Source organism: Actinoplanes sp. TFC3 (assembly GCF_001553785.1).
Taxonomy (GTDB): domain Bacteria; phylum Actinomycetota; class Actinomycetes; order Mycobacteriales; family Micromonosporaceae; genus Actinoplanes.
In genome coordinates this window covers 939019-994134 of the sequence record NZ_LOJP01000001.1, presented here as the reverse complement: position 1 = coordinate 994134, position 55116 = coordinate 939019, and the positions used below count along the sequence as shown (strand labels likewise).

The 55116-nt window shown below is 68.0% G+C and carries 64 protein-coding genes and 1 riboswitch (1 of these 65 only partly in view); of the genes, 6 read left to right on the top strand and 58 right to left on the bottom strand.

What is annotated here, in order from left to right; all coding sequences use genetic code 11:
• Nucleotides 1–339, bottom strand: partial view of a 30S ribosomal protein S9 gene (gene rpsI, locus TFC3_RS04465; protein ID WP_067495960.1) — the 5' portion only. 159 nt of this gene lie to the left of the window's left edge; 339 of the gene's 498 nt are visible here — the first part of the coding sequence; it begins with the start codon at nucleotides 337–339; its stop codon lies off the left edge, out of view.
• A gap of 20 nt (nucleotides 340–359) precedes the next feature.
• On the bottom strand, nucleotides 360–803 hold the full coding sequence (gene rplM / locus TFC3_RS04460) for a 50S ribosomal protein L13 (RefSeq protein WP_015619048.1): 444 nt from the start codon (nucleotides 801–803) through the stop codon (nucleotides 360–362).
• Between the two features lie 635 nt (nucleotides 804–1438).
• Between rplM and TFC3_RS04455 the strand changes: the two genes are divergently transcribed.
• Nucleotides 1439–2536, top strand: coding sequence for a uroporphyrinogen-III synthase (locus TFC3_RS04455; protein WP_067505958.1), 1098 nt, complete (start codon nucleotides 1439–1441; stop codon nucleotides 2534–2536).
• Nucleotides 2537–2556: 20 nt separating this feature from the next.
• Here TFC3_RS04455 and TFC3_RS04450 read toward each other — a convergent pair whose 3' ends face one another.
• From TFC3_RS04450 to TFC3_RS04435, 4 genes are read right to left on the bottom strand one after another with little or no spacing between them, the layout of a single operon-like run.
• On the bottom strand, nucleotides 2557–3177 hold the full coding sequence (locus tag TFC3_RS04450) for an ATP/GTP-binding protein (protein WP_067495957.1): 621 nt from the start codon (nucleotides 3175–3177) through the stop codon (nucleotides 2557–2559).
• Nucleotides 3158–3520 (bottom strand): DUF742 domain-containing protein, encoded by a 363-nt coding sequence (locus tag TFC3_RS04445; RefSeq protein WP_067495954.1) that lies wholly within the window; start codon nucleotides 3518–3520, stop codon nucleotides 3158–3160. Before TFC3_RS04445 ends, TFC3_RS04450 begins: the two co-directional genes overlap by 20 nt.
• A 48-nt stretch (nucleotides 3521–3568) precedes the next feature.
• Nucleotides 3569–3979, bottom strand: coding sequence for a roadblock/LC7 domain-containing protein (locus tag TFC3_RS04440; RefSeq protein ID WP_015619044.1), 411 nt, complete (start codon nucleotides 3977–3979; stop codon nucleotides 3569–3571).
• The gene (locus TFC3_RS04435) at nucleotides 3976–7173 is read right to left on the bottom strand and encodes a sensor histidine kinase (RefSeq protein WP_082771852.1); all 3198 of its coding nucleotides are present in this window, start codon (nucleotides 7171–7173) and stop codon (nucleotides 3976–3978) included. The genes TFC3_RS04440 and TFC3_RS04435 overlap by 4 nt, the downstream gene beginning before the upstream one ends.
• Nucleotides 7174–7646: 473 nt before the next feature.
• On the opposite strand from TFC3_RS04435, the gene TFC3_RS04430 reads away from it, so the two are divergent.
• Nucleotides 7647–8825: an ABC transporter substrate-binding protein gene (locus tag TFC3_RS04430; protein ID WP_067495951.1), complete on the top strand. Its 1179-nt coding sequence runs from the start codon at nucleotides 7647–7649 to the stop codon at nucleotides 8823–8825.
• A 53-nt stretch (nucleotides 8826–8878) separates the two neighbouring features.
• On the opposite strand, the gene TFC3_RS04425 is transcribed toward TFC3_RS04430, so the two are convergent.
• Nucleotides 8879–9670: an ABC transporter permease gene (locus tag TFC3_RS04425; RefSeq protein ID WP_067495949.1), complete on the bottom strand. Its 792-nt coding sequence runs from the start codon at nucleotides 9668–9670 to the stop codon at nucleotides 8879–8881.
• Nucleotides 9663–10706: an ABC transporter substrate-binding protein gene (locus TFC3_RS04420; RefSeq protein WP_236717980.1), complete on the bottom strand. Its 1044-nt coding sequence runs from the start codon at nucleotides 10704–10706 to the stop codon at nucleotides 9663–9665. Before TFC3_RS04420 ends, TFC3_RS04425 begins: the two co-directional genes overlap by 8 nt.
• Nucleotides 10707–10872: 166 nt before the next feature.
• Here TFC3_RS04420 and TFC3_RS04415 point away from each other — a divergent pair, with 166 nt between their 5' ends.
• From TFC3_RS04415 to TFC3_RS04405, 3 genes are all read left to right on the top strand, one after another.
• The gene (locus TFC3_RS04415; RefSeq protein WP_067495945.1) at nucleotides 10873–11814 is read left to right on the top strand and encodes an LLM class F420-dependent oxidoreductase; all 942 of its coding nucleotides are present in this window, start codon (nucleotides 10873–10875) and stop codon (nucleotides 11812–11814) included.
• A 118-nt stretch (nucleotides 11815–11932) separates the two neighbouring features.
• Complete coding sequence (locus TFC3_RS04410; protein WP_067495943.1) at nucleotides 11933–13513, top strand: hypothetical protein; 1581 nt, start codon at nucleotides 11933–11935, stop codon at nucleotides 13511–13513.
• Nucleotides 13514–13516: 3 nt separating this feature from the next.
• Nucleotides 13517–13795 carry a ribonuclease domain-containing protein gene (locus tag TFC3_RS04405; protein WP_082771851.1) on the top strand — a complete coding sequence of 93 codons (279 nt, stop codon included), beginning with the start codon at nucleotides 13517–13519 and terminating at the stop codon, nucleotides 13793–13795.
• Here the strand turns inward: TFC3_RS04405 and thiC are convergent.
• The 9 genes from thiC to TFC3_RS04360 all read right to left on the bottom strand — a co-directional run bounded on the left by thiC (nucleotide 13783) and on the right by TFC3_RS04360 (nucleotide 21720).
• Nucleotides 13783–15390, bottom strand: a complete 1608-nt coding sequence (gene thiC, locus TFC3_RS04400; protein WP_067495940.1) for a phosphomethylpyrimidine synthase ThiC — start codon at nucleotides 15388–15390, stop codon at nucleotides 13783–13785. The two genes, TFC3_RS04405 and thiC, sit on opposite strands and share 13 nt — an antisense overlap.
• 48 nt (nucleotides 15391–15438) lie before the next feature.
• Nucleotides 15439–16200, bottom strand: a complete 762-nt coding sequence (gene thiD, locus TFC3_RS04395; protein WP_067495937.1) for a bifunctional hydroxymethylpyrimidine kinase/phosphomethylpyrimidine kinase — start codon at nucleotides 16198–16200, stop codon at nucleotides 15439–15441.
• Nucleotides 16197–16754: a thiamine phosphate synthase gene (locus TFC3_RS04390; protein WP_067495934.1), complete on the bottom strand. Its 558-nt coding sequence runs from the start codon at nucleotides 16752–16754 to the stop codon at nucleotides 16197–16199. The genes thiD and TFC3_RS04390 overlap by 4 nt, the downstream gene beginning before the upstream one ends.
• The gene (locus TFC3_RS04385) at nucleotides 16748–17497 is read right to left on the bottom strand and encodes a thiazole synthase (protein WP_067495931.1); all 750 of its coding nucleotides are present in this window, start codon (nucleotides 17495–17497) and stop codon (nucleotides 16748–16750) included. The genes TFC3_RS04390 and TFC3_RS04385 overlap by 7 nt, the downstream gene beginning before the upstream one ends.
• A 2-nt stretch (nucleotides 17498–17499) precedes the next feature.
• Nucleotides 17500–17700, bottom strand: coding sequence for a sulfur carrier protein ThiS (gene thiS, locus TFC3_RS04380; protein WP_067495928.1), 201 nt, complete (start codon nucleotides 17698–17700; stop codon nucleotides 17500–17502).
• On the bottom strand, nucleotides 17697–18701 hold the full coding sequence (thiO, locus tag TFC3_RS04375) for a glycine oxidase ThiO (protein WP_067495926.1): 1005 nt from the start codon (nucleotides 18699–18701) through the stop codon (nucleotides 17697–17699). Before thiO ends, thiS begins: the two co-directional genes overlap by 4 nt.
• Nucleotides 18698–19303: a thiamine phosphate synthase gene (thiE, locus tag TFC3_RS04370; RefSeq protein ID WP_067495923.1), complete on the bottom strand. Its 606-nt coding sequence runs from the start codon at nucleotides 19301–19303 to the stop codon at nucleotides 18698–18700. The genes thiO and thiE overlap by 4 nt, the downstream gene beginning before the upstream one ends.
• Nucleotides 19297–19408, bottom strand: a riboswitch (TPP riboswitch). Its footprint overlaps the gene before it by 7 nt.
• Nucleotides 19409–19416: 8 nt before the next feature.
• Complete coding sequence (locus tag TFC3_RS04365; RefSeq protein ID WP_067495921.1) at nucleotides 19417–21090, bottom strand: ABC-F family ATP-binding cassette domain-containing protein; 1674 nt, start codon at nucleotides 21088–21090, stop codon at nucleotides 19417–19419.
• 21 nt (nucleotides 21091–21111) lie between these two features.
• Complete coding sequence (locus TFC3_RS04360; protein ID WP_067495918.1) at nucleotides 21112–21720, bottom strand: class I SAM-dependent methyltransferase; 609 nt, start codon at nucleotides 21718–21720, stop codon at nucleotides 21112–21114.
• Between the two features lie 81 nt (nucleotides 21721–21801).
• Between TFC3_RS04360 and TFC3_RS04355 the strand changes: the two genes are divergently transcribed.
• A complete protein-coding gene (locus tag TFC3_RS04355) occupies nucleotides 21802–22527 on the top strand; it encodes a hypothetical protein (RefSeq protein WP_067495915.1) in 726 nt (241 codons plus the stop codon).
• On the opposite strand, the gene truA is transcribed toward TFC3_RS04355, so the two are convergent.
• The 41 genes from truA to TFC3_RS04150 form a co-directional block, all read right to left on the bottom strand.
• Nucleotides 22513–23319 (bottom strand): tRNA pseudouridine(38-40) synthase TruA, encoded by an 807-nt coding sequence (gene truA, locus TFC3_RS04350; protein WP_173745296.1) that lies wholly within the window; start codon nucleotides 23317–23319, stop codon nucleotides 22513–22515. The genes TFC3_RS04355 and truA overlap by 15 nt on opposite strands.
• Nucleotides 23320–23388: 69 nt before the next feature.
• Nucleotides 23389–23979, bottom strand: coding sequence for a 50S ribosomal protein L17 (rplQ, locus tag TFC3_RS04345; RefSeq protein WP_067495909.1), 591 nt, complete (start codon nucleotides 23977–23979; stop codon nucleotides 23389–23391).
• Nucleotides 23980–24015: 36 nt separating this feature from the next.
• Nucleotides 24016–25038 (bottom strand): DNA-directed RNA polymerase subunit alpha, encoded by a 1023-nt coding sequence (locus TFC3_RS04340; RefSeq protein WP_015619022.1) that lies wholly within the window; start codon nucleotides 25036–25038, stop codon nucleotides 24016–24018.
• 82 nt (nucleotides 25039–25120) lie between these two features.
• The gene (gene rpsD / locus TFC3_RS04335; protein WP_067495907.1) at nucleotides 25121–25747 is read right to left on the bottom strand and encodes a 30S ribosomal protein S4; all 627 of its coding nucleotides are present in this window, start codon (nucleotides 25745–25747) and stop codon (nucleotides 25121–25123) included.
• A 16-nt stretch (nucleotides 25748–25763) separates the two neighbouring features.
• A complete protein-coding gene (gene rpsK, locus TFC3_RS04330) occupies nucleotides 25764–26171 on the bottom strand; it encodes a 30S ribosomal protein S11 (protein ID WP_014440747.1) in 408 nt (135 codons plus the stop codon).
• A gap of 17 nt (nucleotides 26172–26188) precedes the next feature.
• Nucleotides 26189–26569, bottom strand: a complete 381-nt coding sequence (gene rpsM / locus TFC3_RS04325) for a 30S ribosomal protein S13 (RefSeq protein ID WP_015619019.1) — start codon at nucleotides 26567–26569, stop codon at nucleotides 26189–26191.
• A 154-nt stretch (nucleotides 26570–26723) separates the two neighbouring features.
• Nucleotides 26724–26840, bottom strand: coding sequence for a 50S ribosomal protein L36 (gene rpmJ / locus TFC3_RS04320; RefSeq protein ID WP_015619018.1), 117 nt, complete (start codon nucleotides 26838–26840; stop codon nucleotides 26724–26726).
• A gap of 48 nt (nucleotides 26841–26888) precedes the next feature.
• On the bottom strand, nucleotides 26889–27110 hold the full coding sequence (gene infA / locus TFC3_RS04315) for a translation initiation factor IF-1 (RefSeq protein ID WP_007073013.1): 222 nt from the start codon (nucleotides 27108–27110) through the stop codon (nucleotides 26889–26891).
• A gap of 237 nt (nucleotides 27111–27347) precedes the next feature.
• A complete protein-coding gene (locus TFC3_RS04310) occupies nucleotides 27348–27815 on the bottom strand; it encodes a DUF1707 domain-containing protein (RefSeq protein WP_067505950.1) in 468 nt (155 codons plus the stop codon).
• Nucleotides 27816–28094: 279 nt separating this feature from the next.
• The gene (gene map / locus TFC3_RS04305) at nucleotides 28095–28949 is read right to left on the bottom strand and encodes a type I methionyl aminopeptidase (RefSeq protein ID WP_067495905.1); all 855 of its coding nucleotides are present in this window, start codon (nucleotides 28947–28949) and stop codon (nucleotides 28095–28097) included.
• Between the two features lies 1 nt (nucleotide 28950).
• Nucleotides 28951–29604, bottom strand: a complete 654-nt coding sequence (locus TFC3_RS04300) for an adenylate kinase (RefSeq protein WP_015619013.1) — start codon at nucleotides 29602–29604, stop codon at nucleotides 28951–28953.
• A gap of 74 nt (nucleotides 29605–29678) precedes the next feature.
• Nucleotides 29679–31025, bottom strand: a complete 1347-nt coding sequence (gene secY, locus TFC3_RS04295) for a preprotein translocase subunit SecY (RefSeq protein WP_067495902.1) — start codon at nucleotides 31023–31025, stop codon at nucleotides 29679–29681.
• A 276-nt stretch (nucleotides 31026–31301) separates the two neighbouring features.
• Nucleotides 31302–31745, bottom strand: coding sequence for a 50S ribosomal protein L15 (rplO, locus tag TFC3_RS04290; RefSeq protein WP_067495900.1), 444 nt, complete (start codon nucleotides 31743–31745; stop codon nucleotides 31302–31304).
• Nucleotides 31745–31927 (bottom strand): 50S ribosomal protein L30, encoded by a 183-nt coding sequence (rpmD, locus tag TFC3_RS04285; RefSeq protein ID WP_067495897.1) that lies wholly within the window; start codon nucleotides 31925–31927, stop codon nucleotides 31745–31747. The genes rplO and rpmD overlap by 1 nt, the downstream gene beginning before the upstream one ends.
• A complete protein-coding gene (gene rpsE / locus TFC3_RS04280) occupies nucleotides 31927–32547 on the bottom strand; it encodes a 30S ribosomal protein S5 (protein ID WP_067495896.1) in 621 nt (206 codons plus the stop codon). Before rpsE ends, rpmD begins: the two co-directional genes overlap by 1 nt.
• A 13-nt stretch (nucleotides 32548–32560) precedes the next feature.
• Nucleotides 32561–32944, bottom strand: a complete 384-nt coding sequence (rplR, locus tag TFC3_RS04275) for a 50S ribosomal protein L18 (RefSeq protein ID WP_173745360.1) — start codon at nucleotides 32942–32944, stop codon at nucleotides 32561–32563.
• An 8-nt stretch (nucleotides 32945–32952) separates the two neighbouring features.
• Nucleotides 32953–33495 carry a 50S ribosomal protein L6 gene (rplF, locus tag TFC3_RS04270; protein ID WP_067495890.1) on the bottom strand — a complete coding sequence of 181 codons (543 nt, stop codon included), beginning with the start codon at nucleotides 33493–33495 and terminating at the stop codon, nucleotides 32953–32955.
• 13 nt (nucleotides 33496–33508) lie between these two features.
• The gene (gene rpsH / locus TFC3_RS04265; RefSeq protein WP_067495887.1) at nucleotides 33509–33916 is read right to left on the bottom strand and encodes a 30S ribosomal protein S8; all 408 of its coding nucleotides are present in this window, start codon (nucleotides 33914–33916) and stop codon (nucleotides 33509–33511) included.
• 75 nt (nucleotides 33917–33991) lie between these two features.
• Entirely contained in the window at nucleotides 33992–34177 is a 186-nt protein-coding gene (locus TFC3_RS04260) for a type Z 30S ribosomal protein S14 (RefSeq protein ID WP_015619005.1), read from the bottom strand.
• Nucleotides 34178–34179: 2 nt separating this feature from the next.
• Nucleotides 34180–34749 carry a 50S ribosomal protein L5 gene (gene rplE, locus TFC3_RS04255; protein WP_067495884.1) on the bottom strand — a complete coding sequence of 190 codons (570 nt, stop codon included), beginning with the start codon at nucleotides 34747–34749 and terminating at the stop codon, nucleotides 34180–34182.
• Entirely contained in the window at nucleotides 34749–35069 is a 321-nt protein-coding gene (rplX, locus tag TFC3_RS04250) for a 50S ribosomal protein L24 (RefSeq protein WP_067495881.1), read from the bottom strand. The genes rplE and rplX overlap by 1 nt, the downstream gene beginning before the upstream one ends.
• The gene (rplN, locus tag TFC3_RS04245) at nucleotides 35066–35434 is read right to left on the bottom strand and encodes a 50S ribosomal protein L14 (RefSeq protein ID WP_015619002.1); all 369 of its coding nucleotides are present in this window, start codon (nucleotides 35432–35434) and stop codon (nucleotides 35066–35068) included. Before rplN ends, rplX begins: the two co-directional genes overlap by 4 nt.
• A gap of 94 nt (nucleotides 35435–35528) precedes the next feature.
• Nucleotides 35529–35819 carry a 30S ribosomal protein S17 gene (rpsQ, locus tag TFC3_RS04240; RefSeq protein WP_067495878.1) on the bottom strand — a complete coding sequence of 97 codons (291 nt, stop codon included), beginning with the start codon at nucleotides 35817–35819 and terminating at the stop codon, nucleotides 35529–35531.
• On the bottom strand, nucleotides 35816–36049 hold the full coding sequence (gene rpmC / locus TFC3_RS04235; protein ID WP_015619000.1) for a 50S ribosomal protein L29: 234 nt from the start codon (nucleotides 36047–36049) through the stop codon (nucleotides 35816–35818). The genes rpsQ and rpmC overlap by 4 nt, the downstream gene beginning before the upstream one ends.
• Nucleotides 36049–36474 (bottom strand): 50S ribosomal protein L16, encoded by a 426-nt coding sequence (gene rplP / locus TFC3_RS04230; protein ID WP_023358180.1) that lies wholly within the window; start codon nucleotides 36472–36474, stop codon nucleotides 36049–36051. The genes rpmC and rplP overlap by 1 nt, the downstream gene beginning before the upstream one ends.
• A 3-nt stretch (nucleotides 36475–36477) precedes the next feature.
• On the bottom strand, nucleotides 36478–37335 hold the full coding sequence (gene rpsC, locus TFC3_RS04225) for a 30S ribosomal protein S3 (protein WP_067495876.1): 858 nt from the start codon (nucleotides 37333–37335) through the stop codon (nucleotides 36478–36480).
• Nucleotides 37335–37808 (bottom strand): 50S ribosomal protein L22, encoded by a 474-nt coding sequence (rplV, locus tag TFC3_RS04220; protein WP_067495873.1) that lies wholly within the window; start codon nucleotides 37806–37808, stop codon nucleotides 37335–37337. The genes rpsC and rplV overlap by 1 nt, the downstream gene beginning before the upstream one ends.
• 31 nt (nucleotides 37809–37839) lie before the next feature.
• Nucleotides 37840–38121: a 30S ribosomal protein S19 gene (gene rpsS, locus TFC3_RS04215; protein WP_014440726.1), complete on the bottom strand. Its 282-nt coding sequence runs from the start codon at nucleotides 38119–38121 to the stop codon at nucleotides 37840–37842.
• A 13-nt stretch (nucleotides 38122–38134) separates the two neighbouring features.
• Nucleotides 38135–38974, bottom strand: coding sequence for a 50S ribosomal protein L2 (gene rplB, locus TFC3_RS04210; RefSeq protein WP_067495870.1), 840 nt, complete (start codon nucleotides 38972–38974; stop codon nucleotides 38135–38137).
• A 14-nt stretch (nucleotides 38975–38988) separates the two neighbouring features.
• On the bottom strand, nucleotides 38989–39291 hold the full coding sequence (rplW, locus tag TFC3_RS04205) for a 50S ribosomal protein L23 (protein ID WP_067495867.1): 303 nt from the start codon (nucleotides 39289–39291) through the stop codon (nucleotides 38989–38991).
• Nucleotides 39288–39938, bottom strand: coding sequence for a 50S ribosomal protein L4 (gene rplD / locus TFC3_RS04200; RefSeq protein ID WP_067495864.1), 651 nt, complete (start codon nucleotides 39936–39938; stop codon nucleotides 39288–39290). Before rplD ends, rplW begins: the two co-directional genes overlap by 4 nt.
• Nucleotides 39935–40585 (bottom strand): 50S ribosomal protein L3, encoded by a 651-nt coding sequence (rplC, locus tag TFC3_RS04195; RefSeq protein ID WP_067495861.1) that lies wholly within the window; start codon nucleotides 40583–40585, stop codon nucleotides 39935–39937. Before rplC ends, rplD begins: the two co-directional genes overlap by 4 nt.
• An 11-nt stretch (nucleotides 40586–40596) precedes the next feature.
• On the bottom strand, nucleotides 40597–40905 hold the full coding sequence (gene rpsJ, locus TFC3_RS04190; RefSeq protein ID WP_007073037.1) for a 30S ribosomal protein S10: 309 nt from the start codon (nucleotides 40903–40905) through the stop codon (nucleotides 40597–40599).
• A gap of 409 nt (nucleotides 40906–41314) precedes the next feature.
• Nucleotides 41315–42508, bottom strand: a complete 1194-nt coding sequence (tuf, locus tag TFC3_RS04185) for an elongation factor Tu (RefSeq protein WP_067495858.1) — start codon at nucleotides 42506–42508, stop codon at nucleotides 41315–41317.
• Nucleotides 42509–42627: 119 nt separating this feature from the next.
• Nucleotides 42628–44724, bottom strand: a complete 2097-nt coding sequence (fusA, locus tag TFC3_RS04180) for an elongation factor G (RefSeq protein ID WP_067495855.1) — start codon at nucleotides 44722–44724, stop codon at nucleotides 42628–42630.
• A gap of 109 nt (nucleotides 44725–44833) precedes the next feature.
• Complete coding sequence (rpsG, locus tag TFC3_RS04175) at nucleotides 44834–45304, bottom strand: 30S ribosomal protein S7 (protein ID WP_041831882.1); 471 nt, start codon at nucleotides 45302–45304, stop codon at nucleotides 44834–44836.
• A 1-nt stretch (nucleotide 45305) separates the two neighbouring features.
• Nucleotides 45306–45680, bottom strand: a complete 375-nt coding sequence (rpsL, locus tag TFC3_RS04170) for a 30S ribosomal protein S12 (protein WP_014440718.1) — start codon at nucleotides 45678–45680, stop codon at nucleotides 45306–45308.
• Nucleotides 45681–46076: 396 nt separating this feature from the next.
• Nucleotides 46077–46547, bottom strand: a complete 471-nt coding sequence (locus tag TFC3_RS04165; protein WP_369819568.1) for a hypothetical protein — start codon at nucleotides 46545–46547, stop codon at nucleotides 46077–46079.
• Between the two features lie 89 nt (nucleotides 46548–46636).
• Nucleotides 46637–46951: a hypothetical protein gene (locus tag TFC3_RS04160; RefSeq protein ID WP_067505944.1), complete on the bottom strand. Its 315-nt coding sequence runs from the start codon at nucleotides 46949–46951 to the stop codon at nucleotides 46637–46639.
• A 108-nt stretch (nucleotides 46952–47059) separates the two neighbouring features.
• On the bottom strand, nucleotides 47060–50950 hold the full coding sequence (locus TFC3_RS04155; protein WP_067495853.1) for a DNA-directed RNA polymerase subunit beta': 3891 nt from the start codon (nucleotides 50948–50950) through the stop codon (nucleotides 47060–47062).
• 95 nt (nucleotides 50951–51045) lie between these two features.
• On the bottom strand, nucleotides 51046–54486 hold the full coding sequence (locus TFC3_RS04150) for a DNA-directed RNA polymerase subunit beta (protein WP_067495849.1): 3441 nt from the start codon (nucleotides 54484–54486) through the stop codon (nucleotides 51046–51048).
• Nucleotides 54487–55116: the final 630 nt, after the last annotated feature.

Genomic DNA, 55116 nt, shown 5'->3' with positions numbered 1-55116 from the left:
CGCGCCGGCCTGCCCGGTGATGCCGCCGCCACGCAGGTTGGCCACGACGTCGAACTGCTCGGCCTTCTCGGTGGTCACGAGCGGCTCGCGGATGAGCTGCTGGTGCACCTTGCTCGGGAAGTACTCCTCGAGCTCGCGGCCGTTGCAGGTGATCTTGCCGCTGCCGGGCACGAGACGCACCCGGACGATGGCCTCCTTGCGGCGGCCGACGGTCTGGATCGGGCGGTCACCCGGGCGCGTGGCACGAACGGCCGGCGCCGGCGCCTCGACCACAACGACGGTCTCAGCGGGCTCCTCGACGACGGTCTCGACGACCTCGGGCTCGACGATGTCGGACATGCTGTTTCCTTCGCCCGCGCTCACTGCGCGATCTGCTTGATTTCGAACGGCACCGGCTGCTGCGCGGCGTGCGGGTGCTCGGCGCCGGGGTAAACCTTCAGCTTCTTGATGATCTGGCGGGCGAGCTTGTTGTGCGGGAGCATGCCCTTGACGGCCAGCTCCACCGCGTGCTCGGGCCGCTTGGTCAGCAGCTCTTCGTAGCCGACCTGCTTGAGGCCACCCGGGTAACCGGAGTGCCGGTAGGCGACCTTGGTCTGCCGCTTGTTGCCGGTCAGGGCGACCTTGCCGGCGTTGATGATCACAACGAAGTCGCCGGTGTCGACGTGCGGGGCGAACGTCGGCTTGTGCTTGCCGCGCAGGAGAGTGGCGGCGTGGGTGGCCAGGCGGCCCAGAACGACGTCAGAAGCGTCGATAATGTGCCACTGACGCTCGATCTCACCCGGCTTCGGGCTGTACGTACGCACAGAATTACCTTGTCTCGTCGTCGGTCTGGGGGCGCGCGCTGGGTCCGTAGCGAGCACGAACGTCAAGCGTACCCGAAGGGCACGCTCGCAGCTGTCGCACAACAGCAGGCAACAATACCCGCAGGGGCGGCGCAGGGTCAAAACGGCCCGGAGTTTAAAGGGTCACCAGACTGAACGACCAGTTGACCGAAGAACCAAAAACCCGAAGGACCTCACAACTTAGCGACCCAAGAATAGTTTGTACCGCCCGGCACGCCGACAGCGGGGCACGTGATTGCTCCCACCTCGGGCTTAGCAGGCTCGAAACAAGTGGGACGCGCCACTGAAATTACCCACCGGCACGCTTCGTTCATGGCGAGTGGCGCTCCAACCCCGAGGATGCGGGCCGGGCTTCAATCCGGCGGCGCACCGGGGTGCACGCTCGCCGCTGGACCACCACCAGGGTTGAGGACGGACCTGGTGGTGACAGCCGCAGCGGGCAACCGTGGCGGCAGCGGGAAGCCGCGGCGCGGGCCGGCCGGAGGTACGGCGGAGCGCGTAAGCGTGACGTGGGAGCGGGTCAACGCTGAGGACGGCGGGCTCCGGGCGTGCCCTTCGGTGGACCGGCCGGCCCCGCCGCGGCTTTCCAGCACCACATGATCGCGGCGTCGGGTGCCTCGCTGACCGGCTACACGATCGGGGTCACCGCCGACCGCCGCCGCGACGAGTTGGCCGGGCTGCTGGAGAGCAACGGCGCCCGGGTCGTGCTGGCGCCGGCATTGCGGATCGTGCCGAATGCCGATGACGGCGAGCTGCGCGCCGCGACCCGGGACTGTCTTACCACTGTCCCGGACATTGTGCTGGTCACCACCGGTATCGGGCTGCGAGGCTGGCTGGAGGCGGCGGACGGCTGGGGGCTGGGTGAGCCGTTGCGGGTCGCGCTTGCACGGTCGTACCTGGTGGCCAAGGGTTCGAAGGCCCGCGTGGCCCTCCGGGCGGCCGGCTTGCGGGAGCAGTGGTCACCCGAAGGCGAGAGCTACGAGGAAGTAATCGCTCACCTGAGCGCGCGGCGCCTCGCCGGAATGACCGTGGCGATGCAACTGCACGGGGAGAGCCAGCCGGAATACACCGAGGCGTTACGGTCCGCGGGCGCCCGGGTGATCGAGGTTCCGGTGTACCGCTGGGCCCCGCCGATCGACCCGGCCCCGCTGTACCGGCTGGTGGACCTGATCGCGGGCCGGCTCGTGGACGCGGTGACGTTCACCTCGGCGCCGGCCGTGCAAGCGCTGCTGCGAGCCGCCGGGGACACTCTGGACCCCGTGCTGGCGGCGCTGCGGACCGACGTGCTGGCCGCTTGCACGGGCCCGGTAACGGCCGCGCCGCTGCGAAGCCATCAGGTGCCGGTGGTCACGCCCGCCAAACCCCGACTGACTTATCTGGTACGAACACTGCTCGACGAACTCCCCCAGCGCGCCCTCAGCCTGCAGGTAGCCGGTCACTCGCTGACCCTGCGCGGGCATGCGGCGGTGGTCGACGGCGAACTCAAGCCCCTCGCCCCGGGACCCATGGCTGTGCTCCGGGCGCTGGCCACCACACCCGGACGGGTCCTGTCCCGCGCGGCTCTGCTGCGCGCCCTGCCCCGCGGCGCCGACGAGCACGCCGTCGAGATGGCCGTGGCCCGGCTCCGTGCCGGCCTCGGCACCACCGGCGTCGTGCAGACCGTCGTCAAACGCGGCTACCGGCTGCCCGCATAAGCAACCGGCGCCGCGTTTCATCAGCCGACCGGCGCCGGGAACCCGCGTCCCTGCTCGGCCACCAACGTGCGCATGGCATGCTCGACGACCCCCACCAGCACCTGCTTGACCGACTCGCGGTTGCGCGCGTCGCACAGCATCAGCGGCACGTTCGGGGCGATGGCCAGCGCCTCGCGGATCTCTTCCGGCTCGTAGCGCGGAGCGCCGTCGAAGCAGTTGAGCGCCACCATGTACGGCAGGTGCCGGTTCTCGAAGTAGTCGAGCGGGGCGAACGCGTCGGAGATGCGCCGGGTGTCGACCAGCACGGCCGCTCCCACCGCACCGCGGATCAGCTCGTCCCACATGAACCAGAAGCGCGTCTGGCCCGGCGTGCCGAACAGGTAGAGGATCAGGTCGTCGGCCATCGTGATGCGGCCGAAGTCCATCGCCACCGTCGTCGTTTCCTTGCCCGGCACCTTTGACGCATCGTCGATGCCCTGCCCGGCCGAGGTCATCTGCGCCTCGGTGGTCAGGGGTTCGATCTCGGAGACCGCACCGACGAGCGTCGTCTTGCCGACGCCGAAGCCACCAGCGACAACGATCTTCGCGGAGGTGATCTCCTTGGGATGCGCCCCCGCCCGCTCAGAGCTTGCGAAGTCCACTCAACACCCTTTCCAGCAGATCCATCCGCTCCGTGAACCCTTCCTTGGGAGCGGCGCTGTGCAGCGACAACATCCCGTCGGCGACCATGTCGGCGACGATGACCCGGGCGACCCCCAGCGGGAGCCGGCTGTAGGCCGCGATTTCGGCGAGCGATTGCGCCCGTGGTTCGCACAGCACGGCGATGCGGTACTTGTCATGCCCGGCGAACCGGGCCTCTTGGACGGCGGCCTGGCTGGCAACCATGACCGCCTCGATGGGAATGTCCCGGCGCGGTTCCGTCCGGCCCCGGGTGACCGCATACGGACGGACTAGATTGCCGCGGGGGTCGATGGGCTGGCCCATCCTGCGGTCACCTCCTTCCGGCTCGGGTCACACGCGATGGGACGCATGTCAGTGGTGGGCAACGGCCTCGCGCGGGGCCGGTACGAGCGCCGCGCCGACGCGTTCGACCAGCAGCGCCATCTCGTAGCCGACCTGGCCGACGTCGCAGCTGCGCGCGGCCAGCACCGCCATCGACGAACCGTCGCTGATGGACATCAGGAACAGGTAGCCGCTGTCCATCTCGATGATCGTCTGCTGCACGGCACCGGCGTTGAACATCCGTGAGGCGCCGTCGGTGAGGCTGACGACGCCGGAGGTGATCGCGGCTAGCTGGTCGGCCCGGTCCGCCGGAAGGTCTCGCGAGGAGGCCAGCAACAGGCCGTCCGCGGAGACCGCGACCACGTGGGCGATACCGGCCACGCTGTCGGCGAAGTTGCTGAGCAGCCAGCCCATGTCCTGCATGGTGGGGGGCCTGGTCACTGTCCGTTCTCCTTCGGAGCTGGGGCGAGCGCGGCAGCTTCCTCACTGCCGGCTGTACGCCCTCGTTGCACGCCTCGGTGATACGCGGACAGGAGCCCGCGTACTTCGTCCGGGCTGCGCCGCTGCTGGTTGAGCGGTGTGCTCTGCACCCCACCCGGCACGAGCTGGGCCTGGGGGGTTCGCTTGGGCAGCCCGGAGCGGGTGGTGTCGGTGACGGTGGGTTCCGCCGCCGCCATCGCACGCTGCCATCCTTCATCGGCGGCGGTACGCCAGGCTTCCTCGGCAGATCGGCGCTGCCGGGGAACGTTCTGCGTGCCGCTGTCCGGACCGGCTTGCGCCGATCGCGATCCATTCTGCCCCGCGTTTGCGGCGCGGGCCGCGGCCGGCGCTGGGGACGCCGGGGCCGCGGGGGTGACGGGCGCCGGGGCCGCGACAGCGGCCGCGGGAGCCGGTGCGGGCGGAGCCGACACGGACTGGGCAGCGCCGCCCATGCCGTTCGACTGATTCGGTGGTGGGGCGTAGCCCGCTGTCGGCATGCTCCACTCCTCGTTGGCCGAGTCCTCGGACTGGCCCTTGAACCAGCTCTGCTGCATCTGCAGGAAGATCGGCGCGGCTTCGGCCCGGTCATCGCTGCGCGGCACGGCGGGCGGCGGTGCCGGGGGCATCGCCGCGAGCGCGGATCCCCAGCCGTCCGCGGCCGGGGGTGCGGCCTGCAGGTCGGCGGCGGGCCGCTGCTGCATCGTCGGGTACGCCATCGTGGGCGAACTCGTTGCTGCCTCGTAGGCCGGCAGGGCCGCGGCCGGCTCGGGCTGCGCCGGCGGGGTGACCCGGGTGGGCAGCGCGGGCCGCTCTTCCATTCCCCGCTTCGGCAGAGCCGGGCGGTTCGGGGTCGGGAACACCTCGCTGAGCCGCGGCGGTGCGGCCGGCGACATCGGCCGGGCGGGCTGCTGCGACGGAGCCGCGGGCAGCAGCGGGTGCGGCGGAAGGTCCGGCTGCGGCGCCGAGATGCCAGCGGAACCGGCTCGGGCGAAGTCGTCCGAGCGCTGCTGCCACGGCTCGGGTGAGATGGCCGGCAGCGTCGCGGTGGCCGTGCCGGTGCGCCCGAGCGGCGTCGCATCGTTCCAGCCGACCGGCACCGGGTCGAACTGACGGCCCCCGCGCGGCGGCGGGTCCAGCGGCCGGTTGCCCGGCAGCTCCACGATGCTGTTGGGCAAGATCACCTGGGCGACCGTGCCGCCCTCCATGTTCGCCCGCAGCTCCACGCGGATGCCGTAGCGCCCGGCCAGCCGGCTGACCACGGCCAGGCCCATCAACCGGAAGGCCGCGACGTCCACGTCCGGCGGCTCGGCGAGCCGGCGGTTGAGGCTGTCCATCTGTTCCTCGGACATGCCCAGCCCGCGGTCCTCGACCTGGATCACCACGTAGTCGCGGATGCGGCGCCCGTCGGCGACCACCACCGTGTTCGGCGGGGAGAAGCGGGTGGCGTTGTCGAGCAGCTCGGCGACCAGCCGCACGACGTCGTTGACGGCGTTGGCGGTGATCGAGATGTCGGTGTCGACGGTGCCGAACTCGATGCGGTTGTAGAGCTCGACCTCGGACTGCGCGGCCCGCAGGGCGTCCACCACGAGGGCGTCCTCGCGGCGCGGGGCGCTGGAGTCGGCGCCCGCGAGCACGAGCAGGTTTTCGTCGTTGCGGCGCATCCGGGTGGCCAGGTGGTCGAGTTCGAACAGCTGGGCCAGGCGCTTGGGGTCTTCCTCGCCGCGCTCGATCTGGTCGAGCTCGCCGATCATCCGGTCGACCAGGCTCTGCGAGCGGCGGGCCAGGTTGAGGAACATCGCCGAGACGCTGGTGCGCAGCGCGGCCTGCTCGGCCGCGATCCGGACCGCCTCGCGGTGCACCACGTTGAACGCCTGCGCCACCTGGCCGATCTCGTCGCGGTTGCCGAGCCGGATCGGGTCGTTCACCTGGCGCAGGATGTCGTCGGCTCCGCCGTCGCCGATGTTGCGCACGTCGCGCAGCCGGGCGACTGCGTCGGGAAGGTCGCGGTTGGCCACCGCGAGCGCACCCTCACGCAGCCGGCGCAGCGACTGGTTGAGCGAGCGGGCCAGCATGATCGCCAGGGCGATCGCCAGCACCAGCACCAGCAGCACCAGACCGGCCTCGACGGCGGCTTGCCGGCTCACCGAGGCGCTCTCGTCGGTGGCCTCCTGCAGTGCCTCGGACTCGAGCCGCTGCTCGGCCCAGCGCATCAGGTCGACGACCGCGCCCATGGACTTGATGACGTCCTCGGGCGCGACCGGGTCACCGCGGTTGAGCTGAACGGCGGTCTGGTCGGACAGGTTCACCGCGTCACCGGTGACCGTGCGGTCGACCAGCGAGCGCTGCGAGGGCGAGGCCACCAGGGAAAAGCTTTCCAGCGCTTCCTGCTGGCTGGTCTGGGTGGCGGTGAAGACGGAGAGCTGTTCGGCGCTGGCTGAGCCGGATACGCGGGCGGCGTACGCGACGGCCTCCTGTTCGGCGGTGCCGGCCTTGGCCCGGGCGAAGGCGGACACCGCGCGCAGGCTGTCGGCAACCTTGCCCTCACCGGCGTACTGGCTGAGCACCTCGCCGTAGCCGACGAGGTCGGTGATCACGACGCCGTAGCGCAGGACCGCCTCGGACACCGCGATCTGGTCGCGGTCGGTGATCTTCTTGCGGGTGGCGTCCATCGTGCGCAGGTGATCGTCGATGCGGGCCAGCCGGTCCTCGACCGCGGCCGGCGGGTTGTCCAGGTCGCGGCGGTCGGTGGTGTACTTGACGATCCGCTCGTCGCTCTGGGCGATCAGCGCGGTGTAGGCCTCGGGCTTGGTGCCCGGGGTAGCCAGGTATTGCGCCGCAGACATCCGCTCGTTGTGCAACGCCTGGGTCAGCTCTGAGATGTCGGTGGACAACCGGGTGAGGTCCTCGACGCGGCTGGCGTCCACGGCCCGGCTGCCGACGTCGACGAGTCGCACGGTGGCCAGCGCGAGCACCGCGACCAGCGGCACGAAGAGAATGAGGGCGAGCTTGGAGCGGATGCGGGCGTCCTGCAGCCGCGGCAGCCGGCTGCGACGACCCTGACCCGCGGCGTTCTCGCCGACCGGCTCGCTGTCGCTGCCCGGAGCCGGACCGATGGCGGGACGGGTCGAAGCCTGGGTCGAAGATCCGGTGCTCACGACATCTCCTCGTTGATCATCCCCGCATCTCGTCGCCCGCCCGGACGCCGGTGCCGGGCCCAGCCGATCTCCCGCGGCAAGGCAGGTGCCCCACTCGGCACGGCCGCGATTTCATCAGAGTCCACATCTGTTTGGGAAGCCCGCCATCGTCCCGAAACAGGCTGCATCACGCGGAAGCAATCAGCCGTTTGGGTCGACAATCGACACTCCGTACGCTTTGACGTGCACAAATGTTTACTCAACTACTCTTCGTACTTACGTAATTACAGCTATCCATCAAGATTCCAACCACTATATGAGATGATCATCCCGCGTCGTACGCTCATCGCAGCTTGACCAGGCACCCTCACGTTGGCAAGGTTTGGCGCGATTGGACGGACGTACTGTCCGTGTTGAGTGGGTCTACAGCGGACAACGTTGCGATCCCCGGGACTTTCAGGTCCCTTTCTGGCGCGCCATAGGAGGCACCCCCCGTGAGGCTCCCCCGTCGTCTGACGGCGTCCGCCGCCGCGTCGGCGCTCGTTCTGACCGCGCTGGCCGGCTGCGAATCGGGCAGCGAGACCACCGCGAAGACCGACATCGTGATCGGCGCCGACCTGGCCTCGGGCTCGGCGGTGGACGCGGCCTACGCCCGCGCCCTGCAGCTGCGCGTCGAGCAGATCAACGCGTCCGGCGAGCTTGGCAGCAACAACCTCGTGCTGCGCATCCAGGACAACCGCTCGGACCCGCAGACCTCGCTGCGCAACATCAGCACCTTCGCCGATGACTCGCAGGTCGCCGCCTTGATCACCGGTGACTGCGACGAGTGCGTGGTGAGCGCGGCCAAGACCGTCAACGACAAGAAGATCCCGACCATCGCGCTCGCGGCCTCCGATCAGGTGGCCACGCCGGTGGAGAGCCGGCGGTACGTCTTCAAAATCGGCCCCAACAGCGCCGACAGTGCCGCGGCGCTGACCTCGGAACTGGTGCGGCTCAAGAAGAAGAAGATCGCCATCCTCTCCTCGCAGAACCTGTACGGCCAGGACGCGCTCGGCCACATGACCTCCGAGATCTCCGGCGCAGCCGCGCTCGGCAAGGCCGACATCTCGGTCGTCAACCAGCTGACGGTCAAGCCGACGGCCACGGACGTGACCCAGAGCGTGGGCACGCTGACCGACGCCGAGCCCGACGCGCTGGTCGTGCTGACCGGCTCGGACCAGGCCACGCTCGCGGTCACCGCGGCCAAGGCGGCGAACTTCAAGGGCAGCGTCTACTTCGACGCCGCCGCGGCCGGCGACCTGTTCGTGCCGCAGCAGGCTGCCAAGGCGACCGAGAGCACCACGATGGTGTTCACCCAGGTGCTCGCGATCGACGACGTGATCGCCACGACCCCGGCCAAGGCGGCGCGCAAGCAGTGGTTCCGGGATTACACCTCCCGGTACGGCAGCTACTCCGGCGTTGCCTCCTTCGGTGCCGACGCGGTTGGCCTGATCGCCGACGCGGTGGTGCGGGCCGGCTCGGATCGCCAGCGCATCCGCGACGTGTTGGAGACCTCGCAGACCGACGGCTTCTCCGGCCCGATCCGGATCACTCCGGACAACCATTCCGGGCTCATGCCGCAGGCGCTCACCCTGCTGGTCGCGCGCAGCGGTCGCTGGCGGCTGCTGAGCTGACCCGCCTGTCCCATCAGGGCGCCGGATCCGCTGGGTCCGGCGCCCTTGCTGTCTCACCGCACCGAGGTCGTCGCCCGCACCCACGGCAAGGTCAGCCGCTCGATCAACGACAGCAGGTAATACAACACGATGCTGAGCACGGCCAGCAGCACGATGGCAGCGAACGAGGTAGGGGTGTCACCCTGACCACTGGTCTGCACAATGATCATGCCGAGGCCGCTTTCGCCGTACTGCATCTCGCCGACGACGACGCCGATCACCGCGAGCGGCAGGCCCACCTTGAGCCCCACGAAGATCTGCGGGAGAGCGGACGGCAGGCGCACCCGCCAGAACGTCTGCGACCAGGTCGCGCTCATTGCTCTGACCATTTCCGCCAGTTCCGCGGGCGTGCTGGTCAGGCCGGTCGCTGTGGACAACACGATGGGAAAGAAACAGACCATGAACGCCATGGCGAGCACAGGGATACGTCCATAGCCGAACCAGATCAGCATCAGCGGAGCCAGTGCCACCTTGGGCACCGCGTTGAACGCCACCAGCAGCGGCGCGAACATCCGCTCGAACGGGCGCCAGGCGGCGATCGCGATACCGAGCAGCACCCCGGCCGCCACCGAGAGCACGAAGCCGAGCAGCGTCGCCATGGCGGTGTGCCAGGTCTCGGTGGCCAGGGTGCCGGCGAAGCGCCCGAAGCCGTCGGCCACGTCCGAGGGCGCCGGGAGCACCACCGGGTTGACCGCGAACACCTTGGTGGCGGCCCACCACACCCCGATGGCGAACACCAGCCCGAGCAGCGGCCACGCGACCAGCGGCAGCAGGCGGCTCCGGGTGCTTACCGGCGCATCATGCATTCGGCACCAGGTCGAAGGAGATGACCTCCTCGGGCGTGAGACCGGTCGGGATCTGACCGGAGCCCTGCAGGATCGCGATGCAGCGGGCCACCCGCTTGTTGTCCAGCGCGCCGACCGACACGCCGGCCGCCTCCGAGCGCACGAACGGGCCCATCAGCGTGAGTTCCGCGGCCGCCGACTTGGGGTTGGCGGTGGCGACGTACTTCTTCAGGATCGTGCCGGCCTCGTCGGGCTTGGTGATCGCGTCGTCCAGCCCCTTGAGCAGGGCCGCGCTGAACTTCTTGACCTTGTCCGGGTTGTCCTGGGCGTACTTGCTGCTGGTGATCAGCACGTTGCCGTACAGATCCTGCAGGACATCGCTGTACGGCAGCAGCACCGCGGGTTTCTTGGCGATGCTTTCGATGGTGGGCTTGCCGACCACGAACTGACCGATGCCGTCGACCTTGTGCTGGGCCAGCGTGCCGAACAGCGTCTGGGCGTTGCCGTTGACGAAGCTGACCCTGCTGGAGTCCACATCGGCCAGCTTGGCGTAGGTGGGGAACAGGTTGCGGACCACCGAACCCGGGGTGTCGGCGATGGTCTTGCCCTCAAGATCCTTGGGCGAGGAGATCCCGTACCCGTCCAGCGACATGATCGCCGCCATGGTGCGCTGCTGGATCGCCGCGACCGAGGTGAAGCCGGCGACCTTGGCCTGGCCGTTGGCACCGCCCGCGGCCAGCAGGCCACCGGTCAGGTCGATCGGGGTGAACTGGGCCTGACCGCCCACCACGGCCTTGACGTTCTCGAGGCTGCCGTTGCCGGGCTTGATCTCCACGTCGAAGCCGGCGTCGCGGAAGTAGCCCTTCTCCTTTGCCACGTAGGCGTAGGAGTCGCGGCCGAAGGTGCCGAACGAGGTCAGGTACGTGATCCGCTCCAGCCCCTGCGACCCGCCGGAGTCACTGCCCGGCTCGTCGGAGTCGTCGCTGCAACCGGCTGCGGCCAGCGTGGTAGCCAGCGCGGCACCCGTGAGCGTACGAAGGAATTGTCTTCTTTGCACTGTGGTCCTTCCCAACCGAGGGGGGTGTGGAGGTGGAGGACTGAATCGCAGCGTAATCGTACGGCGACGCTAGGCGATCATCGATATCACCGCGAAGCACGCTAGCCTGTGCGGACAGTTACCACCGTCGTTGTCACCCGATCGATTGACGAGTTCCAGGACGTTTATGCGAGTCACTTTGTTCATCGAGCCTCATCGCGGCGCCACCTACGACGATCAGCTCCGGCTGGCCCGGCACGCCGAGGACGCGGGCTTCGACGGGTTCTTCCGCGCCGACCACTACCAGGCGATGGGCGCCGATTCCGGGCTGCCCGGGCCCACCGACGCCTGGCTCACGCTGGCCGGGCTGGCCCGTGAGACGACCCGGCTGCGACTGGGCACGCTGGTCAACTCGGTGACCTTCCGGCTGCCCGGCCCACTGGCGATCATGGTGGCCCAGGTGGACGCTATGAGCGGCGGGCGGATCGAGCTCGGCATGGGGGCGGGCTGGTTCGAGCGCGAGCACACCTCGTACGGCATCCCGTTTCCTGCAGTCGGGGAGCGATTCGACCGGATGGCCGAACAACTAGCGATCATCACCGGGCTGTGGGCCACGCCGGACGGAGAGCGGTTCTCCCACGACGGCCAGTTCTATCGCCTGCTGGACGCCCCCGCGCTACCCAAGCCGGTGCAGCGGCCCGGCCCGCCGGTGCTGGTAGGCGGCAAGGGACCCAGGCGCACGCCCGAACTGGCCGCCCGCTTCGCCGACGAGTACAACGTCCCGTTCAAGGCGGTAGCGGAAACGGCGGTGGCCTTCGACCGGGTACGCCGGGCCTGCGCCGAGCACGGGCGCCCCGCCGATCGACCGATGACCTTCTCGGCCGGCGTGGTCGCGGCGATCGGACGCACCGACGCGGAGGCCGCCCATCGCGCGGCACCGCTGCACGCACCGAGCGCGCTGCCGCCGGAGGACCCGGTGATCGGCTCACCCGCGGCGCTCGTCCAGCGGTTGGGGGAGCTCGCTGCCATCGGGGCGACCCGGGCCCACGTCCGCGTGATCGACGTGTCCGACCTGGATCTGGTCGACTTGATCGCCGCCGAGGTGCTGCCCTACGCCGGTCAGCTGTAACGCTGCGTATACAGTTGACATCGATCAACTTAAGGTTGGCCAACTGCGATTTTGGCCAGCCTTAAGAACCACCGTCCGGACTGGCGGTCACCGGGGCGCATTCCGTAACCTGCCCACCATGGCATTTCGGACCTGGGCCAAGGTGTTCTTCGCCACCCTCGGTATCGGCGCTCTGACCGGCGCCGGCGAACTCGGGCTGGCGTACGGGCTGGGCATTGTCCGGCTCACCCGGGTCGTCGACATCACCGCGCGTGACCAGTGGACCGCGCAGCTAGCCTGGGTTGCCTGGTTCCCCATGGTCGCCGCGGTGGTCGGTGCCGTCTTCGGCGCGCGGCTGCTGCGCCGCTGGGCTCCCACCGCTCGCGGCGGAGTTGGCACCGAGCTGATGCTGTCGTTCGCCGCAGCCATCGGAGCCGCCGTCGTGGTCCCGCTCACCATGCAACCGGCCCGCACCGCCCAGATCGCCGGCGTCGACGCGGTCGTGGTGATCGCCATCTGTTCCGGGCTGGGCGCGTTCATCGGCGTATTCGCGGCGTGGGGTGCGCTGACGCAGGCGGTAGCCCGGTGGAGCCTGACGGCGGTGAGCATCGCGGCCGGGGTGCTCGCGGTGGTCTCGGTGGCGCCATCACTTGCGCCGAGCGATCCCCTTCCGGCCGTGCGACTGGGGGTGCTCGACACGACCCTGCTGTCAACGTCGGTGACCCAGCGAACCGCGCTGGCCACGATGCCTGCGCTGGCCCTGCTGGCCGGTGCACTGGTCGGCTGGGTGGCCCGCCGCCGCGACCTGCCGATGCTGACCATCGCCCTGGCCGGCCTGCCCGGACCGGCTCTGCTGACGATCTCGTACCTGATCGCCGGCCCGGGAGCGGGCGCCGACCGTTACCAGATGACGCCGTACTGGGCCGCGATGACGGCTACCGGGGCCGGGGTGCTCGGCTCGGTGCTGGCTGCGGTGCTGCGCAGGCCTCCGGTGGGCGAGGAGGCGGCCGCGACGCCCGAGCCGGCCGTCGCGGCTGAGCGGCCGGCGGAGAACAGCGTCGCGCTGGGCGAATACACCAAGGACGAGCCCAAGCCGTACGACGGGTTCTCGCGCGGCAACGAACCCAAGCGCGGCTACGAGCCGCAGCCGGGCGTGAACGCACCGAAGCGGGAGAGCACGCCGCCCTACGTGCCCGAGCCTGCCGTACGGCCACTGCCCCCGGAAGTCGTGCAGCACGCCGCCGCCCACGCGCCTGTCGAGTCCGCGCCCCCAGCCCGCCCGCCGGCGGGTCGGCCGGCCGCGAATCAGGCGCCTGCGGTGACCCGGGCTCCCGCCTCGGACCGGACACCCACTCCAGCGCCATTTACTCCGGGGCCGCTGGTTCCGGAGCCCACGCCGATCAGCGCGCCCCTGCCGCAACCGCAGCCCTCGACGCCGCTACCGCAGACCACTTCCGCCTCTTCCCCACGAGCAGCAACCGCCCCGCCGCGGGTGTCGCCGCCGATCGATCCTGGCGGCACCGCTTCCTGGTCTTCGCCGCCGGTTGATCCCGCCGGCACCACTCCTCGGCTTTCCCGGCCCATCGCGCCGCCGGTCACCGATCCGGCCACGATCCTGCCCGAGCAGGGCGGCAGCAAGAGCCGGTTCGGGCTGCGCAAGCGCAAGGACGAGGACTACGTGGACTGGGTCAGCGGGCTGGGTAACCAGCAGACGAAGTAACCAATGGCCGGACATCAATGTGATGATCCGGTCGGGTGGAGCTCGCTGAGCTGGCCGACCAGCTCGGGGTGGTACGCCTGGCCGTACGGGCAGTACAACTACACCGGCGGCACCTTCCGTAACGATGAGGGTCAGCTACCCACCGGCGCGACCTACAGCGAGTACGACGTGTACTCGCGGGCCCGGGGTGCCTCGCGGGATGCGTACCGGATCGTGGTGAACCGGTCGACCCGGGAGACCTGGTTCGCCCCGGACCACTACGCGAATTTCTACAAGCTCTGAGGGGTGGTGACCGGGAGGTACACGCGACCTCCCGCGTTCACGAACTCCGAGCTCTTGTCCTTCATCCCCTGCGCGGCGTAGTCCTTGAGCTCCTGGGTGATCTTCATCGAGCAGAACTTCGGCCCGCACATCGAGCAGAAGTGCGCGGTCTTGGCGGGCGCGGCGGGCAGGGTCGCGTCGTGGTAGGCGCGGGCGGTGTCCGGGTCGAGCGCCAGGTTGAACTGGTCCTCCCAGCGGAACTCGAAGCGGGCCTTGGACAGCGCGTCGTCCCAGGCCTGCGCGCCCGGGTGGCCCTTGGCAAGGTCGGCGGCGTGGGCGGCGATCTTGTACGCGATCACGCCGGCCTTGACGTCGTCGCGGTCGGGCAGCCCGAGGTGTTCCTTGGGTGTGACGTAGCAGAGCATCGCGGTGCCGAACATGCCGATCATGGCCGCGCCGATGGCCGAGGTGATGTGGTCGTACGCTGGGGCGATGTCGGTGGTCAGCGGGCCGAGCGTGTAGAAGGGCGCGCCCGCGCACAGCTCCTGCTGCAGGTCGACGTTCTCCTTGATCTTGTGCATGGGTACGTGCCCCGGTCCCTCGATCATCACCTGCACGCCGTGCTCCCAGGCCACGTGCGTCAGCTCGCCCAGCGTGCGCAGCTCGGCGAACTGCGCCTCGTCGTTGGCGTCGGCAATGGACCCCGGCCGCAGCCCGTCGCCGAGGGAGAAGGTGACGTCGTAGCGCGCCAGGATCTGGCACAGCTCGGCGAAGTTCTCGTACAGGAAGTTCTCCCGGTGGTGAGCCAGGCACCAGGCCGCCATGATCGAACCGCCGCGCGACACGATGCCGGTGACCCGGTCCACGGCCAGCGGGACGTACGCCAGCAGCACCCCGGCGTGCACGGTCATGTAGTCGACGCCCTGTTCGGCCTGCTCGATCACGGTTTCCCGGAACACTTCCCAGGACAGTTGCACCGGGTCGCCGCCCACCTTTTCGAGCGCCTGGTAGATCGGCACGGTCCCGATCGGCACCGCGGAGTTGCGCACGATCGCTTCCCGGGTCTCGTGAATGCGCTTGCCGGTGGACAGGTCCATCACCGTGTCGGCGCCCCAGCGCGTCGCCCACGTCAGCTTGTCGACCTCCTCGGCGATCGAGGACGTGACTGCGGACGTACCGATATTGGCGTTGACCTTCACCAGAAACCGCGACCCAATGATCATCGGCTCGCTCTCCGGGTGGTTGATGTTGGCCGGCAGCACCGCGCGGCCGGCGGCAATCTCCTCGCGCACCACCGAGGCCTCGACGCCCTCACGGATCGCCACGAACTCCATCTCGTCGGTGACGATCCCGGCCCGCGCATAGGCGAGCTGCGTCGGCCGCGCCCCGGCAACCGACGCCCCAGCGAGGGGCGTCCCGGCTCCGGCGCTCGGCGCGACGTCACCTCGGGCAGCGATCCACGGTCCGCGCAACGGCGGCAGTCCGACGGCCGGATCGCTGCCCGGACCCGACGTGTCGTAGAGCCGCACAGGCGGGTTGTCGCCGCTCAACGCGATCTCCGCGAACGGCACTTGGATGTCGGGACGTGAGCCCTCGACATACGTCTTTTTCCGCATAAGTCCTCCCAAGTAGTCGACAGAGCTCCGCCCCGAACAGGACGGCTCCTAGCTGAAGAAGTGGTGCAGCGGCCCCGGCCCCGAGCCGAGTTTCCAATCGCGCCCGCCGATCAATGCCCGCGCGACATAGCTCTTAGCCGCCTGAACCGCCCGTTCCAGGTCATCGCCCAGAGCCAGCCGGGCCGCGATGGCCGACGAAAAGGTGCACCCGGAACCGTGATTGTTGAGGGTGTCCACCGGATCACCGCGCAGCTCGGTGGTCCGCCCGGCGTAATGCAGCAGGTCCACGGCCTGTTCACTACCGGTCACCACCACAGCTTCCGGCCCACGCGCCGCCAACTCCCCGGCCGCCGCCGCCATTTCCTCGGCGGTCGCAACTTGCCGTCCCAGCAGGGCGCCGGCTTCCTGCCGATTCGGCGTCAGGACGCGGGGGTACAAAACCAGCGGCGCAACGGCAGCGACATTGGACAACCGGCTCCCACTCGTAGCCACCAGCACCGGATCGACCACCAGGTTCGGCAACTGCGCAGCCCGTGCCGCGATCACCTGAGCCACAGCCGGATCGCCGACCATGCCGACCTTGACCGCTGCCACGTCGAAGTCGCTCAGCACCGCGTCGAGCTGCGCCGCCACGATCTCCGGCGGCACCGGGTGCACGGCGGTGACCCCCGTCGTGTTCTGCGCCGTGATCGCGGTGATGACCGAGATCCCGTACGTCCCCTGCGCCGCGAACGTCTTCAAGTCGGCCTGGATCCCCGCCCCAGCCCCGGAATCCGAGCCGGCGATCGTGAGCACCACCGTGGGGGTCATGACACCGCCTCCGCCAGCTCCCGCACCACGCGTTCGGGGTCGGCAGCCCGCATCACGGCCCCCATGACCGCCACCCCGCAGGCACCGGCAGCGACGCATTCGGCCGCCCGCGACGGCGAGTCCACTCCGCCGAGCGCGAGCCACGGCCGCTCCCCCGCCAACCGGGCCGCCTGGCCGGCGCCGAGCGCTGGGCCGTACCCGGGTTTTGAGGACGTGGGGTAGATCGGGGACAGGGTGATGTAGTCCTCATCGGACAGCGGCTCGGTGCCGTGCCAGGAGCGGCCGACCAAGTCAACCGGCGTTGCCAGGTGGTCGTGGGCTGCCAGGTGGACGGCGGTGCCGCCGAGCGGGTCGGGGCCGGCGACGATGATGCGGGCCTTGGTGGTGGCTCGGAGGGTTCGGGCGAGGGCGGCTCTGCGGTCGTACCGTAAATCCCTGTCCCGCAGGATGATCCAGGACGCCCCGCCGCGGACCGCCGCCTCGACCACCTCGGTCAACGGCCCGGCGGCGAGCATGCGATCGGTGAGCACGACGACGCCCGCCGGGGTCACCATGCCGGCATCCCGGCGTCCGGGGTGGAGGCGAGCGCGTGATAGCGCTTCGGGATGCGACCGGCTTCCGCAGCCAGCCGACCGGCCTCGACCGCGTGCCGCATCGCCTCGGCCATCCGCGCCGGATCGGCGGCCCGGGTCACAGCCGACGCGATCAGCACGCCATCGCAGCCCAGTTCCATCGCGAGCGCCGCATCCGAGGCCGTGCCGATGCCCGCGTCCAGGATCACCGGAACCCGGACCGAGTCGCGGATCAGCCGGATGTGATGCGGGTTGCTGATCCCCAGCCCCGATCCGATCGGCGAGCCCGCCGGCATCACCGCCGCACACCCCAGGTCGGCCAGCCGCCGGGCCAGGATCGGGTCGTCGCTGGTGTAGGCGAACACCCGGAAACCGTCGTCGACAAGCGTCTCGGTCGCCTTGAGCAGCTCGACCCCGTCCGGCAGCAGGGTCCGCTGGTCGCCGATGACCTCAAGTTTGATCAGCGCCGTCTCGAACGCGTCGCGGGCCAGCCGCGCCGCCTTGATCGCGTCCGCCGCGGTGTAGCAGCCGGCGGTGTTGGGCAGCACCCGCATGCCCAGCCGGTCGAGCAGCGGCAGCAGACCCGGGCCGGCCGCGTCGATGCGCCGCAACGCCACTGTCACCATCTCGGTGCCGGAAGCCAGGATCGCGGATTCGAGCGCCGCCAGGCTCTGCGCTCCCCCGGTGCCCAGGATGAGCCGGGACTTGCCGAAGATGTCGTCCATGCTCAGCCTCCCTGCGCCGCGGTGAGCACCTCGACCCGGTCACCTTCGCGCAAGGTGGCAGCGGACCAGGCCGATCGCGGGACCACCTCGCCGTTCACCGCTACCGCAACGCCGCGGCGGGCCTGGGTGACGCCGTCGACCAGCCCTTCGACGGTGCTGCTGGGTTCGACTGTGGTGTGCTGGCCGTTGATGGTGACCCTCATGCAAACCTCCCGGGGGCGAAAGCGTCGAGCAAGGGATCGGGCCGGCCGGTCACCACAAGGTCGGCGATCAGATCGGCAGTGATCGGCGCGAGCAGCACGCCGTTGCGGTGATGTCCGGCAGCGACGATCACATCGGTGCGCCACCGCCCGAGCAGCGGCGCGTTGTCCGGCGTGCCGGGCCGGTGCCGCACGACGGTTTCGGTCAGCTCGGCTTCGGCCAGGTCGGGGACGAGGTCGGTGGCCGACCGCAGCAGCTCCAGCACCGCGCCGGCGGTCACCGTGAGGTCGGCGCGCTCCTCTTCGGTGGCGCCCACGATGATGTCGCCGTCGGCGCGCGGGACGACGTACACGTGCCGGCCGTCGACATAGCCGTTGATCACGTGACGCAGCAGCCCGGGTTCGGCCCGCAGCCGCAGGACCAGCCCTTTCACCGGGCGCACCGGCAACCCCGTCAGCGCTGCGGTCCCGATGCCCGCTGCGATGACGACCGGCCCGTCCGGGATGGTGTCCACCCGCCGGGGCTGCACCGCGTCCCCGAGCGCCGACCGCAACGCGGCCACCACCCGGCGCGGGTCGACCTGATGATCGCCGGGCAGCAGGGCCCCGCCGCGAACCCGAGGCGACAGCGCCGGCTCAAGGTCGCGCAGCTCACTGGAGGCAAGCGGCTGCGGCCCGTCCCGGTACCCCCACATCCGCCGCGCCGAGGCCAGGTCATCGCTGGTCAAGGCAACATCCAGGGCGCCGGTACGGTCGTAGCCCAGCGAGCCCAGGCCGGCGGCGAACCCGGCCCAGCGTTTCGAGGACTCCAGCAGCAGCGCGCTCAACGCCTCCTGCCCGAACGCGGTCTCCCCCGCCGCGGCCAGCATCCCGGCCGCCGCGTACCAGGCACCGTCGTCGCGGCCCTCGTCGTAGACGGCGACGTCGAGCCCGCGCTGGGCACAGCGCCAGGCGATGCTCAGCCCGATGATCCCGCCACCGACCACGGTCAGCGGCGACGTCATCCCAGGACCTTGAGCAGCTCGGTGGTCGCTGCACCGGGATCCTCGGCTGCGGCCACGGCACCGACCACCGCCACGCCGGCCGCCCCAGCCGCCAGGAGCAGCCCCGCATTGCCGGCCGTCACCCCGCCGATGGCGATCACCGGCGTACCCGGGACAGCCAGGGCCACCGCACCGATCCGGTCCGGCCCGAGCGGTGCGGGCAGCCCTGCCTTGGTGGTCGTGGGGAAGGCCGGCCCGACTCCCAGGTACGAGGCCCCGGCAGCAACCGCGGCCCGGGCCGACTCGGCATCACGGCAGGTCGCACCCAGCACGCCAGCACCGAGAACGGCTCGCGCGGCGGCCACGGGAAGGTCGTCGGCGCCCACGTGCACGCCGTCCGCGCCCACGGCCAGCGCGAGGTCCACCCGGTCGTTGATCAGGCACAGCACCCCGGCCAGCCGGCACACCGCGACAATCTCGGTGGCCAGGGCGAAGGCGGCGCGGTCGGTGACGTTTTGTGGACGTACCTGGATCGCTATCAGCTTTGGATCTGGGGCCGCGGCCACGGCAGCGGCCGCAACCGCCACACTGTCGGTGACCACATGCAGACGTGCGAAGTCCACAACGCACTCCTCCCTGCGCCGGCATGATCCGGATCAGGTTCGACGGTCGGAGGCCGCGGCAGCCTCCCTCTCAGCCCGGTGCACCGGACTCCCGTGGGGGTTTGGGCAGAACCTTAACCCCGAAGCGACGCTCGGCGCACGTCCCAGACGGGCTCGGGCGTCTCCACGACTTCACCGTCACCGCCAAAGAGGACGAAACGGTCGAAGCCCCGGGTGAACCAGCGGTCGTGAGTGACCGCAATCACCGTGCCTTCGAACGCCTTCAGGCCCTCCTCCAGTGCCTCGGCCGACGCCAGGTCGAGGTTGTCCGTTGGCTCGTCGAGCAGCAGCACCGTCGCCCCGGACAACTCCAGCAACAGCACCAAGAAACGCGCCTGCTGACCGCCGGACAAGGTGCCGAAACGTTGATCACCCTGCGCCGCAAGCTCATAGCGGTTGAGCGCCTTCATCGCCCCCGCACGATCCATACCGGAGCGATGTTCGTCACCCCGCCACAGGATCTCCACGAGGGTCCGTTCGATCAGCTCAGGCCGGTCGTGGGTCTGCGAGAAGTGACCCGGGCGAACCCGGGCACCAAGCCGCGCTTTGCCGTTGTGCGCAACATGTGCCAAAGGAGCGCCATCGACCGGCTTGTTGTCCGCATCCGGTTCGGTGCCGCCGCCGGCCAGCAGGCGCAGGAAGTGCGACTTGCCGGTGCCGTTCGCGCCCAGCACGGCAACCCGGTCGCCGTACCAGATCTCCAGGTCGAACGGGAACGTCAGATCCTCCAGCTCCAGCTCTTCGCAGATCACGGCCCGTTTTCCGGTACGACCACCGCGCAGCTTCATCCGCAGCGACTGCTCCTTCGGCGGCACCGGTGGCGGCCCCGCTTCCTCGAACTTGCGAAGCCGGGTCTGCGCCGCCTGATACCGCGAGGCCAGCCCATCGTTGAATGCGGCCTTGTTCTTGAGCGTGAACACAAGCTCCTTGAGCTTCTCGTGCTCCTCATCCCAGCGCCGCCGCAGTTCCAGCAGCCGCGCATGGCGGTCCGAGCGCGCCTCATGCCACGACGCGAAGCCCCCCGGATGCGTCCAAGCACCGCCGCCCTCCACCGCAACCACCCGCCCGGCGGTCTGGGCCAGCAGCTCACGGTCGTGCGAGACGTAGAGCACCGACTTGGACGACTCTCGCAGGCGCTCCTCCAGCCAGCGCTTGCCCGGCACGTCGAGGAAGTTGTCCGGCTCGTCGAGCAGCAGCACTTCGTCGGAGCCGCGCAGCAGCAGGTCGAGGGCGAACCGCTTCTGCTGGCCCCCGGACAGCGTGCGGACCGGGCGGTGCTTCACCTCGTCCCACGCCTTGTCCAAGATGGAGACGGCGACCACGTCGAACAGCACCTCGGCGTCATAGCCGCCCGCCTCACCCCAGCCGGTGAGCGCGTTGGCGTACGCGATTTGCGCCTTTTCCGATTCCGGCGCCGCCTGCAGCCGCTCATCGGCCGCCGCCAGCTCCGCCCCGGCCTTGCGCAACGGCGGCGCGACCAGCGACAACGCCAGATCCGCAAGCGTCCGGTCGTCGCCGATCATGCCGATGAACTGGCGCATCACCCCGAGCCCGCCGGAACGCGCGATGGTGCCGATCGGCGCGGCGATATCCCCGGCCACCATCCGCAGCAACGTCGTCTTGCCGGCGCCGTTGGGGCCGACCAGGGCCACCTTCGCGCCCTCGCCGACCCGGAACGACACGTCGGAGAACAACTCCCGCCCGTCCGGCAGCACGAACCCGGCCCCGGAGACATCCACGTAACCCACACGGACATCTTCCCGGAGGTGCTAGCCGCGCGTCACCTTCAATACCCGGTACCCACGCTGGCTGGCGGTTCGTGTCACATTCCAGCCCTTGCCGGTGAGCCAGGTGTGCAGCGAGTCACCACCGAGGTTGCGGTTGATCACCAACCACGCGACGCCACCCTCCGCCAGCCGGTCCAGCCACCGATCCACCAGCGCCTGCAGCCCGGCCTTGCCGATGTGGGTCGGCGGGTTGCTCCAGATCTGATCAAAAAGCAGCTCATCCGGTACGTCCTCAGGTGCGCGAACCTGCACCCGCTCGCCCAGCCCCAGCGTTGCAGCGTTCTCCTCGGTCAACGCCCGCGCCCGCGAGTTCACGTCAATCGCGACCACCCGGCTGCGCGGCGCCTCGGCGGCCAGCACACAGGTGATCGGCCCGTAGCCGCACCCGATGTCGAGAAACGTGCCCTCGGTGGCGGCATCGGGTAGGTCACCCTTGCGCAGCAGCACAGCCGTGCCCGGGTCGAGCCGCCCGGCCGAGAAGACCCCGCGAGAGGCGGCAAGCGCGTAATCCCGGCCCGCCACGGAGAACTCGATCTGCTCGCGGGTTTCCGGCGCGGTGGGCTCGGCACTGAAGTAATGGTCGGCGGTCACCCTGCCAGTTTGCCTGTCCCCGCCTCGCTGCCGCACACGGAGTGCGTCCATCGATCATCATGCGCTCGTAACGTGAAACCCATGCCAGCCCATCGCGCCCGTCCGCTGGCCGTCGACCGGGACCCGCAGCAAGCCATGCACCTGCTGCTGACCGGGCTCGCCGCGCTCATCGTCACGTCGATCCTGGTGCTGGTCGGGTTCTTCGTCATCGCCGACAAACGCCGCGAGGCTGCCTCGGCGGCGGCGCCGGTGCTCGCCCCCAGCACCATCGGCTCCCGGTCAGCCGACCCGCAGCCGCTGACCCGGCAGGAGGTGTTCCCGTCGCAGCAGATCGAGCTGGTCGCGGGGGCTTCGCCGTACCGGATCACGGTGACCCATGTGGACACCGACTGCACCCGGGCGGCGACCGGTGAGCTGGCCACGCTGCTGGCCGGCAACGGGTGCGACCAGATCGTGCGGGCCACCATGACCGCGCCCTACGGCGGTTACCGGGTGACTGCGGGGATCTTCAACCTCGCCGACGACGCGGGTGCGGCCGAGGCCGCCGAGCGCGCTGGCTCGCTGATCGAAAACGGGCGCGGAGGCTTCGCGGCGATAGGCGCGCTGGGCACCTTCACCCCTACCACCACGCCGCTGGCCCAGGCCGGTTGGCGCTCCCGGGGGCACTACCTGCTGTACTGCCTGATCTCGCGGCCCGACGGTGGCGTGGTGGCCGATGACGACCCGTACGCCGGGCGCATCACCGCCGACCTCGTTGAGCAGTACCTGAGCGACAAGGTCATCGCCACGCGGTCACGGCACGCGTAGACGCCGGGTGGCATCGGCGCGCTGGGCGTACTCGGATTCCGCGGGATAGCCGACCTCCACCAGCGTCAGCCCGTGCGCCGGGGCCACTGTCACCTCGCTGGAACGCTCGCGCATGGTCAGCAGCTTGGCCGGCCAGGCGGGATCGCGCCGGCCGTCGCCCACGGTCAGCATCGCGCCGACCAGGCTGCGAACCATGGCCTGGCAGAACGCATCGGCTTGCACGGTGGCCAGGGCCACGCCGTCCGGGGCGCGCCGCCAATCCAGCCGGGTGATGGCTCGTACGGTGGTGGCGTGCTCCTTGCGCTTGCAGAACGCGGCGAAGTCGTGCAGGCCGACCAGGCCCTCGGCGGCAGCGTTGAGCCGGTCCAGGTCGAGCGGGCGTACCCAGCCCAGGGTGTCGTGGCGGCGCAGGGGTTCGGGACCGTAACCGGTGTCAGCCACGCGGTACTCGTAGCGGCGGAACGTGGCGGAGAAGCGAGCATCGAACGTACCCGGAACCGGGGTTATCGCCTTGACCCGCGCGTCGGGCGGCATCAGCGCGGCGAGGCGGCGCAGCAGGGACGGCTGCAGCGTCTCCCAGAGATCGTCCGCAAGCTCGATGTGGCAGACCTGGCCGCTCGCGTGCACGCCGGCGTCCGTGCGCCCGGCCACGGTCAGGCCCAGCTCCGCATCCGGGCCGGTGAGCCGGGTGAGCGCTTCGAGCAACACCCCCGCGACGGTACGACGGGTGGGCTGCACCGCCCAGCCGGAAAAATCGGTGCCGTCGTACGAGACGTCCAGCCGCAGCCGCACTTGCGTCCTCCCCTTGGATACAGAACAGCCCGGCACCCTTCACAGGGTGCCGGGCCGTCAGTGCCTTGCTCAGGCCTTGGTGTCTTCGCCCTCGGCCTGGTCGCCCGGGCCCTCGGCGCCCTTGTCACCGGAAGCGTTCACCGGCGGCTCGGCGTCCTGGTCGTCCTGCACGTCGGCCGGGGCCTCGGCCGCCGGGACGGCGGCCGGGGTCTCGTCCTCGTCGCGGGTCAGCGCCTCGACCTTGTTCTGCTGCGCGGCGGCCTTGCGGGCCGACTTCGACGGCGCGGTGGTCGCCGCAACCTGCAGCTCCTCAACCAGCTCGATGACGGCCATGGGAGCGGCGTCACCCTTGCGCGGGCCGGTCTTGGTGATGCGGGTGTAACCGCCGGGACGGTTGCCGTAGCGCGGCGCGATCTGCTCGAACAGCGCGTAGACGACGTCCTTGTCCCTGACGACGGTCAGCACCCGGCGACGGGAGTGCAGGTCACCGCGCTTGGCCTTGGTGATCAGCTGCTCCGCCAGGGGACGCAGGCGCTTCGCCTTCGTCTCGGTGGTCTTGATCTTCCCGTGCCGGAAGAGCTCCGTGGCCAGGTTGGCCAGCAGCAGCTTCTCGTGCGCCGGGCTGCCGCCGAGGCGGGGACCCTTGGTGGGCGTGGGCATTTCGAGTGCTCCTTGTGAATGGCCGCTGCGAGCTTGTTAGAGCTGCTCGGTCTCGCGGTAGTCGTCGGTGTCGTAGTCCACGTCGCCGAACGAATCGACCACGTGCGCCGGGTCGAAGGACGGCGCGCTGTCCTTGAGGCCCAGGCCCATTCCGGCGAGCTTCATCTTGACCTCGTCGATCGACTTCTGACCGAAATTCCTTATATCCAGAAGGTCGGCCTCCGTACGCCCTATTAGCTCGCCCACCGTGTTGATGCCCTCGCGCTTGAGGCAGTTGTACGACCGGACGGTGAGGTCCAGCTCCTCAATCGGCAGGGCCAGGTCGGCGGCCAGCTGGGCGTCCTGCGGGGACGGCCCGATGTCGATGCCCTCGGCGGTCTCGTCCAGCTCGCGGCAGAGGCCGAACAGCTCGACAAGCGTCGAGCCGGCCGATGCCAGCGCGGTCCGGGGCGAGATGGATGCCTTGGACTCGACGTCAATGATCAGACGGTCGAAGTCGGTGCGCTGCTCGACACGGGTGGCCTCGACGCGGTAGGTCACCTTCATGACCGGCGAGTAGATCGAGTCGACCGGGATCCGGCCGATCTCGGCGCCGGCGCTCTTGTTCTGCGCTGCCGTGACGTAGCCACGGCCCCGCTCGACGGTGAGCTCCATGTCGAGCCGGCCCTTGCTGTTGAGCGTGGCCAGCTTCAGGTCGGGGTTGTGCACGGACACGCCGGCCGGGGGCTGGATGTCACCGGCGGTGACGTCGCCCGGGCCCTGCTTGCGCAGGTACATGCTGACCGGTTCGTCGTGCTCGGAGCTGACGGTGAGCTCCTTGACGTTCATGACCAGCTCAACCACATCCTCCTTGACACCGGGGATGGTGGTGAACTCGTGCAGAACGCCGTCGATCTTGATGCTGGTGACCGCCGCGCCCGGGATGGACGACAGCAGGGTCCGCCGAAGCGAGTTGCCGAGGGTGTAGCCGAAGCCCGGCTCCAGCGGTTCGATGGTGAACCGGGAGCGGGTCTCGCTGAGCGTCTCCTCCGAGAGGGACGGCCGCTGGCTGATGAGCACGCTGTTCTTCTTTCTGTCAGGCCACCCGCTATTTGATGGCCATCTGTATTGCCCGGCGCTCTCTCAAGCGCCGGGCAACGTGTTACTTGGAGTAAAGCTCGACGATCAGCTGCTCCTGGACCTGCGTGTCGATGACAGCGCGGGCCGGGAGCGAGTGGATCAGGATCTTCATCTCACTCGGGATGGGCTCGAGCCACGCCGGCACCGGGCGGGAACCCGCCTGAGCCTGCGCAACCACGAACGGCGTCATCTCGCGGGACTTCTCCCGGACCTGGATGATGTCGTGGTCCTTCACCCGGTACGAGGGGATGTCCACCTTGATGCCGTTGACCAGCAGGTGGCCGTGCTTGACCAGCTGACGGGCCATGTCGCGGGACGCGGCGTAGCCGGCCCGGTAAACGACGTTGTCCAGCCGCGACTCGAGGATCTGCAGCAGCACCTCACCGGTCTTGCCGGGCTTGGTGACAGCCTCCTCGTAGTAACCGCGGAACTGCTTCTCGAGCACGCCGTACGTACGACGGGCCTTCTGCTTCTCGCGGTGCTGGAGCAGGTACTCGGTCTCCTTGGTCCGGCCACGGCCGTGCTGCCCGGGCGGGAACGGCCGGGACTCGAACGGGCACTTCGGACCATCGCACTTGCTGCCCTTGAGGAACAGCTTCATCTTCTCGCGGCGGCAGCGCTTGCAGTCCGCACCTGTGTAACGAGCCATTACTTCGATCTCTCCCTTAGACCCGGCGACGCTTCGGCGGACGGCACCCGTTGTGCGGCTGGGGCGTGACGTCGGAGATCTGCCCGACCTCGAGACCCGCGGCCTGCAGCGAACGGATGGCGGTCTCCCGGCCGGAACCGGGGCCCTTGACGAACACGTCGACCTTGCGCATGCCGTGCTCCATCGCCCGGCGAGCGGCGGCCTCGGCGGCCAGCTGCGCGGCGAACGGGGTCGACTTGCGGGAGCCCTTGAAGCCCACCTGGCCGGACGAGGCCCAGGAAATGACCGCACCGGTCGGGTCGGTGATCGACACGATGGTGTTGTTGAAGGTGCTCTTGATGTGCGCCTGCCCGTGGGCGACGTTCTTGCGTTCCTTGCGCCGGACCTTCTTGACTGCGGCCCCTGCGCGTGCCTTCGGTGGCATAAGTCAGTGCGCTCCTATTACTTCCGACCCGGCTTCTTCTTACCTGCAACCGTGCGCTTCGGACCCTTACGCGTACGCGCGTTGGTCCGGGTGCGCTGACCCCGCACGGGCAGACCCCGGCGGTGGCGGATGCCGGCGTAGCAGCCGATCTCGACCTTGCGGCGGATATCCGCGGCGACCTCGCGGCGCAGGTCACCCTCAACCTTGAAATTGCCCTCGATGTAGTCGCGGAGCTGGACCAGCTCCTCGTCCGTGAGGTCCTTGGCGCGCTTGTTCAGATCAATAGCGGTAGCGGTCAGCGCCTCAACGGCACGGGTGCGACCGATCCCGAAGATGTAAGTGAGCGCGATCTCCATCCGCTTCTCGCGGGGAAGATCGACGCCGACGAGTCGAGCCATAAGTGGGCGTACTCCTCAGGTGTCTCACGGAGGTCTGTGCCCGTCGCCATCCCGCCTGCCCGGACGGGCCCCGGCCTCCGACCGGGGGTGCAGCCACAAGTGGCTGGGGACGAGCTTGTTCGTTCGTGCGTACGGATCTGGCAGCGAGCCGGGACTAGCCCTGGCGCTGCTTGTGGCGCGCGTCGGTCTTGCAGATGACCATGACGCGGCCGTGCCGCCGGATGACCCGGCAGTTGTTGCAGATCCGCTTGACGCTCGGCTTGACCTTCACGGTTTGCCTTAACTCTCAGTCGGACGGGAACAGATCCCCGCGACTCGACTACTTGTAGCGGTAGACGATGCGACCACGGGTCAGGTCGTACGGCGAAAGCTCGACGACGACCCGGTCCTCGGGAAGAATGCGGATGTAGTGCTGCCGCATCTTTCCGGAGATGTGCGCCAATACCTTGTGACCATTCGCGAGCTCGACGCGGAACATAGCGTTCGGCAACGGCTCGATCACTCGGCCTTCGATCTCGATGGCTCCGTCTTTCTTGGGCATGTCCTCCGCTACCTGACATCGGGTTCGTGGGGCAGGCGAGTACAACGTTCATCCCGGCCCCCGTTAGGAGGGGGCCGGAACCAGCCGCGGCTCCGGCACCTTCAGAAGCGCTTTGAAGACACGCCGGAGTGGACGCTGTGCGCCAGCAAGCCAGTGTACGCGCGCCTTACCATCGACACCAAACCGAGCCCCCCGTAACCCGAGGTCGGGTGAGTCACGTGCCGGGAAATCTGGACATTAGCCCTGATTCTTCTCATCATCCCGGGTCAGCGCTCGCCGTTCCCGCTTGAGCTGCTTACGGGCGCGCTTCTCGGCCTGCTTACGTGGCTCCCCCGTGCTCAGCCCCGTCACGGTGACGAAAACCAGAACCAGTCCCCAGGGAACGGCTACCCACACCGGCCAGAAATAAGTGAGATCACCACTGGCCACGCTGCTGATCAACCAGATGACACACGTAACGCCGACAACCCCGAGCCAGCTCCCCCACACCTCACGGAGCCACCGCCCCGTGGCATGGGACTCAACGGGGACGGAAACCTTGGCGGTCGGCAAATCCTGCAACAACGGATTCAACTCGCCGTAAGTCTTGGCGGCGTAGGCCTGCTGCACGCGGTCGTCATACTCGTGCAGGTCCAGCCGGCCCTCATCCAGCGCAGCCCGAAGCTTGTTGGCCACGGCTTGGCGGTCGGCGTCCCCGGCCCTCATCTCGTCCCGCCCCATGCGTCCCAGCATGACAGCGCGACGCTCCCCGGTCACGAGCCGGATTCAGCGACCTTCGTTCAGCGGCCTTTACTGAGTCGTTCAGCGGCCTTTACTGAGTCGCCCCGCGAGCCCGGAGGCCAAGAACGACGCTCCCACTAAGCTTCCGCATCTCGCCGACCTCCGCCGGAGCAGCAGGCTCAGATACGTGATGAGGCTGAAGCTGAGCACGTCCAGAGGGCAGCCCACCCGTCCAGACGGCGGCCCGTCCAGCCAAGAGCCGCCCTATTCAGCCAGCGAGTCAGCAGCGGGCTGCCGGGAGGTCACCAGATCCCCCAACCGCGCCCGTCCGCCGTCGTGCGCCGTAGTCACCCAAACCCCGTCCTCAAGGATCGCCATCGTGTGCTCCACGTGCGCGGCCCTCGAAGCGTCCCGGGTGACGACTGTCCAGCCGTCATCGAGCTCCACCGTGCGCGGCGACCCCATCGTGATCATCGGCTCGATTGCCAGGGCCATGCCGGTCACCAGGCGTGGTCCCTTGCCCGGCTTGCCGTGATTGAGCACGTGCGGGTCCTGGTGCATCTCGGTGCCGATGCCGTGGCCGCCGTAGCCGTCGACGATGCCGTACCGGCCGGACTTGCGGACGACCTTCTCGACGTTGAACGAGATGTCGGTCAGCCGCCCTCGCCCGTTCGCCGCTCCGCGCGCCGCCGCGGCGATGCCGGCCCACATCGAGTCCTCGGCTACTTCGGCCATGCGCAACAGCGCCGGATCCGTTTCGCCCACGCCTACCGTGATGGCCGAGTCGCCGTGCCAGCCGTGCAGGATGGCGCCGCAGTCAAGCGAGATGAGGTCGCCCTCCTGCAGCACCTGCTCGGCGGACGGGATGCCATGCACGACCTGTTCGTTCACCGAGGCGCAGATCGAGGCCGGGAAGCCGTGGTAGCCCTTGAAGGATGGGACTGCCCCGGCGTCGAGGATGACCTTCTCGGCGATGGCGTCCAGGTCTGCCGTTGACACCCCCGGGGCCACCGCCTCGCACATGGCGTCCAGCGCGGCGGCGACCACCAGGCCGGCGCCGCGCATCAACTCGATCTGCTCGGGCGTCTTCAGCTGGATGTCCATCTGATGACGGCGCATGTCAGCCTCCGTACGAGCGCAATGCGTCGATCGCCCGCACCGTGACGTCCTCGACCGGCCCGGTCGCGTCGATGCCGACGAGCTTGCCCTGCGCGCCATAGAAGTCGACAAGCGGTGCGGTCTTGTCCGCGTACTCAACGAGCCGGTTGGCGATTGTCTCCGCCCGGTCGTCGTCACGCTGGAAGAGCTCGGAGCCACACCTGTCGCAGATGTTCTCCTTGCTCGTCGGGTCGAACTCGACGTGCCAGATCTTGCCGCAGCCCCGGCACGTACGCCGCCCCGACAGCCGCCGGATGACCTCGTCGTCGTCGACCACAAGTTCCATCACGAGGTCGAGGGCGGTGCCGAGGTCGGCCAGCAGCTTGTCCAGCGCCGACGCCTGAGGGACGGTTCTCGGGAACCCGTCCAGCAGGAAACCGTCGGCGGCATCGGGCTCGGCCAGCCGGTCCCGGACCATGTTGATGGTCACCTCGTCCGGGACCAGGTTGCCCGCGTCCATGTACCGCTTGGCCTCAAGACCCAGCGGTGTGCCCTGCGACACGTTGGCTCGGAAGATGTCACCGGTCGAGATCTTCGGTACGGCGAGATGGGCGGCGATGAACTCAGCCTGGGTCCCCTTGCCGGCCCCCGGAGGGCCCACCAGTACCAGCCGCACCTACATCGCCTCGCTTCGGTGAGAACGAGCTTCGCAAACCTCGGACGCGAGAGCCCCCCGGCTCCGCGCCCCCACTACCGGAGGAACCCTTCGTAGTTGCGCTGCATGAGCTGGCTCTCGATCTGCTTCACCGTCTCCAGACCCACACCCACCATGATCAGCACCGCGGTGCCGCCGAACGGGAAGTTCTGGTACTGCTGGTTGTCCAGCCAGATGAAGAAGAAGTTCGGGAGAACGGAGATCAGGCCCAGGTACAGCGCGCCCGGCAAGGTGATCCGGCTGAGGATGAAGTCCAGGTAGTCGGCGGTGGGCTTACCGGGCCGGATGCCCGGTACGAAACCACCGTACTTCTTCATGTTCTCCGCGACCTCGGTCGGGTTGAACGTGATCGAGACGTAGAAGTACGTGAAGAAGATGATCAGCAGGAAGTACGTCGCGATGTAGATCCAGTGGCTGGGGTTGGCCAGGTTGTTCTGGATCCACTGCTGGTAGCCCTTGAGGTTGTTCTGGTCGAAGAACTGCAGGTAAAGCTGGGGCAGGTAGAGCAGCGACGACGCGAAGATCACCGGTACGACACCGGCCTGGTTGACCTTGAGCGGGATGTACGTCGAGGTGCCGCCGTACATGCGCCGGCCGATCATCCGCTTCGCGTACTGCACCGGGATGCGGCGCTGGGCCTGCTCGATGAAGACGACCGCGCAGATGACCAGCAGCACAAGCGCGACAACAAGCCAGAACTTGGCCCAGCCGGCGCTCTCCTTGATCGTCCAGCCCTCACCGGGCAGGCGAGCGGCGATCGAGGTGAAGATCAGGACCGACATGCCGTTGCCGACGCCGCGGTCGGTGATGAGCTCGCCGAGCCACATGACCACACCGGTGCCCGCGGTCATCGTGATGACCAGCATGACCAGGGTCAGCCACAGCGGCAGCCCGGTGTTCTCGGGAATGATCTGGAGGTTGGCCTGGTCCTGCGGGCAAGCGTTGGCGAACAACTGGCCGGAGCGGGCCAGTGCGACGAACGCCGAGGACTGCAGGATCGCGAGGCCCAGAGTCAGGTACCGGGTGTACTGGGTGATCTTGGCCTGACCGGATTGACCTTCCTTGCGCAACTGCTCGAGGCGCGGAATCACGACCGTGAGCAGTTGCAGGATGATCGAGGCGGTGATGTAGGGCATGATGCCCAGCGCAAACACCGACAGCTGAAGAAGCGCGCCACCGGAGAACAGGTTCAGCAGGTTCAGGACCCCGCCGCCGGCGTTGGAGCTGTTCACGGCGTCCAGGCAGTTCTGGACGTTGGTGTAGGACACGCCTGGGCTGGGCAGTGTGGCACCGAGCCGGTAGACCGCGATGATCGCTACTGTGAACAGCAGTTTCTTGCGCAGGTCAGGCGTCCGGAACGCACTGGAAAAGGCGGAGAGCAACTTCTTCCTCCTGCGCGAGGTGGCCGCCTGTAACCGGCGGATGGGGGTAGGCATCGGTCCGGACGACCGATATCCCTAGCTGGGAACGGACTTTAACAGCCTGACGGGGCTGTCGTGAGGCACGGTCGCCGCTTGTGCAACACCTGGGGACGAAGAGCTACGCCGCGGCCGTTGGAACGGTGCCGCCCGACCGGATGAATCCCCAGGTCAAACGCCACAACGGGGATGCCAGCCAGGTATCACGTGTGATACCCGGGCCAGCACCCCCGGCGAAAATCACAGCTCGGTGGCGGAACCACCGGCTGCGGAGATCTTCTCCTTGGCCGACTCGCTGAACGCGTGCGCCGAAATTTGCAGCGACACGCCGCCCAGCTCGCCCGAGCCGAGGACCTTCACGAGCTGGCCGCGCCGCACCGCGCCGGCCTCAGCCAGCTCGAGCGGGCCGACCTCGCCACCGTTCGGGAACAGCTCGGCGAGGCGGTCCAGGTTCACGACCTGGAAGACGACCTTGTTCTTGTTCTTGAAGCCCTTCAGCTTCGGCAGACGCATGTGGATGGGCATCTGCCCACCCTCGAACGCCGCCGAAACGTTCTTACGGGCGCCGGTGCCCTTGGTACCGCGACCGGCCGTCTTGCCCTTGGAGCCCTCACCGCGACCCACCCGGGTCTTCGCGGTCTTGGCTCCCGGAGCGGGACGCAAGTGGTGGACCTTGATCGCCATTACTCGACCTCCTCGACAGCGACGAGGTGGTTCACGGCGAAGATCATGCCCCGGATCTCGGGACGGTCTTCCTTGACCACCACATCGTTGATCCGCTTCAGCCCAAGCGACCGCAGGGAGTCCCGCTGGTTCTGCTTACGGCCGATACCGGACCGGACCTGGGTGACCTTCAAGCGTGCCATCAGTGCACCGCCGCTTCCGCACGAGCCGCCAGCATGGCCGCGGGGGCCACGTCCTCGACCGGGAGGCCACGGCGCGCCGCAACCTGCTCCGGCGACTCGAGGCCCCGGAGCGCGGCCACCGTCGCGTGCACGATGTTGATCGGGTTCGACGAGCCGAGGCTCTTGCTCAGCACGTCGTGGATGCCCGCGCACTCCAGCACGGCACGCACCGGGCCACCGGCGATAACACCGGTACCCGCCGAGGCCGGCTTGAGCAGGACGACACCCGCAGCGGCCTCACCGGTGATCGGGTGCGGGATGGTCGCACCGATCCGCGGGACCTTGAAGAAGTGCTTCTTGGCCTCCTCGACGCCCTTGGCGATGGCCGCGGGCACCTCCTTGGCCTTTCCGTAGCCGATGCCGACGGTGCCGTCACCGTCGCCGACGATCACGAGGGCGGTGAAGCTGAAGCGACGACCACCCTTCACGACCTTCGCGACACGGTTGATCGCGACGACCCGCTCGAGGTGCGGGGTCTTCTCGACGGGCGCGTTGCCGCGGCCGCCCTCACGGCGGTTGTCGCGGCGGCCACCTTCGTTGTTACCGCCGGACCCGCCGCCTCGGCGCTGCTGACCAGGCATTGGTCATTCCCTCCTAGAACTCGAGTCCGGCTTCGCGGGCGGCGTCGGCAAGCGCGGCGATACGCCCCGCGTACTTGTTGCCACCGCGGTCGAAGACGACCTTGGACACGCCCGCGGCCTTGGCCCGCTCGGCGAGCAGCGTACCGACCTTGCCGGCCAGCGCACTCTTGTCACCCTCGGAACCCCGCAGCGAGGCGTCGAGCGTGGAGGCAGAAGCCACCGTGTGGCCCTTGAGGTCGTCGACGATCTGCGCGGTGATGTTCCGCGAGGACCGGGTGACGACCAGGCGGGGACGCTCGGCGGTGCCGCGGACGTTCTTGCGGACCCGGAAGTGCCGACGCGCCTTGCGGACGGCGCGCTTGGAGGCGACACCGCCGCCATTGCGGCGCTTGAGCAGCGTGGCGGTCACTTCTTACCTGCCTTTCCAGCCTTGCGGCGGATGACCTCGCCCTGGTACTTGACGCCCTTGCCCTTGTAAGGCTCCGGCGGGCGGATCTTCCGGATGTTCGCGGCGACCTCGCCGACGAGCTGCTTGTCGATGCCTGCCACCGTGAACTGCGTGGGCCGCTCCACCGAGAAGGTGATGCCGGTCGGCGCGGGCACGTTGACCGGGTGCGAGAAGCCCAGGGCGAACTCGAGGTCCTTGCCCTTGGCGGTCACGCGGTAACCGGTGCCGTTGATCTCCAGGGTCTTCTTGTAGCCCTCGGTGACCCCGACGATCATGTTGGCGACGAGGGTCCGCGAGAGCCCGTGGAGCTCCTTGGCCTTGCGCTCGTCGTTGGGGCGGTTGACCTGCAGCTCGCCGTTCTCCGCCTTCTCAACCGTGATCGGCTCGGCGACGGTGTGCGAGAGTTCGCCCTTGGGACCCTTGACCTTGACGGTCTGGCCCGTGATGGTGACGTCGACGCCGGCGGGAACCGGGATCGACTTACGTCCAATACGCGACATGTCTAAGTCTCCGTTACCAGACGAAGGCGAGGACTTCCCCGCCAACGCTCCGCTTGCGGGCCTGCCGGTCAGTCAGGAGGCCCTGGGACGTCGAGATGATCGCGACGCCGAGGCCGCCGAGCACCCGGGGGAGCTCGTCGGACTTGGCGTAAACCCGCAGACCGGGCTTGGACACGCGCTTGATCCCGGCGAGGCTGCGCTCGCGGCTCTGGCCGTACTTCAGTTCAACGACCAGGCGCTTGCCGACTTCGCCTTCTTCAGGCTCCTCGGCCGACCAGGAGGCGATGTAGCCCTCCGCCTTGAGGACCTCGGCGATGTTCGCCTTGATCTTCGAGAAGGGCATGGTCACCTTGTCGTGGTACGCCTGGTTGGCGTTACGCAGACGCGTGAGCATGTCTGCGATCGGGTCCGTCATCGTCATGGGTATTCGTCAACCTTTCTCGCCGGGGTTCCCGGATTCACTCCAGGCCTACGGCGAAGCGGTATTACAAGTCGTTTACCAGGAAGCCTTGGACACGCCGGGGAGCTCACCGCGGTGGGCCATGTCTCGCACGCAAACCCGGCAGAGGCCGAACTTACGGTAGACCGAGTGCGGGCGACCGCACCGCTGGCACCGGGTGTACGCCCGCACAGCGAACTTGGGCTTCGCGGCCGCCTTGATGATCAGGGCCTTCTTAGCCATGCTCAGTTCTCCTTGAACGGGAAGCCCAGGAGCTTGAGCAGCTGCCGGCCCTCCTCGTCGGTCTTGGCGGTGGTCACCACCGTGATGTCCATGCCCCGCGTGCGATCGATCCGGTCCTGGTCGATCTCGTGGAACACCGACTGCTCGGTCAGACCGAACGTGTAGTTGCCGTGCCCGTCGAGCTTGCGCCCGTCGAGCCCGCGGAAGTCACGGATACGCGGCAGCGCGATCGACAACAGCCGGTCCACGAACTCCCACATCCGGTCGTTGCGAAGGGTGACCTTCGCGCCGATCGGCATGCCCTCACGCAGCTTGAACTGCGCGATGGACTTGGTCGCCCGGCGAACCAGCGGCTTCTGGCCGGTGATGGTGGTGAGGTCACGCACCGCACCGTCGATCAGCTTGGCGTCGCGAGCAGCCTCGCCGACACCCATGTTCACGACGACCTTGACCAGGCCGGGGACCTGCATGGGGTTGCCGTACTTGTACTGCTCCTGAAGCGCAGAGATGACCTCGCTGCGGTACTTCTGCTTCAGCCGGGGCAGGGTCTTGGTCTCGGTAGCGGCAGTCATCACAGGTCCTTACCAGTGGTACGGGCGATCCGGACCTTCTGGCCGTTGTCGTCGGTGCGGAAGCCAACCCGGGTCGGCTTGCCCTCGGAGTCCACGATCTGCACGTTCGAGATGTGGATCGGGGCTTCCTGCGTAACGATGCCACCGGTCTTCGAACCGCGCTGGTTCGTACGGATGCGCTCGTGCTTCTTGATGCGGTTGACGCCCTCGACAAGGACCTTGTCCTGGCGCGGGAAGGCCGCAATGACCTTACCCTTGGCGCCCTTGTCCTTGCCGGCGATGACGACGACCGTGTCGCCCTTCTTGATCTTCACGGTCAGAGCACCTCCGGCGCCAGGCTGATGATCTTCATGAACCGCTTGTCGCGCAGCTCGCGGCCGACCGGGCCGAAGATGCGCGTGCCGCGGGGGTCTCCGCCGTCCTTGATGATGACGGCGGCGTTCTCGTCGAAGCGGATGTACGAGCCGTCGGGACGGCGCTTCTCCTTGGCGGTGCGAACGATGACCGCCTTGACGACGTCACCCTTCTTCACACCGGCGCCCGGGATGGCGTCCTTGACCGTGGCCACGATGACGTCGCCGATGCTCGCGTAGCGGCGGCCGGAGCCGCCCAGTACACGGATGCACAGGATTTCCCGGGCACCCGTGTTGTCGGCGACGCGCAGTCGCGACTCCTGCTGGATCACGTCTGTCTCCTATGTCTGCCAGTTCTCCGGATCGAGCATCCGAAGCTTGGCGGAACGATGGTTCGCTGGGCCGGCTCGCACCGGCCCAGCGCACTCACTTGGCCTTTTCGAGGATCTCCACGACACGCCACCGCTTGGTGGCCGACAGCGGGCGGGTCTCCATCATCAGGACCCGGTCACCGATGCCGCACGCGTTCTGCTCGTCGTGCACCTTGAGCTTGCGGGTGCGACGGATCACCTTGCCGTAGAGGGCGTGCTTGACGCGGTCCTCGACCTCGACGACGACGGTCTTATCCATCTTGTCGCTGACGACGAGACCCTCGCGCACCTTGCGCTGAGACCGCGGCGCAACGGCGTTCGTACCCTGGGGGGCAGTTTCACTCATGCTGTCACCTCACTCGGCGCGGCCGAGAGCCCGAGCTCACGCTCACGCATGATCGTGTAGATCCTCGCGATGTCCTTGCGGACAACCTGCAGCCGACGGTGGTTGTCGAGCTGACCGGTCGCGCCTTGCACGCGAAGATTGAACAGCTCCGCCTTCGCCTCCCGCAGCCGCGAGACCAGCTCCTCTTCGGAGAGCTCGCGCAGCTCGGCCGGCTTCACGCCCGCTGCCATCAGTTTTCACCCACTTCGCGTGTCACGATGCGGCACTTCATCGGGAGCTTGTGGATCGCGCGACGCATCGCTTCGCGCGCAATCGTCTCATTCGGGAACGACATCTCGAAGAGAATGCGTCCCGGCTTGACGTTCGCCACCCACCACTCCGGCGAACCCTTACCGGAACCCATGCGGGTTTCGGCAGGCTTCTTGGTCAGTGCCTGGTCCGGGAAGATCGAGATCCAGACCTTACCGCCACGCTTGATGTGGCGCGTCATGGCGATACGGGCCGACTCGATCTGCCGGTTGGTCACGTATGCCGGCTCCAGGGCCTGGATACCGAACTCGCCGAAGACCACCCGGTTGCCGCCCTTGGACGCGCCGTGGCGGTCCGGGTGGTGCGGCTTGCGGAAGCCCTTCGGGGGCTTACGCGGCATCAGCATGTGTCAGCCCTCCTGCTGCGTTTCGGCCGGAGCCGGAGCCGCGGCAACCGCGGCGTCGTTGACGTTCTCGCCGGCCGGGGTGTCACCCGTACGGGCCTGCGCGGCAGCGCGGCCAGCCTCGGTGCCACCGGCGGTCGTGCCGGACGAACCGGAACGGCCGCGGCGCGGACGCTCGGGACGGTCGCCACGGTCACGGCGCGGACGCGCGGGCGCCTCGGGGGCTACCTCGCGGCCGGGCACGGCGTCGCCCTTGTAGATCCAGACCTTCACGCCGATGCGACCGAACGTGGTACGAGCCTCGAAGAAGCCGTACTCGATGTCGGCGCGCAGCGTGTGCAGCGGGACGCGACCCTCACGGTAGAACTCCGTGCGGCTCATCTCCGCGCCACCGAGGCGGCCGGAGACCTGCACCCGGATGCCCTTGCAGACCGGGTTCTTCATCGCCGACTGCATGGCCTTGCGCATCGCCCGGCGGAAGCTGACCCGGCTGGACAGCTGCTCGGCGACGCCCTGCGCCACGAGCTGCGCGTCCGACTCCGGGCTCTTCACCTCAAGAATGTTGAGCTGAACCTGCTTGCCGGTGAGCTTCTCGAGCTCGCCGCGGATACGGTCCGCCTCAGCACCCTTACGGCCGATGACGATGCCCGGACGCGCGGTGTGGATGTCGACGCGGACGCGGTCACGGGTGCGCTCGATGTCCACCTTCGAGATGCCGGCGCGCTCGAGGCCCTTGGACATCATGCGGCGGATCTTGACGTCCTCGCCGATGTAGTCCTTGTAGAGCTTGTCCGCGAACCAGCGGCTCTTCCAGTCGGTGGAGATGCCGAGCCGGAACCCGGTGGGGTGAACTTTCTGACCCATTACTCGGCACCTTCCGTGCTCTGGGACTCGGCCTGCGCGGCCTCAGCGGCGGGTGCCGCCGACTTGGCCGGTGCGGCCTTCGCGGTGGCCTTGCGGCCAGGCGTGGTGACCTGGACGGCTTCCACCGCGATCGTGATGTGACAGGTGCGCTTGCGGATCCGGTACGCCCGGCCCTGCGCCCGCGGCCGGAACCGCTTCAGCGTCGGGCCCTCGTCAACGAACGCCTCGGCGACCAGGAGCGCGTCCGGGTCGAGCCGCACGTTGTTCTCGGCGTTGGCAATCGCGCTGGCGAGCACCTTGTAGACCTGCTCGCTCGCAGCCTGAGGCGCGAACTGCAGGACCGTGAGAGCCTCCTTCGCGGGCAGACCGCGGACGAGGTTGATCACACGGCGCGCCTTGTTCGGCGAGATGCGCACGTGGCGCGCAACTGCCCGAGCGCCTGGAAGCGCCGGAGCATCGCTCTTGACTGGCATCGCTGTAACCCCTTTCTAGTCCGTGGACTGGTTAGCGACGACGGCTCTTGCGGTCGTCCTTCTCGTGACCCTTGAACGTACGGGTCAGAGCGAACTCGCCGAGCTTGTGACCGACCATGGCCTCGGTGATGAACACCGGGACGTGCTTGCGCCCGTCGTGCACCGCGATCGTGTGCCCGAGCATGTCGGGAATGATCGTCGAGCGCCGCGACCAGGTCTTGATGACGTTCTTCGAGTTCTTCTCGTTCTGGACTTCCACCTTCTTGATCAGGTGGTCGTCGACGAACGGGCCCTTCTTCAGGCTGCGAGGCATCTTTTAACTCCCGTTACCCGCGCTTGCGGGTGGCGTAGCGGCGGCGAACGATCAGCTTGTCGCTCTCCTGGCCCTTGCGGCGGGTACGGCCCTCGGGCTTACCAGCCGGGTTCACCGGGTGGCGACCACCGGAGGTCTTACCCTCACCACCACCGTGCGGGTGGTCGATCGGGTTCATGGCGACACCACGGACGGTCGGGCGCTTGCCCTTCCACCGCATGCGGCCGGCCTTGCCCCAGTTGATGTTCGACTGCTCGGCGTTGCCGATCTCGCCGACGGTCGCGCGGCAGCGGATGTCGACGCGACGGATCTCGCCGGAGGGCATACGCAGCGTGGCGTACGCACCTTCACGGCCCAGGAGCTGGATGCCGACGCCGGCCGAACGGGCCAGCTTGGCGCCACCGCCGGGACGAAGCTCCACACCGTGGACCGTCGTACCGACCGGGATGTTGCGCAGGGGCAGGTTGTTGCCCGGCTTGATGTCCGCGCCCACGCCCGACTCGACGCGGTCGCCCTGCTTGAGGTCCTTCGGCGCGAGAATGTAGCGCTTCTCACCGTCGGCGTAGTGCAGCAGAGCGATGCGGGAGGTGCGGTTGGGGTCGTACTCAATGTGAGCGACCTTGGCCGGCACGCCGTCCTTGTCGTTGCGCCGGAAGTCGATCAGCCGGTACTGCCGCTTGTGGCCACCGCCCTGGTGCCGCGTCGTGATGCGACCGTGGACGTTGCGGCCACCCTTCTTGGGCAGCGGAACCAGCAGAGACTTCTCCGGCGTCGACCGGGTGATCTCGGCGAAGTCGGCGACGCTGGAGCCACGACGGCCCGGCGTGGTCGGCTTGTACTTACGGATTGCCATGATTCACAAACCCCTTAGCTGACCGGGCCGCCGAAGGCCTCGATACGGTCACCGTCAGCCAGCTTCACCATGGCGCGCTTGGTCGCCTTGCGCTGACCGAAGCCGGTCTTGGTGCGCTTGCGCTTGCCCTGGCGGTTAATGGTGTTCACCGTCAGCACGCGGACATCGAAGATCTGCTGGATAGCGATCTTGATCTGGGTCTTGTTGGCGTCCGGGTGAACCAGGAACGTGTACCAGTTCTGGTCGAGAACGCTGTAGCTCTTCTCGGAGACCACGGGCGCGACGATGACGTCACGCGGGTCGGCGATCGTGCTCACTTGTTCCCCTCCTCGGAGGTCTCGGCGGGCACGCCAAGGAACTCGTCCAGCGCCGCCTTGGTGAAGACGACCTCGTCGGCCACCAGCACGTCGTACGTGTTCAGCTGGCCGGCCTCGATGAGGTGCACGGTCGGCTCGTTGCGCAGCGAGATCCAGCTCAGGTCGTCCTGGTTGCTCAGCACGACAAGCACCTTGGTGGACTCCGTCGCCTTGCGCAGCGTGGCGACCGCAGCCTTCGTCGACGGCTTCTCGCCGGAGATGAACGACTCGATCACGTGCACGCGGCCGTCACGGGCCCGATCGGAGAGGGCACCACGCAGCGCGGCGGCCTTCATCTTCTTGGGCGTCCGCTGGCTGTAGTCGCGCGGCACGGGACCGTGCACGACGCCACCGCCGGCGAACTGCGGAGCGCGGATCGAGCCCTGACGGGCGCGACCGGTGCCCTTCTGCTTGTACGGCTTCTTGCCGCCACCGGCGACCTCGCCGCGGGTCTTCGCCTTGTGCGTACCCTGCCGGGCAGCCGCCAGCTGAGCCACGACGACCTGGTGCATCAGCGGAATGTTCGCCTGCACGTCGAAGATGTCGTCGGGCAGCTCGACGGAGCCGGCCTTGGTGCCCTCTGCGTTGATCACGTCAACGGAGCTCACTTGACACCGCCCTTCTTCGCCGCCGTACGAACCAGGATCAGCGCGCCCTTGGGGCCGGGAACGGCACCCTTGACGAGCAGCAGGTTGTTCTCGGTGTCGACCGCCTGCACCGTCAGGTTCTGCACGGTGAAGCGCTTGCCACCCATGCGGCCCGCCATCCGGACGCCCTTGAAGACGCGACCCGGGGTGGCGCAGGCGCCGATGGAACCGGGCGAGCGGTGCTTGCGCTCAACACCGTGGCTGCTCTTCAGGCCGTGGAACCCGTGCCGCTTCATGACACCGGCGTAGCCCTTGCCCTTGGTCTTACCGGTGACGTCGATCGGCGCACCGACCGCGAACGCCTCAACGGTGACTTCCTGGCCGAGCTCGTACTCGCTCGCGTCGATGGTGCGCAGCTCCACGATGTGGCGCCGCGGCGACACACCCGCCTTCGCGTAGTGACCGCTCTCGGGCTTGTTCACCTTGCGCGGGTCGATCTGGCCGTAAGCCAGCTGAACCGCCGCGTATCCGTCTGCCTCCGGGGTGCGAACCTGGGTCACGACACAAGGGCCGGCCTGCACCACGGTCACCGGGACGACCTTGTTGTTGTCCCAGACCTGGGTCATGCCGAGCTTGGCGCCCAGGATCCCCTTCACTTGCCTGTCCATTGTCCGGATCCCTACAGCTTGATCTCGATGTCGACGCCAGCCGGCAGGTCGAGGCGCATGAGCGAGTCGACCGTCTTGGGGGTCGGGTCGATGATGTCGATCAGACGCTTGTGCGTGCGCATCTCGAAGTGCTCGCGCGAGTCCTTGTACTTGTGCGGCGAACGGATCACGCAGAAACGGTTGATCTCCGTGGGCAGCGGCACCGGGCCAGCAACCTGTGCCCCGGTCCGCGTCACCGTCTCGACGATCTTCCGTGCCGAGGAGTCGACGACCTCGTGGTCATAGGCCTTGAGCCGGATGCGGATCTTCTGTCCCGCCATGGTGGCTTCTGTTTCCTTCTCTCGATGCCGCTACGTGCGAGAGCGGTGGCCCTCGCATGCCCGCAGGACCGTTGATCCTGCGTTGTCCGACCCCCGCGGTCGGGCGTGTCGCGCCTAGTGGCAGATTGCTCAGCTAACCAAGCACAGGCTCCGCCCCAGAAAACTGGAGCAATGATGCCCGTGGCGCAGCAACCTGGAGCGCTAACTCCTGGAACACTGCCCCATCCGTCGGGATCGGGGCGGCCGGCGGCTCTCACACACACCGGACACCGGGCGAGGGCGGTCGGCTGCCAAACTGCGAAGCAGCCAACCGCCCTGCGCGGACGCAACCTGACTAGTATGCCGCATGAAACGCAGCAACGCTAATCGGGGTCACCAATGAGGGTTGTTCTGGTGAACAAGCCTCACCTCAGACGTTGATCTTCGTGACCGTTCCGGCGCCGACGGTGCGGCCACCCTCACGGATCGCGAACTTCAGGCCCTGCTCCATGGCGATGGGCTGGATCAGCTTCACCGACATGGTGGTGGAGTCGCCCGGCATGACCATCTCGGTGCCCTCGGGCAGCGTGACGACGCCGGTGACGTCCGTGGTGCGGAAGTAGAACTGCGGGCGGTAGTTCTGGAAGAACGGGGTGTGCCGGCCGCCCTCTTCCTTCGAGAGGATGTAGACCTGGCCCTCGAACTCCGTGTGCGGGGTGCTGGACCCCGGCTTCACGACGACCATGCCGCGCTCGACGTCCTCGCGCTTGATACCACGCAGCAGGAGGCCGACGTTCTCGCCCGCGCGGGCCTCGTCGAGCAGCTTGCGGAACATCTCGATGCCGGTGCAGACGGTCTTCGTCGACTTCTCGCGGATGCCGACGATCTCGACCTCCTCGTTCGGCTTGAGGATGCCACGCTCGGCGCGACCGGTGACGACCGTGCCACGACCGGTGATCGTGAACACGTCCTCGATCGGCATGAGGAACGGCTTCTCGGTCTCCCGCTCGGGCTGCGGGATCGCGGTGTCGACCGCGTTCATCAGCTCGAGGAGCTTGCCGGTCCACTCCGAGTCGCCCTCAAGCGCCTTGAGCGCCGAGACGCGCACGACGGGAACGTCGTCGCCCGGGAACTCGTAGGTGCTGAGCAGCTCGCGGACCTCGAGCTCGACGAGCTCCAGGAGCTCCTCGTCCTCGACCATGTCGCTCTTGTTGAGGGCGACAACGATGTACGGAACGCCGACCTGGCGGGCCAGGAGCACGTGCTCCTTGGTCTGCGGCATCGGGCCGTCGGTCGCGGCAACCACCAGGATCGCGCCGTCCATCTGCGCGGCACCGGTGATCATGTTCTTGATGTAGTCAGCGTGGCCGGGGCAGTCCACGTGCGCGTAGTGACGCGCAGCGGTCTGGTACTCGACGTGTGCGATCGAGATCGTGATGCCGCGGGCCTTCTCCTCCGGCGCCTTGTCGATCTCGTCGAACGGGGTGTACGGGTTCAGGTCCGGGTATTCGTCGTGCAGGACCTTCGTGATGGCCGCAGTCAGCGTCGTCTTACCGTGGTCGATGTGACCAATGGTGCCGATGTTGACGTGCGGCTTAGTCCGCTCGAACTTCGCCTTCGCCACTGGTGTCCTCCTGTGGACTGTGGTTTTCTTCTCGCCCGGCACGCCCGACAAGGCGATGGGGACTCTGTCGACTGCTCGTACGCGTGTGGTCCTCGACGGACCGCACGCGCCTCAACGCATCAGGCGCCGGTGGCCTTCGCGATGATCTCCTTCGCCACACTCTGCGGAACTTCGGCGTAGGAGTCGAACTGCATGCTGTAGCTCGCCCGACCGGCCGTCTTCGACCGCAGGTCTCCGACGTAGCCGAACATCTCCGACAGCGGCACCGAAGCCTTGACGACGCGAGCGCCGGAGCGCTCTTCCATCGACTGGATGATGCCACGGCGGGAGTTGATGTCGCCGATCACGTCGCCCATGTTGTCCTCGGGCGTGACGACCTCGACGGCCATCATCGGCTCGAGCAGCGCCGGGTCGGCCTTGCGAGCCGCTTCCTTCATGACCATCGAGCCGGCGATCTTGAACGCCATCTCGGAGGAGTCAACCTCATGGAACTGGCCGTCGACCAACGTCAGCTTGACGCCGACCAACGGGTATCCCGCTAGAACGCCATACTGCAGCGAGTCCTGCGCGCCGGCGTCGACCGAAGGGATGTATTCCTTCGGGATGCGACCACCTGAGACCGCGTTGACGAACTCGTAGGTCGGGCCGTCCGCCGAGAGATCGAGTGGCTCGACCGTGACGACGACCTTCGCGTACTGACCGGAGCCACCGGTCTGCTTCTTGTGCACGTACGAAAGCTTCTCGACGGTGCCCCGGATCGTCTCGCGGTACGCCACCTGCGGTTTACCGATGTTCGCCTCGACGTTGAACTCGCGGCGCATCCGGTCGACCAGGATGTCGAGGTGCAGCTCGCCCATGCCGGCGATGATGGTCTGCCCGGTCTCCTCGTCGTTGAAGACGCGGAAGGTCGGGTCCTCCTCGGCCAGACGCTGGATCGCGGTGCCCAGCTTCTCCTGGTCCGACTTGGTCTTCGGCTCGATGGCGACCTGGATGACCGGCTCCGGGAACGTCATCGACTCGAGGATGACCGGGTTGGCCGGGTCGCTGAGCGTGTCACCGGTGGTGGTCTGCTTGAGACCCTGGACAGCGATGATGTCGCCGGCCTGCGCGGTGGCGCGCTCCTCACGCTTGTTGGCGTGCATCTGGTAGATCTTGCCGATGCGCTCCTTGCGGTCCTTGGTGGAGTTGACCACCTGAGAGCCGGATTCGAGCGTGCCGGAGTAGACCCGTACGTAGGTCAGCTTGCCGAGGTGCTTGTCGGTCTGGATCTTGAACGCCAGGGCCGAGAAGGGCTCGTCATTGCTGGGCTTGCGCTGCAGCGGGGTCTCACCGTCGGTGGCAGTGCCCTCGATGGCGGGGATGTCCAGCGGCGACGGCAGGAAGTCGACCACAGCGTCGAGCATGGGCTGAACGCCCTTGTTCTTGAACGCCGAACCGCACAGCACCGGGTTCGCCTTGCTGGCGATCGTGGCACGCCGGATGGCGGCCTTGATCTCGTCCTCGGAGAGCTCCTGGCCCTCGAGGTACTTCTCCATCACCGCGTCGTCCACGTCGGCGAGTGTCTCGATGAGCTTCTCGCGCCACTCGGCGGCCTGGTCAGCGAGGTCCGCCGGGATCTCCTCGATCGCGTAGTCCTCGCCCTTGGCCGTCTCGCCACGCCAGGTCAGCGCGCGCATGCCAATCAGGTCGACGACGCCGATGTGGTCGCCCTCGAGGCCGATCGGGATCTGCAGCACCAGCGGGGTGGCGTTGAGCCGGTCGATCATCATCTGCACGCAGCGGAAGAAGTCCGCACCGGTGCGGTCGAGCTTGTTGACGAAGCACATGCGGGGGACGTTGTACTTGTCCGCCTGCCGCCAGACGTTCTCCGTCTGCGGCTCCACGCCGGCAACGCCGTCGTAGACCGCGACCGCGCCGTCGAGCACACGCAGCGACCGCTCGACCTCGACCGTGAAGTCGACGTGGCCGGGCGTGTCGATGATCTGAATCGTGTAGCCCTTCCACTCGCACTTCGTAGCGGCGGAGGTGATGGTGATGCCGCGTTCCTGTTCCTGTTCCATCCAGTCCATGACGGCCGCGCCCTCGTGGACTTCACCGATCTTGTACGTGATGCCGGTGTAGAACAGGATGCGCTCGGTCGTCGTGGTCTTACCAGCGTCGATGTGCGCCATGATGCCAATGTTGCGAACCTTGGCGAGCGCGTCTGCGGCAGCCACTGCAATCCCTACTCTTCGTCGTCGTGTCGACTGTTTCCCGCGGGACGCCGCGGGAGGCCGGTGCGGCCGTTGTTCCCGGCCCGGTGGTGACCGGGCCGGCAACCGGGTCTTACCAGCGGTAGTGCGCGAAGGCCTTGTTGGACTCCGCCATCTTGTGAGTGTCCTCGCGCCGCTTGACGGCGGCACCAAGGCCGTTGCTCGCGTCGAGCAGCTCGTTCTGCAGACGCTCGATCATGGTCTTCTCGCGGCGGGCCTTGGAGTACTGCACCAGCCAGCGCAGACCGAGGGTGGTCTGGCGGGGCGTACGGACCTCGACCGGCACCTGGTAGGTCGCGCCACCAACACGGCGGCTGCGGACCTCGAGGGTCGGCTTGACGTTGTCCATCGCGCGCTTGAGCGTCACCACGGGGTCGGTGCCGCTCTTCTCACGGCAGCCCTCAAGAGCGCCGTAAACGATGCGCTCCGCGAGCTGGCGCTTGCCGCCCACGAGGATCTTGTTCACCAGCTGCGTGACGAGCGGCGAGTTGTAAACCGGGTCCGCAACTACTGGGTGGCGCGGAGCGGGGCCTTTACGCGGCATGTCAGCTCTTCTCCTTCTTCGCGCCGTAACGGCTGCGGGCCTGCTTGCGGTTGCGGACGCCCTGGGTGTCCAGCGAACCACGAACGATCTTGTAGCGGACGCCCGGGAGGTCCTTAACACGGCCGCCGCGCACGAGCACGATCGAGTGCTCCTGCAGGTTGTGGCCGACGCCCGGGATGTACGCCGTGACCTCGATCTGGCTGCTGAGCTTCACACGAGCGACCTTGCGCAGCGCAGAGTTCGGCTTCTTGGGGGTGGTGGTGTACACGCGCGTGCACACGCCGCGCCGCTGAGGACTTCCCTTCAGCGCCGGCGTCTTGGTCTTGCTCGTCTTCGCCTGGCGGCCCTTGCGGACCAGCTGCTGGATCGTGGGCACCGGGTTTCTCCGCTCCCTTCGGCCGCCGTTGTGGCGGCCGGCAATGTGTTCGTATGCCTGGTGTACGAGGCGGCCCCGGTGGGTCATCCCGCACCCGCGGTCGGGCGTGTCGCCCGGCTCACGGTCCCGCCGCGCGCATTCGCACGCAGCGAGTGTTGTCTTTGTCGGGCTCAGCCCGTCGTGCTCAACGCCCCGTCGTACTTCAGACTCGGGCGCACGCACGAGTTGCCCGGGCGAGCCCGGGCACGAGGGGAAAGAATACCCACCACAAGCATGCAGGTCAAAACGAGGCGCTCTGACCAGCTAACTTGACGATGGACACTCCCGCATGACAAGTGTACCGGGTGCTGCCCGGCGGCATCGCTGCGGTGCCGGTTTACGGCACGCGCCGCGCCGCTACGACTGCAATACCACTGCCAACAAGAGAGTCAAGACGGCAATTCCCGCCCCCGCGGCCCCGCACCAGAGCCCGGCCAGCGCCATGCCGGCGCCGGTGAAGCGAACCCGGCCACCCTGCCCCGACCGCCGGATCTGGCGCCTGGACACCAGCCCAAGCGCGATCGCACCTCCCCCAGCAAGCCCGCTGAGCAGGGCAAACGCCCCCGCGACAACGGCCCCCCAGCCCGATTCGGCCCCGGCGACGCCGAAGCAGAGCACGAGCAAGGACACCAGGATCGCCACGATGCCGGCGCTGAGCGAGCCGACCGCCAGCCCCGACGTGATGGGTGCCACTCGCAACTGGACCAGACCGAACTCGGTGCCCGGCATGGGTTCCACCCGCTCGGGCGTCCAGGCCTCCCCCGGCTTGGGCGGCATCACGGCCGGCGGATCCGGCTGAGCGGGCCATGAACCTGGGTGCTGCGTCACAGAGCGTCCCTCTCCCCGCGTGTCGGCTTCGAATACGAGCATGTCACCCGTACGAGGCGCACCGCAGCCCGAGGGGTGGGCCCCGGCGATCAGTCAGTGCCGGGGTCAAAATCCTGACCGCCGGGTGCCTCGGCCAGGTGCAGCAGCCCGGCGATGGCGGCGATCACCAGCGTGGTCAGGGCGAGCACGACACCGATCCAGGCCAGCGTCCGGCCGCGCCGGATCCATTTGGCGCCGAGCAGGTAACCGCCAGCCGCATAGTGCTCGCGCGACACCTGCCGCGCCAGCAGCAGGGCCAGCATGGCCGGGATCACGCCACCGACGAAGGCGCCGGTGAGCAGCGCCACCAGTCCGAGGACGAAGACCGCCCGGGCCTTGGTGGCCGGGGCCGGCTCGGGATCCATCGGGTGGCGGGTCGGTGCGGCGGAGACAGGCAGGGTCACCGTTTCATTCTAGAAACGCCCGAGGGCGCCCGCGCGATGCACGGACGCCCTCGGTGGAACCACAAACCGTCAGCGGTACGACCCGAAGTCGAAGTCGTCAAGCGGAACAGCCTGACCACTGGCCGGTCCGAAGCCGTAGTCGGTCTCGGGGTACCCGGTCATCGAGTACACCTTGGCCTTGGCTTCCTCGGTCGGCTCGACCCGGATGTTGCGGTACTTGCTGATACCAGTACCGGCCGGGATGAGCTTACCGATGATGACGTTCTCCTTGAGGCCCACCAGCGAGTCGCTGCGCGAGTTGATCGCAGCGTCGGTGAGCACCCGGGTGGTCTCCTGGAAGGAGGCCGCCGAGAGCCAGGAGTCGGTCGCCAGCGAGGCCTTGGTGATACCCATGAGCACCGGACGACCGGCGGCGGGCTCACCACCCTCGCCGACGATCCGGCGGTTCTCGGACTCGAACAGCGCCCGGTCGACCAGCACACCCGGCAGGAACTCGGCGGCGCCCGAGTCGATGACCGTCACCCGCTTGAGCATCTGGCGGATGATGATCTCGATGTGCTTGTCGTGGATGAGCACACCCTGCGAGCGGTAGACCTCCTGGACCTCACTGGTCAGGTGGACCTGGACCGCGCGCGGGCCCATGATGCGCAGCAGCTCGTGCGGGTCGATGGTGCCCTCGGTGAGCTTCTCGCCGACCGCCACGTGGTCACCGTCGTGCGCCCGCAGCTTGACGCGCTTGGAGATCTTGTCGTACACGATCTCCTCGCTGCCGTCGTCCGGGATCACGATGATCTTCCGCGAACGCTCGCCGTCCTCGATGCGGATGCGTCCCGGGGTGTCGGCGATGGGCGCCTTGCCCTTGGGCACGCGGGCCTCGAAGATTTCCTGCACACGCGGCAGACCCTGGGTGATGTCCTCACCCGCGACACCACCGGTGTGGAAGGTACGCATCGTCAGCTGCGTACCGGGCTCACCGATGGACTGGGCGGCGATGATGCCGACCGCCTCGCCGATGTCGACCGACTTGCCGGTCGGCAGCGAGCGGCCGTAGCAGGCCGCACACACACCGAGCTTCGACTCGCAGGTCAGCACGCTGCGCACCCGGACCGTCTCCACCCCGGCGGCGACAAGCTTGTCGACCAGGATCGAGTTGAGGTCGTCACCGCGGTTGACCACCACGGTGCCGGACTGGTCGGTGATGTCGTCCGCGATGGTGCGGGCGTGCACACCGGTCTCCGCGTGCGTGTGCACGACGAGGGTGCCGTCGTCCAGCTTGTCCGCGACCTGCATGGGGATCGCCCGGTCGGTGCCGCAGTCCTCCTCGCGGATGATCACGTCCTGCGACACGTCCACCAGACGACGGGTCAGGTAACCCGAGTCGGCGGTACGCAGCGCGGTGTCGGCCAGACCCTTACGGGCACCGTGCGTGGAGATGAAGTACTCCAGCACGGTCAGGCCCTCGCGGTACGACGAGGTGATCGGGCGCGGGATGATCTCGCCCTTGGGGTTGGCCACCAGACCACGGATCGCGGCGATCTGCCGGAGCTGCAGGAGGTTACCGCGAGCGCCGGAGTTGATCATCACCCAGAGCGGGTTCTCCTGCGGCAGCGCGGTCTCCATCTCCTTGGAGATCTCGTTGGTCGCCTTGGTCCAGATGTCGATGAGCTCGCCGCGACGTTCCTCGGCGGTCATCAGACCACGCTGGTACTGCTTGTCGATCCGGTCGGCCTCACCCTGGTAACGAGCGAGGATCTCCGGCTTGCGCGGCGGGCCGACAACGTCGCCCATGCCGATCGTCACACCGGACCAGGTGGCCCAGTGGAAGCCGGCCTCCTTGAGCGCGTCCAGGGTCGCAGCCAGGGCAACCTTGGGGAAGCGCTCGGCGAGGTCGTTGACGATCGCCGACAGCTGACCCTTGCGGATCTCGTAGTTCACGAAGCGGTAGCCCGGGGGCAGCGTCTCGTTGAAGATGACCCGGCCCAGTGTGGTCTCGACGAGCAGCGGCTCGCCCTCGACCCACTCCTCCGGAGCGGTCCACGGCGCCTGCTTGGCGCCGTTGTCCACCCCGATGACGTCCCGGAGACGGATCTTGACCGGCGCCTGCAGGTGCAGCTCGCCGTTGTCGAACGCCATCCGCGCCTCGGCGTCGGAGCTGAACACCCGGCCCTCACCCTTGGCACCGGCCGTGAGGTGGGTCAGGTGGTACAGCCCGATAACCATGTCCTGGGTCGGCATGGTGACCGGCTTGCCGTCGGCCGGCTTGAGGATGTTGTTCGACGAAAGCATCAGGATCCGGGCCTCGGCCTGCGCCTCGGCCGACAGCGGTACGTGCACCGCCATCTGGTCACCGTCGAAGTCGGCGTTGAACGCCGTGCACACGAGCGGGTGGATCTGAATCGCCTTGCCCTCGACCAGTTGCGGTTCGAAGGCCTGGATGCCGAGGCGGTGCAGGGTCGGCGCGCGGTTCAGCAGCACCGGGTGCTCGCTGATGACCTCTTCGAGGACGTCCCACACGACCGGGCGCTGACGCTCGACCATCCGCTTGGCCGACTTGATGTTCTGCGCGTGGTTGAGATCCACCAGGCGCTTCATCACGAACGGCTTGAACAGCTCCAGCGCCATCTGCTTGGGCAGGCCGCACTGGTGCAGCTTGAGCCGCGGGCCGACGACGATGACCGAACGGCCGGAGTAGTCGACGCGCTTGCCGAGCAGGTTCTGACGGAAGCGGCCCTGCTTGCCCTTGAGCATGTCGGACAGCGACTTGAGCGGGCGGTTACCCGGGCCGGTGACCGGCCGGCCGCGACGGCCGTTGTCGAACAGCGCGTCGACGGCCTCCTGCAGCATCCGCTTCTCGTTGTTGACGATGATCTCGGGGGCGCCCAGGTCGATCAGGCGCTTGAGCCGGTTGTTGCGGTTGATGACCCGGCGGTACAGGTCGTTGAGGTCGGACGTGGCGAAGCGGCCACCGTCGAGCTGCACCATCGGGCGCAGGTCCGGCGGGATGACCGGGACGCAGTCCAGGACCATGCCGAGCGGCGAGTTGCGGGTGTTCAGGAACGCGGCGACGACCTTGAGCCGCTTGAGGGCACGGATCTTGCGCTGGCCCTTACCCGTACGGATGATCTCCCGCAGGTTCTCGGCCTCGGCGTCCAGGTCCATGTTCTCGAGCAGCGCCTTGATCGCCTCGGCGCCCATGCCACCGGTGAAGTACTCACCGAAGCGGTCCCGCAGCTCGCGGTAGAGCAGCTCGTCGGTGACAAGCTGCTTGCTGTCGAGCTTGCGGAAGGTGTCCAGCACCTCGTCGAGCCGGTCGATCTCGCGCTGCGCCTTGTCGCGGATCTGGCGCATCTCGCGCTCGCCAGCTTCCTTGACCTTGCGGCGCACGTCGGCCTTCGCACCCTCGGCCTCGAGCTCGGCCAGGTCCTGCTCCAGCTTGGCGGCGCGCTTCTCGATCTCGGAGTCGCGGCCGTTCTCGGACTGCCGCTTCTCGGCGAAGATCTCGTTCTCGATGGTGGACATGTCACGGTGACGCGCGTCGGCGTCCACGCTGGTGACCACGTACGAGGCGAAGTAAATGATCTTCTCGAGGTCCTTGGGCGCCAGGTCGAGCAGGTAGCCCAGCCGGCTCGGCACACCCTTGAAGTACCAGATGTGCGTCACCGACGCGGCGAGCTCGATGTGGCCCATGCGTTCACGGCGGACCTTGGACCGGGTCACCTCGACGCCGCAGCGCTCACAGATGATGCCCTTGAACCGGACCCGCTTGTACTTTCCGCAGTAGCACTCCCAGTCCCGCTGAGGGCCGAAGATCTTCTCGCAGAAGAGTCCGTCCTTCTCGGGCTTGAGCGTGCGGTAGTTGATCGTCTCGGGCTTCTTGACCTCGCCGTGCGACCACTGCCGGATGTCGTCAGCGGTGGCCAGGCCGATGCGCAACTCGTCGAAGAAGTTGACGTCGAGCACTTGGTCTATCCCTCGTGTTTCGTTGCTCGGTTTGGGTTTCCAGGCCGGCGGGGGGCGTCCCCGGCTACCTCAGCGGTGGCCGGGGACGCACTCCGTCAGATCTCTTCGACGCTGCTGACGCCCTCGTTCGGGCGCCGGGACAGGTCGATGCCGAGTTCCTCCGCGGCCCGGAAGACCTCGTCGTCCGTCTCGCGCATCTCGAGGGCCACGCCGTCGCTGGAAAGCACCTCAACGTTCAGGCACAGCGACTGCAGCTCCTTGAGCAGCACCTTGAAGGACTCGGGGATGCCCGGCTCCGGGATGTTCTCGCCCTTGACGATGGCCTCGTAGACCTTCACGCGGCCGAGAACGTCATCGGACTTGATGGTCAGCAGCTCCTGCAGTGCGTAAGCCGCACCGTAGGCCTGCATCGCCCAGCACTCCATCTCACCGAAGCGCTGGCCACCGAACTGCGCCTTACCACCCAGCGGCTGCTGAGTGATCATCGAGTACGGACCGGTCGAGCGAGCGTGGATCTTGTCGTCGACCAGGTGGTTCAGCTTCAGGATGTAGACGTAGCCGACCGAAATCGGGTCCGGCAGCGGCTCTCCCGAGCGGCCATCGAACAGCTGCGCCTTGCCGTCGCCGTTGACCAGCCGCTTACCGTCGCGGTTGACCAGCGTCGACTCGAGGAGGCCCTTGATCTCCTCCTCCTGGGCACCGTCGAAGACCGGGGTCGCGACGTTCGAGTCCTTGGGGGACTCGTGCGCCTCGATGGCCCGCAGCTGACGCTTCCACTCGGCGTCCTCGCCCTCGACCTCCCAGCCGGTCTTGGCGATCCACCCGAGGTGGGTCTCCAGAACCTGGCCGATGTTCATACGCGAGGGCACACCCAGCGGGTTCAGCACGATGTCGACCGGGGTGCCGTCCTCCAGGAACGGCATGTCCTCGACCGGCAGGATCTTCGAGATGACGCCCTTGTTGCCGTGGCGGCCGGCGAGCTTGTCGCCGTCCTGGATCTTGCGCTTCTGGGCCACATACACCCGGACCAGCTCGTTGACGCCCGGGGGCAGCTCGTCGCCGTCCTCGCGCGAGAACGTGCGCACACCGATGACCGTGCCGGTCTCGCCGTGCGGCACCTTCAGCGAGGTGTCCCGGACCTCACGCGCCTTCTCACCGAAGATCGCGCGCAGCAGCCGCTCCTCCGGGGTCAGCTCGGTCTCACCCTTGGGGGTGACCTTGCCGACCAGGATGTCGCCGGGCACGACCTCGGCACCGATCCGGATGATGCCGCGCTCGTCCAGGTCGGCGAGCATTTCCTCGCTGACGTTGGGGATGTCGCGGGTGATCTCTTCCGGGCCGAGCTTGGTGTCGCGCGCGTCGACCTCGTGCTCCTCGATGTGGATCGAGGTGAGCACGTCCTGCTGCACGAGGCGCTGCGACAGGATGATCGCGTCCTCGTAGTTGTGACCCTCCCAGCACATGAACGCGACGAGCAGGTTGCGGCCGAGGGCCATCTCCCCCTCGTCGGTGCACGGGCCGTCGGCGATGACCTGGCCGGCCTCGACCCGGTCGCCTTCGAAGACGACGGGCTTCTGGTTGACGCAGGAGCCGGCGTTGCTGCGGCGGAACTTGTGCAGCAGGTACGTCCGGCGGTGGCCGTCATCCTGGTGCACCGTCACATAGTCGGCACACAGGTCCTCGACCACGCCGCCGACCTCGGCCACGACCACGTCGCCGGCGTCGACCGCGGCACGGTATTCCATGCCCGTACCGACCAGCGGCGCCTCGGCCTTGACCAGCGGAACGGCCTGACGCTGCATGTTGGCGCCCATGAGCGCGCGGTTGGCGTCGTCGTGCTCGAGGAACGGGATCATCGCGGTGGCGACCGAGGTCATCTGCCGCGGCGAGACGTCCATGTAGTCGACGTCGGTGCCGGGCACGTAGTCGACCTCACCGCCCTTACGGCGGACCAGGACGCGGTCCTGGGCGAACGTTCCGTCGGCGGCCAGCGTGGCGTTCGCCTGCGCCTTGATGAACCGGTCTTCCTCGTCCGCGGTGAGGTAGTCGACCTGGTCGGTGACCCGGCCGTTCTCCACCTTGCGGTACGGGGTCTCGACGAAACCGAACGGGTTCACCCGTGCGAAGGTCGAGAGAGCACCGATCAGGCCGATGTTCGGGCCTTCGGGGGTCTCGATCGGGCACATCCGGCCATAGTGGGACGGGTGCACGTCACGGACCTCGAAGCCCGCCCGCTCACGGGACAGACCGCCCGGCCCGAGCGCGCTCAGACGACGCCGGTGGGTCAGGCCCGCCAGCGGGTTGGTCTGGTCCATGAACTGCGAGAGCTGCGACGTACCGAAGAATTCCTTGATCGCCGCCACGACCGGGCGGATGTTGATCAGGGTCTGCGGCGTGATGGCCTCGACGTCCTGGGTGGTCATGCGCTCGCGGACGACGCGCTCCATGCGGGACAGGCCGACGCGAACCTGGTTCTGGATCAGCTCGCCGACGGTACGCAGGCGCCGATTGCCGAAGTGGTCGATGTCGTCGGCCTCGTAGCCTTCCTCACCGGCGTGCAGCCGGGCGAGGTAGTCAACGGTCTTGACGATGTCCTCTTCGGTGAGGGTGCCGCGGACGATCGGAACGTCGATGTCCAGCTTCTTGTTGAACTTGTAACGGCCGACCTTGGCGACGTCGTACCTCTTCGGGTTGAAGAAGAGGTTGTCGAGCAGGGTCTGCGCGTTCTCCCGGGTCGGGGGCTCACCCGGACGGAGCTTGCGGTAGATGTCGAGCAGAGCCTCGTCCTGCCCGGCGATGTGGTCCTTTTCGAGCGTCGTCATGAGCAGCTCGGACCAGCCGAACCGCTCCCGGATCTGCTCCGCCGACCAGCCAATCGCCTTGAGCAGGACGGTGACGGCCTGCCGGCGCTTGCGGTCGATACGGACACCGACGGTGTCGCGCTTGTCGATGTCGAACTCGAGCCAGGCGCCCCGGCTCGGGATGACCTTGACGCTGGAAAGGTCGCGGTCGGAGGTCTTGTCCGGCTCCTTGGTGAAGTACACGCCCGGCGAGCGGACGAGCTGACTCACCACGACGCGCTCGGTGCCGTTGATGACGAACGTCCCCTTGGGGGTCATCATCGGGAAGTCACCCATGAACACGGTCTGGCTCTTGATCTCGCCAGTGGTGTTGTTGGTGAACTCCGCGGTCACGAACAGCGGTGCGCAGTAGGTCAGGTCCTTCTCCTTGCACTCCTCGATCGAGGCCTTGACCTCGTCGAAGCGCGGAGCGGAGAAGGACAGCGACATGGTGCCGGAGAAGTCCTCAATGGGACTGATCTCTTCGAGGATCTCTGCGAGGCCCGAGTGGGCGTGCGGATCGTCCGTCGTGCGGGCCTGCCAAGCCTCGTTACCCACCAGCCAGTCGAAGGACTCCGTCTGGAGGGCGAGGAGGTTGGGGACCTCAAGCTGCTCTTGGATCCGGCCGAACGAGATACGGCGGGGAGCGTAAGCGCTCGACGTACGGCTGGTCTTCGCAGGGCGGGAAGCTGCCAAGATGCGTCCTTCCGAGGACCGGTGCTGCTGATGCGGCTGAGCTGCGGGTGCAACTGCTGCGCTGTCGACTGCTCTGGGCACTCCAATGGACCCCCAGGAAATCACCCGGATGGATGTCCCTGCAGGGCTCAAGGCAGAAGGCAGCGCAAACTAGCAGTGTAGCCGCTCGGCTAACCGCTGTCCAGCCCACACCGGAGGGGACCTGCGGAGCGCGTCCCCGCGGCCTCTGACCTGCGCCTCTCAGGGGCCAGTGCCTCAGCGGGGCCGCTCAGACGCGGCGTCAATCCCTCGGGTGCCGGTCTGCAGGAGCGGAGCTACCCACAGAACGGCTGTCGCAAGCGCGGAAACTTGCTGTTGTCAGCGTGCCTGTCAGCGGACACACAGTCAAGACTTGCGCCGCGGGTCGAACATGTGCCGCAGGCCGGAACGATCGCCGCGGTGGACTCTCATGAGCATAAGAGATGGTCCGCCCCTTTTGTGAGTCGTCCATCCGACCGCTGGAAAACCCACTCTGACCTGCGGTTATGACGGAGAAACGAACAGGCGGGGACCCCCTGTGAGGGGGCCCCGCCTGTGCGAGGTGGGGCGGGGAAGGCTCAGGTCACTTGAGGGTGACCTTGGCACCCCCGC

What these genes read in the sequence shown, in the direction of transcription:
- TFC3_RS04310 (WP_067505950.1), bottom strand. Translation starts at nt 27,815, where the DNA reads ATGAGGGCCGGGGACGCCGACCGCCAAGCCGTGGCCAACAAGCTTCGG.
- rplQ (WP_067495909.1), bottom strand. Translation starts at nt 23,979, where the DNA reads ATGCCCACGCCCACCAAGGGTCCCCGCCTCGGCGGCAGCCCGGCGCAC.
- thiD (WP_067495937.1), bottom strand. Translation starts at nt 16,200, where the DNA reads ATGACCCCCACGGTGGTGCTCACGATCGCCGGCTCGGATTCCGGGGCT.
- rpmC (WP_015619000.1), bottom strand. Translation starts at nt 36,049, where the DNA reads ATGGCAGCGGGCGTGAAGCCGGCCGAGCTGCGCGAGCTCTCCGAAGAG.
- thiO (WP_067495926.1), bottom strand. Translation starts at nt 18,701, where the DNA reads ATGACGTCGCCGCTGACCGTGGTCGGTGGCGGGATCATCGGGCTGAGC.
- thiC (WP_067495940.1), bottom strand. Translation starts at nt 15,390, where the DNA reads ATGCGGAAAAAGACGTATGTCGAGGGCTCACGTCCCGACATCCAAGTG.
- TFC3_RS04405 (WP_082771851.1), top strand. Translation starts at nt 13,517, where the DNA reads ATGGCCGGACATCAATGTGATGATCCGGTCGGGTGGAGCTCGCTGAGC.
- rplO (WP_067495900.1), bottom strand. Translation starts at nt 31,745, where the DNA reads ATGGCGATCAAGGTCCACCACTTGCGTCCCGCTCCGGGAGCCAAGACC.
- TFC3_RS04410 (WP_067495943.1), top strand. Translation starts at nt 11,933, where the DNA reads ATGGCATTTCGGACCTGGGCCAAGGTGTTCTTCGCCACCCTCGGTATC.
- rpsK (WP_014440747.1), bottom strand. Translation starts at nt 26,171, where the DNA reads ATGCCACCGAAGGCACGCGCAGGGGCCGCAGTCAAGAAGGTCCGGCGC.
- TFC3_RS04455 (WP_067505958.1), top strand. Translation starts at nt 1,439, where the DNA reads ATGATCGCGGCGTCGGGTGCCTCGCTGACCGGCTACACGATCGGGGTC.
- rplP (WP_023358180.1), bottom strand. Translation starts at nt 36,474, where the DNA reads ATGCTGATGCCGCGTAAGCCCCCGAAGGGCTTCCGCAAGCCGCACCAC.
- rplB (WP_067495870.1), bottom strand. Translation starts at nt 38,974, where the DNA reads ATGGCAATCCGTAAGTACAAGCCGACCACGCCGGGCCGTCGTGGCTCC.
- TFC3_RS04415 (WP_067495945.1), top strand. Translation starts at nt 10,873, where the DNA reads ATGCGAGTCACTTTGTTCATCGAGCCTCATCGCGGCGCCACCTACGAC.
- rplE (WP_067495884.1), bottom strand. Translation starts at nt 34,749, where the DNA reads ATGACTGCCGCTACCGAGACCAAGACCCTGCCCCGGCTGAAGCAGAAG.
- rpsG (WP_041831882.1), bottom strand. Translation starts at nt 45,304, where the DNA reads ATGCCGCGTAAAGGCCCCGCTCCGCGCCACCCAGTAGTTGCGGACCCG.
- rpsH (WP_067495887.1), bottom strand. Translation starts at nt 33,916, where the DNA reads ATGACGATGACGGACCCGATCGCAGACATGCTCACGCGTCTGCGTAAC.
- TFC3_RS04445 (WP_067495954.1), bottom strand. Translation starts at nt 3,520, where the DNA reads ATGGGCCAGCCCATCGACCCCCGCGGCAATCTAGTCCGTCCGTATGCG.
- TFC3_RS04390 (WP_067495934.1), bottom strand. Translation starts at nt 16,754, where the DNA reads ATGGTGACCCCGGCGGGCGTCGTCGTGCTCACCGATCGCATGCTCGCC.
- rplC (WP_067495861.1), bottom strand. Translation starts at nt 40,585, where the DNA reads ATGGACAGGCAAGTGAAGGGGATCCTGGGCGCCAAGCTCGGCATGACC.
- rpsS (WP_014440726.1), bottom strand. Translation starts at nt 38,121, where the DNA reads ATGCCTCGCAGCCTGAAGAAGGGCCCGTTCGTCGACGACCACCTGATC.
- TFC3_RS04355 (WP_067495915.1), top strand. Translation starts at nt 21,802, where the DNA reads ATGCCAGCCCATCGCGCCCGTCCGCTGGCCGTCGACCGGGACCCGCAG.
- rpsD (WP_067495907.1), bottom strand. Translation starts at nt 25,747, where the DNA reads ATGGCTCGTTACACAGGTGCGGACTGCAAGCGCTGCCGCCGCGAGAAG.
- TFC3_RS04425 (WP_067495949.1), bottom strand. Translation starts at nt 9,670, where the DNA reads ATGCATGATGCGCCGGTAAGCACCCGGAGCCGCCTGCTGCCGCTGGTC.
- map (WP_067495905.1), bottom strand. Translation starts at nt 28,949, where the DNA reads ATGCGCCGTCATCAGATGGACATCCAGCTGAAGACGCCCGAGCAGATC.
- TFC3_RS04385 (WP_067495931.1), bottom strand. Translation starts at nt 17,497, where the DNA reads ATGGACGACATCTTCGGCAAGTCCCGGCTCATCCTGGGCACCGGGGGA.
- TFC3_RS04260 (WP_015619005.1), bottom strand. Translation starts at nt 34,177, where the DNA reads ATGGCTAAGAAGGCCCTGATCATCAAGGCGGCCGCGAAGCCCAAGTTC.
- rplV (WP_067495873.1), bottom strand. Translation starts at nt 37,808, where the DNA reads ATGCCAGTCAAGAGCGATGCTCCGGCGCTTCCAGGCGCTCGGGCAGTT.
- rplF (WP_067495890.1), bottom strand. Translation starts at nt 33,495, where the DNA reads ATGTCGCGTATTGGACGTAAGTCGATCCCGGTTCCCGCCGGCGTCGAC.
- rpsE (WP_067495896.1), bottom strand. Translation starts at nt 32,547, where the DNA reads ATGCCTGGTCAGCAGCGCCGAGGCGGCGGGTCCGGCGGTAACAACGAA.
- infA (WP_007073013.1), bottom strand. Translation starts at nt 27,110, where the DNA reads ATGCCCAAGAAAGACGGAGCCATCGAGATCGAAGGCCGAGTGATCGAG.
- thiS (WP_067495928.1), bottom strand. Translation starts at nt 17,700, where the DNA reads ATGAGGGTCACCATCAACGGCCAGCACACCACAGTCGAACCCAGCAGC.
- rpsM (WP_015619019.1), bottom strand. Translation starts at nt 26,569, where the DNA reads ATGGCTCGACTCGTCGGCGTCGATCTTCCCCGCGAGAAGCGGATGGAG.
- rpsQ (WP_067495878.1), bottom strand. Translation starts at nt 35,819, where the DNA reads ATGAGTGAAACTGCCCCCCAGGGTACGAACGCCGTTGCGCCGCGGTCT.
- rpmD (WP_067495897.1), bottom strand. Translation starts at nt 31,927, where the DNA reads ATGGCACGCTTGAAGGTCACCCAGGTCCGGTCCGGTATCGGCCGTAAG.
- rpsJ (WP_007073037.1), bottom strand. Translation starts at nt 40,905, where the DNA reads ATGGCGGGACAGAAGATCCGCATCCGGCTCAAGGCCTATGACCACGAG.
- rpsC (WP_067495876.1), bottom strand. Translation starts at nt 37,335, where the DNA reads ATGGGTCAGAAAGTTCACCCCACCGGGTTCCGGCTCGGCATCTCCACC.
- TFC3_RS04160 (WP_067505944.1), bottom strand. Translation starts at nt 46,951, where the DNA reads ATGGATCCCGAGCCGGCCCCGGCCACCAAGGCCCGGGCGGTCTTCGTC.